Annotated in this window: 47 protein-coding genes and 3 tRNA genes (2 of these 50 cut by a window edge); 16 read left to right on the forward strand and 34 right to left on the reverse strand. The window is 66.0% G+C overall.

The annotated features are described in order from the left end of the window. On the forward strand, window positions 1-275 hold the final stretch of the coding sequence (locus tag MasN3_RS00260) for a catalase (protein WP_281911269.1). 1,339 nt of this gene lie to the left of the window's left edge; 275 of the gene's 1,614 nt are visible here — the last part of the coding sequence; its start codon lies off the left edge, out of view; its stop codon occupies window positions 273-275. Between the two features lie 148 nt (window positions 276-423). Here the strand turns inward: MasN3_RS00260 and MasN3_RS00265 are convergent, their stop codons facing one another. The 4 genes from MasN3_RS00265 to MasN3_RS00280 all read right to left on the reverse strand — a co-directional run bounded on the left by MasN3_RS00265 (window position 424) and on the right by MasN3_RS00280 (window position 6,139). After that, the gene (locus MasN3_RS00265; protein WP_036211683.1) at window positions 424-1,320 is read right to left on the reverse strand and encodes a recombination-associated protein RdgC; all 897 of its coding nucleotides are present in this window, start codon (window positions 1,318-1,320) and stop codon (window positions 424-426) included. A 90-nt stretch (window positions 1,321-1,410) separates the two neighbouring features. Then, window positions 1,411-2,523, reverse strand: a complete 1,113-nt coding sequence (gene dinB / locus MasN3_RS00270) for a DNA polymerase IV (protein ID WP_281911273.1) — start codon at window positions 2,521-2,523, stop codon at window positions 1,411-1,413. 150 nt (window positions 2,524-2,673) lie between these two features. Next, window positions 2,674-4,365, reverse strand: a complete 1,692-nt coding sequence (locus MasN3_RS00275) for a S8 family serine peptidase (RefSeq protein WP_307730393.1) — start codon at window positions 4,363-4,365, stop codon at window positions 2,674-2,676. 502 nt (window positions 4,366-4,867) lie between these two features. Then, window positions 4,868-6,139 (reverse strand): glycerate kinase type-2 family protein, encoded by a 1,272-nt coding sequence (locus MasN3_RS00280; protein WP_281911277.1) that lies wholly within the window; start codon window positions 6,137-6,139, stop codon window positions 4,868-4,870. A gap of 189 nt (window positions 6,140-6,328) precedes the next feature. On the opposite strand from MasN3_RS00280, the gene MasN3_RS00285 reads away from it, so the two are divergent. From MasN3_RS00285 to MasN3_RS00295, 3 genes are all read left to right on the forward strand, one after another. Further along, window positions 6,329-6,404 (forward strand) — tRNA-Val (locus MasN3_RS00285). Between the two features lie 42 nt (window positions 6,405-6,446). Continuing rightward, window positions 6,447-6,523 (forward strand) — tRNA-Asp (locus tag MasN3_RS00290). A gap of 66 nt (window positions 6,524-6,589) precedes the next feature. Continuing rightward, a tRNA-Asp gene (locus MasN3_RS00295) sits at window positions 6,590-6,666 on the forward strand. Between the two features lie 520 nt (window positions 6,667-7,186). Here MasN3_RS00295 and MasN3_RS00300 read toward each other — a convergent pair. Further along, window positions 7,187-8,341 (reverse strand): GGDEF domain-containing protein, encoded by a 1,155-nt coding sequence (locus tag MasN3_RS00300; RefSeq protein WP_281911278.1) that lies wholly within the window; start codon window positions 8,339-8,341, stop codon window positions 7,187-7,189. A gap of 240 nt (window positions 8,342-8,581) precedes the next feature. Between MasN3_RS00300 and MasN3_RS00305 the strand changes: the two genes are divergently transcribed. After that, window positions 8,582-9,067, forward strand: coding sequence for a cyclic nucleotide-binding domain-containing protein (locus MasN3_RS00305; protein ID WP_281911280.1), 486 nt, complete (start codon window positions 8,582-8,584; stop codon window positions 9,065-9,067). Further along, window positions 9,064-10,227, forward strand: coding sequence for an AI-2E family transporter (locus tag MasN3_RS00310; RefSeq protein ID WP_281911281.1), 1,164 nt, complete (start codon window positions 9,064-9,066; stop codon window positions 10,225-10,227). The genes MasN3_RS00305 and MasN3_RS00310 overlap by 4 nt, the downstream gene beginning before the upstream one ends. Here the strand turns inward: MasN3_RS00310 and MasN3_RS00315 are convergent. The 8 genes from MasN3_RS00315 to MasN3_RS00350 form a co-directional block, all read right to left on the reverse strand. After that, complete coding sequence (locus tag MasN3_RS00315; protein ID WP_281911283.1) at window positions 10,224-12,200, reverse strand: PKD domain-containing protein; 1,977 nt, start codon at window positions 12,198-12,200, stop codon at window positions 10,224-10,226. The genes MasN3_RS00310 and MasN3_RS00315 overlap by 4 nt on opposite strands. Beyond that, a complete protein-coding gene (locus MasN3_RS00320; protein WP_281911285.1) occupies window positions 12,197-12,394 on the reverse strand; it encodes a hypothetical protein in 198 nt (65 codons plus the stop codon). Before MasN3_RS00320 ends, MasN3_RS00315 begins: the two co-directional genes overlap by 4 nt. Window positions 12,395-12,401: 7 nt before the next feature. Next, complete coding sequence (locus tag MasN3_RS00325) at window positions 12,402-14,681, reverse strand: YgiQ family radical SAM protein (RefSeq protein WP_281911288.1); 2,280 nt, start codon at window positions 14,679-14,681, stop codon at window positions 12,402-12,404. Window positions 14,682-14,772: 91 nt separating this feature from the next. After that, window positions 14,773-15,075 (reverse strand): DUF4404 family protein, encoded by a 303-nt coding sequence (locus tag MasN3_RS00330; protein WP_281911289.1) that lies wholly within the window; start codon window positions 15,073-15,075, stop codon window positions 14,773-14,775. A 10-nt stretch (window positions 15,076-15,085) separates the two neighbouring features. After that, window positions 15,086-15,298 carry a VF530 family DNA-binding protein gene (locus MasN3_RS00335; RefSeq protein ID WP_027866485.1) on the reverse strand — a complete coding sequence of 71 codons (213 nt, stop codon included), beginning with the start codon at window positions 15,296-15,298 and terminating at the stop codon, window positions 15,086-15,088. Between the two features lie 82 nt (window positions 15,299-15,380). Further along, window positions 15,381-17,507, reverse strand: a complete 2,127-nt coding sequence (locus MasN3_RS00340; protein WP_281911291.1) for a M3 family metallopeptidase — start codon at window positions 17,505-17,507, stop codon at window positions 15,381-15,383. Window positions 17,508-17,580: 73 nt separating this feature from the next. Next, a complete protein-coding gene (locus tag MasN3_RS00345) occupies window positions 17,581-19,692 on the reverse strand; it encodes a M3 family metallopeptidase (protein ID WP_281911293.1) in 2,112 nt (703 codons plus the stop codon). A 96-nt stretch (window positions 19,693-19,788) separates the two neighbouring features. Beyond that, window positions 19,789-21,918, reverse strand: a complete 2,130-nt coding sequence (locus MasN3_RS00350) for a M3 family metallopeptidase (RefSeq protein WP_281911294.1) — start codon at window positions 21,916-21,918, stop codon at window positions 19,789-19,791. Between the two features lie 183 nt (window positions 21,919-22,101). Between MasN3_RS00350 and MasN3_RS00355 the strand changes: the two genes are divergently transcribed. Then, window positions 22,102-23,412, forward strand: coding sequence for an FAD-dependent oxidoreductase (locus tag MasN3_RS00355; protein WP_281911296.1), 1,311 nt, complete (start codon window positions 22,102-22,104; stop codon window positions 23,410-23,412). Here the strand turns inward: MasN3_RS00355 and MasN3_RS00360 are convergent. From MasN3_RS00360 to modA, 6 genes are all read right to left on the reverse strand, one after another. Continuing rightward, window positions 23,387-23,590 carry a SlyX family protein gene (locus MasN3_RS00360; protein ID WP_027866480.1) on the reverse strand — a complete coding sequence of 68 codons (204 nt, stop codon included), beginning with the start codon at window positions 23,588-23,590 and terminating at the stop codon, window positions 23,387-23,389. The two genes, MasN3_RS00355 and MasN3_RS00360, sit on opposite strands and share 26 nt — an antisense overlap. Window positions 23,591-23,643: 53 nt before the next feature. Then, window positions 23,644-25,812 carry a DUF4214 domain-containing protein gene (locus MasN3_RS00365; RefSeq protein WP_281911298.1) on the reverse strand — a complete coding sequence of 723 codons (2,169 nt, stop codon included), beginning with the start codon at window positions 25,810-25,812 and terminating at the stop codon, window positions 23,644-23,646. 155 nt (window positions 25,813-25,967) lie between these two features. Further along, window positions 25,968-28,028: a UvrD-helicase domain-containing protein gene (locus MasN3_RS00370; RefSeq protein WP_281911300.1), complete on the reverse strand. Its 2,061-nt coding sequence runs from the start codon at window positions 28,026-28,028 to the stop codon at window positions 25,968-25,970. A gap of 106 nt (window positions 28,029-28,134) precedes the next feature. After that, window positions 28,135-29,211 (reverse strand): molybdenum ABC transporter ATP-binding protein, encoded by a 1,077-nt coding sequence (gene modC / locus MasN3_RS00375; protein ID WP_281911302.1) that lies wholly within the window; start codon window positions 29,209-29,211, stop codon window positions 28,135-28,137. Beyond that, window positions 29,208-29,888: a molybdate ABC transporter permease subunit gene (gene modB / locus MasN3_RS00380; protein ID WP_281911304.1), complete on the reverse strand. Its 681-nt coding sequence runs from the start codon at window positions 29,886-29,888 to the stop codon at window positions 29,208-29,210. The genes modC and modB overlap by 4 nt, the downstream gene beginning before the upstream one ends. Continuing rightward, window positions 29,885-30,628, reverse strand: coding sequence for a molybdate ABC transporter substrate-binding protein (gene modA / locus MasN3_RS00385; protein ID WP_281911305.1), 744 nt, complete (start codon window positions 30,626-30,628; stop codon window positions 29,885-29,887). Before modA ends, modB begins: the two co-directional genes overlap by 4 nt. Window positions 30,629-30,714: 86 nt before the next feature. Between modA and MasN3_RS00390 the strand changes: the two genes are divergently transcribed. Then, window positions 30,715-31,521: a TOBE domain-containing protein gene (locus MasN3_RS00390; protein WP_281911307.1), complete on the forward strand. Its 807-nt coding sequence runs from the start codon at window positions 30,715-30,717 to the stop codon at window positions 31,519-31,521. Window positions 31,522-31,595: 74 nt separating this feature from the next. After that, complete coding sequence (locus MasN3_RS00395; protein WP_281911310.1) at window positions 31,596-32,081, forward strand: SRPBCC family protein; 486 nt, start codon at window positions 31,596-31,598, stop codon at window positions 32,079-32,081. A 113-nt stretch (window positions 32,082-32,194) separates the two neighbouring features. On the opposite strand, the gene MasN3_RS00400 is transcribed toward MasN3_RS00395, so the two are convergent. After that, complete coding sequence (locus tag MasN3_RS00400) at window positions 32,195-33,634, reverse strand: dihydrolipoyl dehydrogenase (RefSeq protein WP_281911312.1); 1,440 nt, start codon at window positions 33,632-33,634, stop codon at window positions 32,195-32,197. A gap of 113 nt (window positions 33,635-33,747) precedes the next feature. Here MasN3_RS00400 and MasN3_RS00405 point away from each other — a divergent pair, with 113 nt between their 5' ends. Further along, window positions 33,748-34,614 carry an oxygenase MpaB family protein gene (locus MasN3_RS00405; RefSeq protein WP_281911314.1) on the forward strand — a complete coding sequence of 289 codons (867 nt, stop codon included), beginning with the start codon at window positions 33,748-33,750 and terminating at the stop codon, window positions 34,612-34,614. 43 nt (window positions 34,615-34,657) lie between these two features. Here the strand turns inward: MasN3_RS00405 and MasN3_RS00410 are convergent, their stop codons facing one another. The 3 genes from MasN3_RS00410 to hemE form a co-directional block, all read right to left on the reverse strand. Further along, window positions 34,658-35,491 (reverse strand): hypothetical protein, encoded by an 834-nt coding sequence (locus MasN3_RS00410; RefSeq protein ID WP_281911316.1) that lies wholly within the window; start codon window positions 35,489-35,491, stop codon window positions 34,658-34,660. 22 nt (window positions 35,492-35,513) lie between these two features. Next, entirely contained in the window at window positions 35,514-37,520 is a 2,007-nt protein-coding gene (locus MasN3_RS00415; RefSeq protein ID WP_281911318.1) for a primosomal protein N', read from the reverse strand. Between the two features lie 572 nt (window positions 37,521-38,092). Beyond that, window positions 38,093-39,175, reverse strand: coding sequence for a uroporphyrinogen decarboxylase (hemE, locus tag MasN3_RS00420; protein WP_281911320.1), 1,083 nt, complete (start codon window positions 39,173-39,175; stop codon window positions 38,093-38,095). A 110-nt stretch (window positions 39,176-39,285) separates the two neighbouring features. On the opposite strand from hemE, the gene MasN3_RS00425 reads away from it, so the two are divergent. From MasN3_RS00425 to MasN3_RS00450, 6 genes are all read left to right on the forward strand, one after another. Beyond that, the gene (locus MasN3_RS00425; RefSeq protein WP_281911322.1) at window positions 39,286-41,199 is read left to right on the forward strand and encodes a S9 family peptidase; all 1,914 of its coding nucleotides are present in this window, start codon (window positions 39,286-39,288) and stop codon (window positions 41,197-41,199) included. Then, the gene (locus tag MasN3_RS00430; protein WP_281911324.1) at window positions 41,196-45,308 is read left to right on the forward strand and encodes a DEAD/DEAH box helicase; all 4,113 of its coding nucleotides are present in this window, start codon (window positions 41,196-41,198) and stop codon (window positions 45,306-45,308) included. Before MasN3_RS00425 ends, MasN3_RS00430 begins: the two co-directional genes overlap by 4 nt. 48 nt (window positions 45,309-45,356) lie before the next feature. Then, on the forward strand, window positions 45,357-45,809 hold the full coding sequence (locus MasN3_RS00435; protein WP_281911326.1) for a hypothetical protein: 453 nt from the start codon (window positions 45,357-45,359) through the stop codon (window positions 45,807-45,809). A 150-nt stretch (window positions 45,810-45,959) separates the two neighbouring features. After that, window positions 45,960-47,861 carry a DUF885 domain-containing protein gene (locus MasN3_RS00440; protein WP_281911328.1) on the forward strand — a complete coding sequence of 634 codons (1,902 nt, stop codon included), beginning with the start codon at window positions 45,960-45,962 and terminating at the stop codon, window positions 47,859-47,861. 298 nt (window positions 47,862-48,159) lie between these two features. Continuing rightward, window positions 48,160-49,896, forward strand: coding sequence for an extracellular catalytic domain type 1 short-chain-length polyhydroxyalkanoate depolymerase (locus MasN3_RS00445; RefSeq protein WP_281911330.1), 1,737 nt, complete (start codon window positions 48,160-48,162; stop codon window positions 49,894-49,896). A gap of 138 nt (window positions 49,897-50,034) precedes the next feature. Then, on the forward strand, window positions 50,035-50,832 hold the full coding sequence (locus MasN3_RS00450; RefSeq protein WP_281911333.1) for a CsgG/HfaB family protein: 798 nt from the start codon (window positions 50,035-50,037) through the stop codon (window positions 50,830-50,832). A 21-nt stretch (window positions 50,833-50,853) separates the two neighbouring features. Here MasN3_RS00450 and tatC read toward each other — a convergent pair whose 3' ends face one another. The 11 genes from tatC to hisC all read right to left on the reverse strand — a co-directional run. Beyond that, window positions 50,854-51,606 carry a twin-arginine translocase subunit TatC gene (tatC, locus tag MasN3_RS00455; RefSeq protein ID WP_281911334.1) on the reverse strand — a complete coding sequence of 251 codons (753 nt, stop codon included), beginning with the start codon at window positions 51,604-51,606 and terminating at the stop codon, window positions 50,854-50,856. Beyond that, window positions 51,607-52,134 (reverse strand): Sec-independent protein translocase protein TatB, encoded by a 528-nt coding sequence (gene tatB / locus MasN3_RS00460; RefSeq protein ID WP_281911335.1) that lies wholly within the window; start codon window positions 52,132-52,134, stop codon window positions 51,607-51,609. A gap of 9 nt (window positions 52,135-52,143) precedes the next feature. Further along, window positions 52,144-52,389 carry a Sec-independent protein translocase subunit TatA gene (tatA, locus tag MasN3_RS00465; protein ID WP_281911337.1) on the reverse strand — a complete coding sequence of 82 codons (246 nt, stop codon included), beginning with the start codon at window positions 52,387-52,389 and terminating at the stop codon, window positions 52,144-52,146. A gap of 105 nt (window positions 52,390-52,494) precedes the next feature. Then, window positions 52,495-52,869, reverse strand: a complete 375-nt coding sequence (locus tag MasN3_RS00470; RefSeq protein ID WP_281911339.1) for a histidine triad nucleotide-binding protein — start codon at window positions 52,867-52,869, stop codon at window positions 52,495-52,497. A gap of 152 nt (window positions 52,870-53,021) precedes the next feature. Further along, a complete protein-coding gene (locus MasN3_RS00475) occupies window positions 53,022-53,360 on the reverse strand; it encodes a phosphoribosyl-ATP diphosphatase (protein WP_281911342.1) in 339 nt (112 codons plus the stop codon). Then, window positions 53,353-53,760 (reverse strand): phosphoribosyl-AMP cyclohydrolase, encoded by a 408-nt coding sequence (gene hisI / locus MasN3_RS00480; protein ID WP_370662323.1) that lies wholly within the window; start codon window positions 53,758-53,760, stop codon window positions 53,353-53,355. Before hisI ends, MasN3_RS00475 begins: the two co-directional genes overlap by 8 nt. A gap of 2 nt (window positions 53,761-53,762) precedes the next feature. Beyond that, on the reverse strand, window positions 53,763-54,524 hold the full coding sequence (gene hisF / locus MasN3_RS00485; protein ID WP_281911346.1) for an imidazole glycerol phosphate synthase subunit HisF: 762 nt from the start codon (window positions 54,522-54,524) through the stop codon (window positions 53,763-53,765). 5 nt (window positions 54,525-54,529) lie between these two features. After that, window positions 54,530-55,306, reverse strand: coding sequence for a 1-(5-phosphoribosyl)-5-[(5-phosphoribosylamino)methylideneamino]imidazole-4-carboxamide isomerase (gene hisA, locus MasN3_RS00490; protein ID WP_281911349.1), 777 nt, complete (start codon window positions 55,304-55,306; stop codon window positions 54,530-54,532). Window positions 55,307-55,346: 40 nt separating this feature from the next. After that, window positions 55,347-55,988 (reverse strand): imidazole glycerol phosphate synthase subunit HisH, encoded by a 642-nt coding sequence (gene hisH / locus MasN3_RS00495; RefSeq protein WP_281911351.1) that lies wholly within the window; start codon window positions 55,986-55,988, stop codon window positions 55,347-55,349. A 7-nt stretch (window positions 55,989-55,995) separates the two neighbouring features. After that, on the reverse strand, window positions 55,996-56,586 hold the full coding sequence (gene hisB, locus MasN3_RS00500; RefSeq protein WP_281911353.1) for an imidazoleglycerol-phosphate dehydratase HisB: 591 nt from the start codon (window positions 56,584-56,586) through the stop codon (window positions 55,996-55,998). A 55-nt stretch (window positions 56,587-56,641) separates the two neighbouring features. Then, window positions 56,642-57,671, reverse strand: partial view of a histidinol-phosphate transaminase gene (gene hisC, locus MasN3_RS00505; RefSeq protein WP_281911355.1) — the 3' portion only. 71 nt of this gene lie beyond the right edge of the window; the window shows 1,030 of its 1,101 coding nt (coding positions 72-1,101); its start codon lies beyond the right edge, outside the window; its stop codon occupies window positions 56,642-56,644.

A 57,671-nucleotide genomic window follows, 5' to 3' on the forward strand; every position in this document is an offset into this window, starting at 1 on the left:
GTGACGACCTGGTGGCCAACGTGGGGGGCGACCTGAAGAAGTGCCCGGCGCCGATCCAGCTGCGCATGGTGTGGCACCTGTGGCACTGCGACGAGGACTATGGCCGCCGCGTGGCCGAGGTGGCTGGCATCGACCTGGAACAGGCCAAGGCCCTGCCGCCGCTGCCGGGCAAGCCGGCGCCGCACCAGAACCGGCCGGGGCCGACCTACTCGAGCGGCAAGCCGGAACAGGGGGATGAGCCGTCGACCAGCGAGGAGATGGCCGGAGCCAAATAAAGCAGCGCATCGGAGCATGCACTGTTTGAACGCGTGGGCGGGAGACCCGCCCACCCTACATGTATCGCTGTTCGTAGCGTGGGCGGGTTCCCCGCCCACGCGGTGATAGCTAGCGCGTGCGTCACTGCGCACGCACCGCTAAACGGAATTACGCCTTCGCTTCGCCGCCTAGGGCTTCCACCACATCCGCCATCAGCTTGGCCAGTTCGCCCGTCATCAAGGTGATGTCGTTATCGAAGCGCTCGTCGTCGCTATAGGTGACCGCTTCGCCTTCCTTGATCACGTCCAGCGGCTTGACGCCCTTGATCGCCAGCGACTCGGTCAGCACGAAGCTGATGCGGTCGTTCCAGGTCATGGCCAGGCGGGTGCACTGCTTGCCGGCGGCGATGTGGCGGCGGATGTCGTCCGGTTCCAGGGTGTGCTTCACGTAGCGCACGGCGGCGCGGCTTTCGCCGGTGGCGCGCAGTTCGGTGTCCTGGTCGATGGTAAAGCCGTAGGGCGCTTCGTCCGCTTCCAGCCAGCCGGTCATCACGGCCACCGGCGAACGCTGCACGCGCAGCGATTCGAGCGGCATGCGGTCCACGGCCTTGAGCAGCAGCTTGATGACGTCGTCCGCCTTCGACGGGCTGGCGGCGTCGACCACCAGCCAGCCGTTGACCGGATCGATCCAGACCCAGACGTTGCTGCGGATCGAGAAGGCGCGCGGCAGCAGTTCGTCGGCCACGCGCTCCTTCAATTCCTTCATTGCCTTCTTGCCAGGCGGGAAGCCCTGCTGCTCTTCCAGCTCGGCGGCCTTGGCCTTGGCGACCTGGTTGATGACCGAGCTCGGCAGCAGCTTCTTCTCGGTGCCCAGCATCATCAGCATCTGCTTGTTGACGACGTGGACCAGCTTGCCGTTGCCGCGTGGCGAATCCCAGCCCTGGCGCAGCAGTTCATTGCTGCTCGCGGGCGTGAAAGCCTGCGACTGCAGGGCTTCTTCCATCTGTTCGGGGTTGAATGCCCAGGGAGCGGGCAGGCGATAAATCTGGAGATTCTTGAACCACATACGCTTGTTATCCGATTGGTGTCTAAATTCTGGGGAACGACATTCTACGCTGCCGGGCAGAACTCAGCCGTGTTTACGAAGGGAAAAAAATTAATCTGTTGCCGGGTCGCCAACAGCCTCGACGATCGCCGCCGGCAGCGCATCGTCGAACAGGCGCAACTGCTCGACTGTCTCGGTATCGCTCAGGCGCACGCCGACGCCCAGCAGGCGCACCGGGCGGCTATGGCGGGCCCAGCCGGCTTCCATCAGGCGCGCATAGGTCGGGATATGTGGCGCATAGCCAACACACTCGACCGTGGTCTGCTGGAAGTCCGAGAACTTGATCTTCACAAACAGCTTGTTGATGAATTTCTCGGCGCCGTTGCGCTTGATGCGGCCTAGCAGGTGCTCATACAGGTCCGGCAGCAGCCGCAGGCAGGCGTCCAGGTCCGGCACGTCCGGCGTATAGGTCTCTTCGGTGCTGATCGACTTGCGCTCGCGCGAGGTGTTCACGGCGCGCTCGTCGATACCGCGGCACAGCTTGTGGAGCCGGTAGCCGAAGCTGCCGAAATGCTCGGTCAGGCGCTCGATGCTCCAGTGGCGCATGTCGGCGCAAGTCTGCAGGCCGAGCCGGTGCATCTTCTCGGCCGTCACCTTGCCGACGCCGTACAGTTTTTTCACCGGCAGCGCGGCCACGAAGGCATCGACCTCCTCTGGCCGCACGAGAAAAAGGCCGTCCGGCTTGTTCCAGTCGCTGGCGATCTTGGCCACGAACTTGTTCGGCGCCACCCCGGCCGAGGCGGTGATGCCGACGGTCTCGAAAATGCGGCGCCGGATCTCCTGCGCGATCAGGGTGGCGCTGCCCTTGCAGTGCGTTGAGTCGCTGACGTCGAGATAGGCTTCGTCGAGCGAGAGCGGCTCCACCAGCTCGGTGTAGTCGCGGTAGATGTCCATGATCTGGGTTGATGCGATCCGGTATTTTTCCATCGCCGGCGGAATCACCAGGAGCTGCGGGCACAGTTTCATGGCCTGGGCGGTGGCCATGGCCGAATGGATGCCGTAGCGGCGCGCCTCGTAGTTGCAGGTGGCAATCACGCCGCGCTGGTCGGGACGGCCGCCGACCGCGAGCGGACGCCCGCGCAGCGACGGGTCGTCGCGCATCTCGACCGATGCGTAGAAACAGTCGCAGTCGCAGTGGATGATTTTACGGAGCGGAGAATTCACATGGACGACGTCACGTGACGGCAGGGTCGACTACTGTTATTCCATACAGTATCCGTTTTTTCTTGCAAAACGTCAAAAAAAAGAACGCGCGGCAAGCCGCGCGTTCCCGGATGAAGACGGCGCAGGGGAGCGCGCCGCTTCCTCCTGACCTTACCAGCTCAGTTTCACGTTATACGTACCGGCGCTGCCGACACTGCCGCTGTAGTACACCACGCGCACGTAACGGCTGGCGGTGGTGGTGCCGGTGTTGGCCGAGCTCGCGCTGTCGACCGCGCCGGCGCCGTTCTCGCTGCGGCTGAGCAGGGTGCCCGCGCTGTTGTAGATGTACAGGTCGTAGTCGGAGGTGCTGTTCGGCGTCATCGTCGCGCTCAGGGTCTTGCCCGCCGGCAGATCGACACGGAAGTAATCCGTATCGGTCGAGCTCGACAAGGTGGCGTTCACGGTGGTGCCGCTGGTCGAGACCAGGTTGGCGGTACCCAGCGTGTTGTTCGACTCGGTTTCGTTGATGACCGTCCCGCTCGGCGGGGTGGTGCCGCCGATCGCCGCATTCACCGCCGCGGTCGCGTCGACGATGCCGGTGCCGCAGCCCGAGCAGGTCGCCGGGAAGGCGCGCGCGGTCGACTTCAGCATGCTTTCCACCTGGTCCGGGGTCAGGGTCGACTTGGCCGCGAACATCAGCGCCGCCACGCCCGCCACGTGCGGGGTCGCCATCGAGGTGCCCTGGTAGCCTGCGTAGTTGTCCGAGCCCGGGGTCGAGGAGCCCGAGTTCAGGGTCGAGATCACGCTGTAGCTGCCGTCGCCGCCGGGGGCCGCCACGTCCACCAGGGTGCCGTAGTTCGAGTAGGAGGCACGGCCGCCGGTCTTGCCGGTGGCTGCCACGGCGATGACGCCCGAGCAGTTCGCCGGGCTGGCGTTGCTGACGTTCATGTTGTCGTTGCCGGCCGCCACCACCACGACCGAGCCGCGCGAACGGGCGCCGTTGATCGCAGTCTGGGTGGTGGCGTCGCAGGCGCCGCTGCCGCCCAGCGACAGGTTCAGCACCTTCGCCTTGTTGGCGTTGGCCGGCACGCCGGTCACGGTGCCGCCCGAGGACCAGGTAATCGCGTCGGCGATGTCCGAGGTGTAGCCGCCGCACTTGCCGAGCACGCGCACCGGGATCATCTTGGCGTTGTACGCCACGCCAGCCACACCCAGGCTGTTGTTGGTCTTGGCGGCAACGGTGCCGGCCACGTGGGTGCCGTGCCAGCTCGAGCCCGATGCCGGCGAGCCGGCATAGCATTCGCCTGCCGCGACCCAGTCGCCCGGGTCGCTCGCATCGCTGTCGCGGCCGTTGCCATCGTTGCCGATGGTGGCGCTGCTGATGAAGTCATAGCCCTGCAGGAATTGACCGCTGAGGTCGGCGTGCGGGCGGTAGCCGGTGTCGATCACGGCCACGACCACGCCGGTGCCGGTCGACTTGTCCCAGGCGGTCGGCAGGCGCAGGCCGCCGGTCGCGTCGGTATAGTGCCACTGCTGGGCGTAATAGGGGTCGTTCGCGGTCGCCATGTGGGTCATGATGCGGTCCGGCTCGGCGTATTCGATGGCCGGGTCGCGTGCCATCATTTCGGCCGCAACTTTCTGAACGTCGTTCAGATGCTTTTTACCGTTGAGCTTGAACACCCGGGCGCCGCTGGCGATCGCGTGGCTCTCGCGGACGGTCATGCCGAACTCCTGGCCTGCGCGCTCGAGCTTGCCTTTGCGCTCCTGGGCCAGCGCGGCAACCGCGTGCCCCCTGGCTTGGCCCTTGGTCTTCTCCACCGGGAGGTCGTCCTTGTACTTGACGATGATCTGATCAGTCTCCATGACGAACTGCTGTTTGCCGGCTGGATTGTCGTTGCCGACACCCGCCGCCGCCGTCAAGGACACGACTGCCAGAGATACTGCGACACAAATCTTCAACATTGCAGGTTGCATCGAATGCGATTGCTTCATGTTTCTTCCTTATTGTGTGTTTTCCGTCAAGCGAACTGATCCTCGCCTGTGTCGTTGATTTCCGGTCATTGCCGATGCCGTCTGTATGCGGCGAAAAGCAGCGTAATACGAAAAAATCAGACAGGGCGCTACAATTGGAGACAATTTCGGCGTATTAACAACAGTCGAGCAAGTGCTTTCTTCAAAAACATGTTTTCTTCGGCGAAACGTTAAAATTAACAAATTTCGTATGCCACATTTGTGTTGACATAGCTCAAAAAAGTTTTTCATTTAAATAAGGTAAAGCCGACCATTTTGTTCGGCTTCAAGACAATGAAACAGGCCGCGCAGAGCGCGGCCTTTCTGTGTCGAACCGGCGGACTGGTGAATGAACCTACAGCACATCCGCTTCAATCACGATCGCGCGGAAGTCGTTGACGTTGGTACGGGTAGGACCGGTCACGATCAGCTGGCCAAGGGCGCCGAAGAAGCCGTAGCCGTCGTTGTCCGCCAGGCGCGCACGCGCATCGAGGCCCTGGGCGCGCGCCCGGGCCAGCGTGCCGGGCGCGAGCCAGGCGCCGGCATTGTCCTCGGTACCGTCGATGCCGTCGGTGTCGGCGGCAAGCGCATGCACCCCGGGCAGGCCGTCGAGGGCGACGCCGAGCGCGAGCAGGAACTCGGCATTGCGCCCGCCCCTGCCCTGTCCGCGCACGGTGACGCTGGTTTCGCCGCCCGAGAGGATCACGCAGGGCGCGCCCAGCGGCTGGCCATGCTGCACGACCTGGCGCGCGATACTGGCATGCACCAGCGCCACCTCGCGCGCCTCGCCTTCCATGCTCGACGACAGGATCAGCGGCGCATAGCCGGCCGCGCGCGCGGCATTTGCCGCGGCATCGAGCGACTGCTGGGCGGTGACGATGACGTGGGTAGCGTTGCGCGCCAGGCGCGGATCGCTCGGCAGCGGCGCCGCCAGCCGGGTATCCAGCAGCACCGTGCGCACCGCGTCGGACACGGGAATCCGGTATTTCTCGAGGATGGCGAGCGCGTCCTGGCCGGTGCTGCCGTCGGGCACGGTCGGGCCCGACGCCACCACGGCCGGGTCGTCGCCCGGCACGTCCGACACCACCAGGGTCACCACGCGCGCCGGATAGCAGGCCAGCGCCAGCCTCCCGCCCTTGATTGCCGACAGGTGGCGGCGCACGCGATTCATCTCGCCGATCGGCGCGCCGCAGCGCAGCAGTTCCCGGTTCAGCGCGCGCTTTTCCTCGACGCTGATGCCGGGCGCGGGCAGCGACATCAGGGCCGAGCCGCCCCCGGACACCAGGCACAGCACCAGGTCATCCGGCCCCAGCCCGGCGGCGGCGTCGAGCATGCGGCGGGCCGCGTCCTCGCTGGCCGCGTCCGGCACCGGGTGGCCGGCTTCGATCACCTCGATGTGGCGGGTCGGCGCGCCGTGGCCGTAGCGCGTGACCACCAGCCCTTCGAGCGGCCCCTGCCAGTGGCGCTCGACCGCCGCGGCCATGCGCGCGGCCGCCTTGCCGGCGCCCAGGACCAGGGTGCGGCCCTTGGGCGGCGGCGGCAGGTGCGGCGCGACCAGGTGGTAGGGATCGGCGGCGGCCATGGCGGCGTCGAACAGATGCTGCAGCAGCGGGTGGGCGGTGGGCATGGCGGCTTTCATCGGTGGGAAGCATGATATTTACACAAAAGCGCCCGGATCGTGAAAACGGCCCCCGGTTTCCGCCGATTGTCGATTTTTTTCGAAACCCCTTGCAAACCTTGAATGCCAGCCCCTATAATTCGGGCCTCTTCGGACGCAATGACAAGCGTCAGACAGAAACCTCTGAATAGAGAAGCCGGGCGCTTAGCTCAGTTGGTAGAGCGGATCCCTTACAAGGATTAGGTCGGGAGTTCGAGCCTCTCAGCGCCCACCAAGCACATTCAGCAGGTCGATCGAAGTACTGATCAGAGTAAACGGAGCGGTAGTTCAGTTGGTTAGAATACCGGCCTGTCACGCCGGGGGTCGCGGGTTCGAGCCCCGTCCGCTCCGCCAGCATCAAGAGAAAAGGTCTGATTCGTCGGACCTTTTCTTTTTAAAAGTGACGAAGAAGAATAAAACGGAGCGGTAGTTCAGTTGGTTAGAATACCGGCCTGTCACGCCGGGGGTCGCGGGTTCGAGCCCCGTCCGCTCCGCCAGCTACAAAGAAGGGGTCCGAGAAGTCGGACCCTTTTTCTTTTCTATCAGAGTGTTCTCCCCTACGGGAGAACACGGGCCGTGGGCTCGAAGGGATTCGCTTGCAAGCGAATCCGCGGCCCGCGGCACGTGGGCGAGCCCCGTCCGCTCCGCCAGCTACAAAGAAGGGGTCCGAGAAGTCGGACCCTTTTTCTTTTCTATCAGAGTGTTCTCCCCTGCGGGAGAACACGGGCCGTGGGCTCGAAGGGATTCGCTTGCAAGCGAATCCGCGGCCCGCGGCACGTGGGCGAGCCCCGTCCGCTTTGAACGTCTCAAAGAAAAATGGTCCGCTTCGGCGGTAATACCGTTCAGTTAGCGTAAAAATGTAGGGTGGTCGGCTTCGCCGACCGCGCGTCCAAGTCACCAATGCACTGTGGCAGAGCAAAATGGAGTTGAACGCGTGGCCGGGAAACCCGGCCACCCTACGCTTAACTGAACGGCATTACCGCTTCGGCGGACCATTTTTCGTTGCACTTCAGGTTTTTACGCCCGCCGCTGCTGCGGCCGGCCAGCCTCCACCCGATCCCTCCCCCCACTCTTGGCCGCGTACAGCGCATGATCCGCCCGCGCCAGCGCCATCCCCAGCGTCTCGTTCGGATCGAGCACGACTACCCCGATACTCACCGTCATCGTGTAGTTGCTGCCGCTGGTGATCACGACCGCGTCACGCACCGCCTGGCGCAGGCGTTCGGCGGCGGCGAGCGCGCCCGCCAGTCCGGTACCCGGCAGCACCATCGCGAATTCCTCGCCCCCCAGCCGCCCGAGGGTCTCGTGCGCGCGCAGGGTCGCGCGCGCAGTGCATGCGAACACGTTCAGGGCCTCGTCGCCGGTGGCATGGCCGAAACGGTCGTTGATCTGCTTGAAATGGTCGATGTCCATCATCGCCAGCGCCAGCGGCTGGCGCTGGCGCAGCGCGGCCAGGCGTGCGTTCTCGGCACGCTCGAGGAAAGCGTGGCGGTTCGGCAGGCCGGTGAGGCTGTCGGTCGTGGCCAGGCGCGCCATCTCCGCATCGTCCTTTTCCTTGCACAACAGCAGAAAGCCGAAGCCGTTCACGATCATCAGGAGATAGCCGGCCAGGTAAGCCGACTCCTGCGCGGCGCGCTGGCCCAGCGGGGCGTCGCTGGCCAGGCAGTTGGCGGCCCACAGGCCGACCGAGACCGCAAACAGCGCATCATTGCAGCCGATGATCCGCTGTAGCAGGGAGGCGCGGCGCCGTGGACGCAGCAGGATCCAGGCCATCGCTGCCGAGAACAGCGCGAGGACGCCGGCGACCAGCGCGGTGAGATAGGGCACGGGGGCGCCGGCGCTGCCGGCCGCCAGCACGATGGCCAGGGCCAGCGCCGACATCGGCAGCAACACGCGCTGCCAGCGCTCGAGCCCGAAGAAAATGCAGCAGGCGGCCACTTCCAGCGAGATCGCGAGGACCCAGCCGGCGCCCTCGATGCCATTGAGCATAGGCACGTTGAAATACACCCGGCACCAGCCCAGCAGTTGGCAAACGCCCATGCCGAAGCGCGCCCACATCCACAGGCGCAATCCGGGACTGGGCGCGGCGCCATGCGTATAACCCGCCATGAGGACGGCAAACGCGATGTTGCCGACGCCTAGCGCCAGCAGGAAGGAATGAATGTCGAGCACCGCTGATCCCACGGGTGAGCGCTTGACCTCACCACAATCATATTCATCTATTAATACATGTTTCCTCGGAGAACTATATTACACGCTTTCAACGTGGTGGGTCCGCACAATTGAATAGACAGGTATAGAGCGCAACACTTTCAGCTGGGACATATGCGGGACACAGCTTTTTGATGCACAGCAGTACCCGATAGCGGATAATCATCCGACAACATATCAACGCACCACGCTGGAGCATTCGTGATTTTCGGTTTCCTCAAGTCGCCCAAGATGTCGCCACGCCTGCACCGCCTGAAGAACCTGGCGCTGTTCTCGGCATTGACGCCGCTGGAACTGGAAATCGTCGACGGCCTGCTGCACGAGCGCCGCTACCTCACCGACGAAATCGTCTTCGACGAGGGCGAGGAAGGCCAGGCGCTGTACCTGATCATGAGCAGCCGTGTCCTCATCAGCAAGCTCCATGAGGGCAGCAACCAGGTGGTGGCCGAACTCGGGCCAGGGAGCTTCTTCGGCGACCTGGCCCTGCTCGACAACTCACCGCGCAATGCCCAGGCACGCGCCGTCGAGCCCTGCGAGATGGCGGTGTTCTTCCGCGCCGACTTCCTCGGGCTGCTGGAGACCGATGCCGTGATCGGCTACAAGATCTCGCTGGCGCTGGCACGCCACATCGGCCTGCGCCTGCGCGAATGGATGGGCACCGGCCGTCCCCAGCTGGAAGCCCTATGAACCGCAGCGAGCGCGCCGGGCCGGTGGTCTGGACCGGGATCATCGCCGCCACCTGCGTGCTGCTGCTGGTGGTGCAGCAGATGCTGTGGCTGGCCCTGCCCTTCCTGTTCGGCGGGGTGCTGCACTACATCCTGGTCGGGCCGATGCAGCGCCTGGTGCGCAGCGGCTACGGCCGCAATGCCGCGGCGATGCTGGTCTGCCTGGGCTTCTTCGCCTTCCTCACGCTGGCCCTGACCGCCGCCTTCTCGTGGAGCCGCGGGCCGGAAGAAGAGTCGTGGGAACAAACCGTGGGCCTCTACCTCGACGGCGGTATCGCCTTCGTGCACAACACCATGACCCTGCTCGAGAGGCGCTTCCCGCTGCTGGCCGAGATGCGCTTGACCTCGACCGTGAACGGCATCTTCCGCGCCCATACCGATAACTTCGCCGAGAAGCACCTGGGCGAGATCCTGGTCGCGCTTGCGACCTGGGTGCCCTCGCTGCTACTGGCGCCCTTCCTCGCCTTCTTCTTCCTGCGCGACGGCCTGCGCTTCAAGAAATTCCTGGCGCGCGCGGTGCCGAATGCCTATTTCGAGCGCGCGCTCTACCTGCTGCACGAAGTCGACCAGACCGCGCGCCGCTATTTCGAGGGCCTGCTCAAGCTGACCGTGCTCGACACGGCGGTGCTGGCGCTCGGCCTGTGGACGATCGGCGTGTCCTCGCCGCTGCTGCTGGGCCTGTTCTGCGCGGTGCTGGCCTGGGTGCCTTTCGTGGGTTCGGTGGTCGGCTGCGTGCTGGTGGTGATCGTCGCCTCGACCGATGCGCCCAGCAACCCTTTCATTGCCTACGGCGCGATCGGCGTGTTCGTGCTGGCGCGCCTGCTGGACGACTTCGTGTTCATGCCGCTGACCCTGGGGCGCAGCATCCGCGTCCATCCCCTGGTAACGGTCTTGATGATCTTCATCGGCGGCGCACTGGCCGGCGTGGTGGGGCTGATGCTGGTGCTGCCGCTGCTGGGCGTGGTGATGGTAGTGGGCGAGACGCTGGGGCGCCTCGTCACCAATCCGCGCCTGCGCGCCCGGCACCGCTATGCGCGCACCCTGCGCACGCGCCAGGCCAGCATCGACCTGGATGTCGCCCATGAGCGGCGCGCACGCACGGTACCGGGCGCGGAAGCCTAGTGCATCTGGATCTCCCCGCGGAACGCTGAACCCGAGCCATTCGGTCCCGCGTTGTCATAATCAACGACCACGGCGCGGCTGGCGGGATCGGTATGCCAGATCTTCAGCCCGATGCGTCCCGCCGCGCCGGCAGCGCCTGCCGCCGTGCTCAGGCTGAAGCGGTAGCCGCTGCGGCCATTGAGGGTGCCGCTGCCTTCGAAGCCGCGTGCCCCGGACTGCCTCACCATGCGCATGTCCGCGCTGCTGAACTGCAGTCCGGTGCCGCTGAAGTCCAGGCGCGGCGCCGCTTTGCCGCTCCCCGTGCTCGACGGGAACAGAAAGCTGAACTCGACCCTGTCCAGCCGGCTGCCGGCCGCCTTGTGGGCGCCGCGCGGGGAAACGAACCAGCCGCTGGCGGCGGTCATGCCGGGCGCCGCCTGGTAGGCCACGACGGTGCGGCTGACGGTCGCGCCCTTGCCGCTGCGGTCGGCGACGTTCGCCTGCAGCGTGTAGACGCCCGGGGCCGCGTACACGTGCTGCGCACTGGCGGCGCCGCTGCCCTCGCGCATGCGCATGCTGCCCTGCTGGTCGCCGCTGCCGTCGCCCCAGTTCCACAGGATGTTATGGCTGGCGGCCTTGTCCTCGCTCGCCGTGCTCACCGAGGATGCGAAGGAGCGGCCGACCTGCACCAGGCTGCTGCCCGCGATCGCGCCGACCGACTGCGTCCGGGTCGGGCAGCTGTCGGGCACCAGCAGCACCACGCCGGCATTCGATTCGGCAAAGATGTAGCCATCGTCCGAGATCGCATAAGCATTTCTGATGACCAGCCCGGCGGGGGCGTTGCGCAGGCGCGTATTCAGGTCGACCATCCCGCCCCTTGGCGTCCAGAGGAAGGCATGGAAGTCCAGGTCGCCAGCGGTGAAGGACCCGCCCACCACCTCCCGCCTGTTATTGCCGCCTTGGGCAAGCGCGTCGCTGCCGCCCAGGGTGCCGAGCTCGCGCATGCCGCTTTCCCGGGTCCAGGAGAACGGGCGCCTGCCGTTGCGGTCCGAGAACAGGAAACCAACTACGTGCCCATTCGACGTCACCTCTTGCACCCATGCATCCCTGCGGTCGCCGGGCCCGACATCCCGCATGCCGCTGCGGCGTGTCCAGGCGAAGGCATGAGTAGCGACATCGCCGCGTATCGCCGATTCGCCCACCACCAGGCCATCATCCGTGATGTCACGCGCAATCGACGTCGTGCCACCCAGGGTGCCAAGATCACGCAAGCCCTTCTGACGTGTCCACAGGAAGGCGTGATAGTTGCCGTCGTTCAGGCTGGCCACGCCCGCAATCTCGCCCGCCTCGTTGATGCCGTTGGCGCTGCTGATGCTGTCAGGGCGCGAGCCGAGCAGGCCGAGATCGCGCATGCCCTCGCGCGGACTCCACAGGAATGCGTGGAACCTGCCGTCGGGGGCATAGGCGTTGCCCACCACCTGGCCCTGGTTGTTGATGGCATTCGCGATGGACGAACCTTCCCCACCAAGGGTGCCGAGGTCGCGCATGCCTCTCGCCCTGCTCCAGATGAAGGCATGATAGATCTCGCCGGGAGCCTCCGGGGTGCCGACGTCGCGGATAAAGCCGTCACCGACGACCTGCCCGGCATCGTTGAGGTCAGTGACCTGGGTGACCCGGCCATTGAGTGAACCGATATCCACCAGGCTGCTGCCGTCGTAGAACCAGCCACGGATCAGGCCTCCGCTGCCGGTCGAGAAGGCAAGCTGGTTGCGGGCGTTGAACATGCCGATCCCGGCTTGCAGGCTCTCGCCGGACGGACGCAGGTTGATCACGCGGTACATGGTCGCCGGGCGCGCTTTGTCGAGCGCCAGTGCGTCCGCCGCCGGCGCTTGCCAGGCGGCGGACGTTCCCGCGATGAGCATGCTGCCGAGCAGACATGCGGACAGCCGGAGCAGGCCGTGCGGCGCCCGGCCTGGATCGTGGTTGCGGTTCACTTTGTGCTCCCGGAAAAGAAGTGATCGAACAGATTGTCGGCCTGCGCCGGCGACCCTCCATAGCCGATTGTGGCGCTGCGTCCCGGCGCGATCCTGTGCGCGCACAAGGTCTCCACCAGCTTGTTTTCCGGCCAGATTTCTCGGTAAAAAGGCGAAAAAAAACCGGAGACGGGCTCCGGCTTTGGTGTCGGCAAGACGGCCTTATTTGCGCCCTGCCTTCGGCTTGGTCTTGATGGTAGCGAGGATCGAAGGCCGCACCTTGGACGATGCCACCACGGCCGCGGCCGGCGCACGTTCGACGCGCACCTGCACCTTGTCGCGTCCGGCGCGTGCATGGGCCGGCCCGCGCTTGCCGACCTCGCGCTCGGTGACCGGCGCACCGCCCGGCACCATGCGCTTGCGGTCCCACTCCGGTCCCGGTTCGGCGCCCGCAGGCGGCACCAGGTGGCGCTCGCCCGTGCCGATCAGGTCGCCGCGGCCCATGCGCTTCAGGCCCTCGCGCAGGACCGGCCAGTTCTCCGGATCGTAATAGCGCAGGAAGGCCTTGTGCAGCTTGCGGGTCTTGCCGCTCTTGGCGGTCTCGACGACTTCCGAATCCTCGGTGACTTTCGCCAGCGGATTCTTGCCCGAGTGGTACATGGTGGTGGCCATCGCCATCGGCGTCGGGGTGAAGGTCTGCACCTGGTCGAGCTTGAAGTTGTTCTTCTTCAGCCACAGGGCCAGGTTCAGCATGTCCTCGTCGGTCGAGCCCGGGTGGGCCGCGATGAAATAAGGAATCAGGTACTGCTTCTTGCCGGCCTCGATCGAGTACTTGTCGAACAGGCGCTTGAACTCGTCGTAGGCGCCGATGCCCGGCTTCATCATCTTCGAGAGCGTGCCCTGCTCGGTGTGCTCCGGCGCGATCTTCAGGAGGCCGCCCACGTGGTGGGTGACCAGTTCCTTGACGTACTCGGGAGAGCGCACCGCCAGGTCGTAGCGCAGGCCGGAGCCGATCAGGATCTTCTTGATGCCCGGAATGGCGCGCGCCTTGCGGTACAGCGAGATCAGCTTGCTATGGTCGGTGCCGAGGTTGCTGCAAATCGTGGGGTAGACACACGACAGGCGGCGGCAGGATTCCTCGATTTTCTTGTCCTTGCAGGCCAGGCGGTACATGTTCGCCGTCGGGCCGCCCAGGTCGGTGATGGTGCCGGCAAAATTCTTGGTGGTGTCGCGGATCAGCTCGATCTCGCGCAGGATCGAGGGTTCCGAACGGCTCTGGATGATGCGGCCCTCGTGCTCGGTGATCGAGCAGAAGGTGCAGCCGCCGAAGCAGCCGCGCATGATGTTCACCGAATAGCGGATCATCTCCCAGGCCGGGATATGCGCCTTGCCATAGCTCGGGTGCGGCGCGCGCGCGTACGGCAGGTCGTAGACATTGTCCATCTCGTCCATGGCCAGCGGCAGCGGCGGCGCGTTCAGCCAGACGTCGCGGTCGCCGTGCTGCTGCACCAGCGCGCGCGCATTGCCCGGGTTCGACTCGAGGTGGAACACGCGCGAGGCGTGCGCGTACATCACCGGGTCTTCGCTGACGGTCTCGAAACTCGGCAGGCGCACCACGGTCTTCTGGGCCTTTGCGCGGGAGGCGGCCTGGCGCTCCTCGCGCGTCATGATCACCACCGGTTTCACTACCGGTTCGGGTTGCGCATTCTCGGTGGCGCAAGCCTTGGTGTCTTCCTGCGCCATCGCGTAGGGGTTCGGATGCGCGTCGACGCGGCCCGGCACGTCGACGCGGGTCGAGTTGTGCACGCTCCACTCGTCGTCCGGCAGCCAGCCGTGCGGCACCAGGAAGGCGGTGCCGCGCAGGTCGCGGATGTTCTTGATGTTCTCGCCCGCGGCGATGCGGCGGGTGACGTCCACCAGCGCGCGTTCGGCGTTGCCGAAGATGAGCAGGTCGGCCTTCGATTCGAACAGCACCGAGCGGCGCACCTTGTCCGACCAGTAGTCGTAGTGGGCGATGCGGCGCAGCGAGGCTTCGATGCTGCCGGCGATCACCGGCACGCCCGGGAAGGCTTCGCGGGCGCGCTGGCAGTACACGGTGACGGCGCGGTCGGGACGCTTGTTCGGCTCGGCGTTCGGCGTATAGGCGTCGTCGGAACGGATCTTGCGGTCGGCCGTGTAGCGGTTGACCATCGAGTCCATGTTGCCGGCGGTAATGCCCCAGTAGAGGTTCGGCTTGCCAAGCGCGCGGAAGGGCTCGACCGAGGTCCAGTCCGGCTGGCTGATGATGCCGACGCGGTAGCCCTGCGCTTCCAGCAGGCGGCCGACCAGCGCCATCCCGAAGCTCGGGTGGTCGATGTAGGCGTCGCCGGTGATCAGGATGATGTCGCACGAATCCCATCCGAGCTTGTCCATTTCGGCACGGGACATCGGGAGGAAAGGCGCGGCGGGAGCGCGGCTGGAGCGCTTGGGGACGCTCGCGAAAAGGTTTACTGGGGAGTTCATTGGCCGGTATTGTACCGGAAAACCATTTTTGGGTCTCCCTCAGTCCCCAAAAATGGCTTAGTTATCAATGAGTTGCGGCGCGGCAGTAGTCTCAGATACCCATATTGGACAGCATATTGCCGAGCTGGCGCAGGCCGGCCGAGAAGGTCGGGTGGTTCGCATCGAAGCGGGCCGCCAGTTCCTGGGTACGGGAAGACAGGCCATAGGTGTTCTCGTCGAGCTCGTTCTCGGCGTGGCGCGCCAGGGCGCGGTCGATGTCGCCGTCGAGCTGGCGCAGCAGGGTTTCCAGCTCGGGGTCGACGTCATTGGTCTCCTGCAGCTGGCGGTGCAAGGCTTTCAGGTGCGCTTTCAGGTTCGCATCGCGCTCATTGGTGTGCTCGTTTTCGTTCAGCATGTCGCTCTCGTTAGTTGGTGAAGCGGGTCTCGAGGTATAGCGCCTCGACCTGCTCGCGCGCCCAGGGGGTGCGACGCAAAAACTTCAGGCTCGACTTGATGCTCGGGTCTTTCTGGAAACAGTTGATGTCGATCCGGCGGCCGAGCCCCTCCCAGCCATAGTGTTCGACGAGGCGGGTTAACAGGGATTCTAAAGTAATACCGTGGAGGGATTGAACACTCATCGCTTGGGGGATTTGCTGTTGAAGGGAATTGCGCGAGTGTATACAAGCGCCGGCCGCATTGCACGGCCGGCGCCAAACGAGCTTATTCTCCGGTCAACCCACGACGTTCCAGCAGCGGACGCACCTGCGCATCGCGCCCGCTGAAGTTGCGGTACATCTGCATCGCGTCGATGGTGCCGCCGCGCGACAGCAGGGTCTTGCGGAAGTGGTCGCCGTTCTTGCGGGTCAGGCCGCCGTTCTCCTTGAACCAGTTGACGGTGTCCGCGTCCAGCTTCTCGGCCCACAGGTAGCCGTAGTAGCCGGCCGAGTAGCCGCCCGAGAAGGTGTGCGAGAAGTAGGTGCTGCGGTAGCGCGGCGGCACCAGGGCGAAGTCCACGCCCGCCTTCTTCAGCGCCTCAGCCTCGAAGGCCAGCACGTCGCTCGGGATCTGGTTCGGCGACAGCTGGTGCCAGGCCTGGTCCAGCAGCGCCGCGGCCAGGTACTCGGTGGTGCGGAAGCCTTCGTTGAACTGTTGCGAAGCCTGCACCTTGTCCAGCAGCTCCTTCGGCATCGGCGCGCCGGTCTGGTAGTGCTTGGCATAATTGGCCAGCACTTCCGGCCAGGTCATCCACATCTCGTTCACCTGCGACGGGAACTCGACGTAGTCGCGCGGCACGCGCGAGCCCGAGAAGCGCGGGTACTTCACGTCCGAGAACATGCCATGCAGGGCGTGGCCGAACTCGTGGAAGGTGGTGCGCACTTCGTCGTAGGTCAGCAGGGTCGGCTCGCCCGCGGCCGGCTTGGCGATGTTCAGGTTGTTCGCGATGACCGGCTTCGTGCCCAGCAGCTTGGATTGCGGGACCCAGGCATTGGCCCAGGCGCCGCCGCGCTTGTTCGGGCGCGCATAGGGGTCGAAGGTGAAGATCGCCAGCTGCTTGCCGTCGTGGTCGAACACGTCGAACACGCGCACGTCCTCGTTGTAGGCCGGCAGGTCCTTGCGCTCCTTGAAGCTGATGCCGAATTCCTTGTTGGCGGCGAAGAACACGCCATCCACCAGCACGCGGTTCAGTTCGAAGTAGGGCTTGAGCTGGTTGCCGTCGAAGGCGTACTTGGCGGCGCGCACCTTGTCGCTGTAGAAGGCCCAGTCATGCGCGGCGGCCTGGAAGCCGCCCTTCTCCTGGTCGATCGCCTGCTGGATCTCGGCTGCTTCCTTGCGCGCGTTGTTCACCGCCGGTTTGGCGAATTCGGCCAGCAGCTGGTTCACCGCCTTGGTATCCTTGGCGGTCTGGTCGGCCAGGTTGTAGGCCGCGTGGTTCGGGTAACCCAGCAGCACGGCGCGCTGGGCGCGCAGCTTGGCCAGCTTCAGCACGACCTCGCGGTTGTCGAATTCGCCGCCGCGCGAACCGCGCGCCATGGATGCCGCCAGCAGCTTCTCGCGGGTGGCGCGGTTGGTCAGCACCGACAGGGCCGCCTGCTGGGTGGTGTTCACCACCGGGATCACGAACTTGCCGTCCAGGCCGCGCTTTTTCGCCTCAAGGGCGGCGGCGTCGATCGCCTTGTCCGGCATGCCGGCCAGTTCGGCGCGGCTGTCCACCACCAGGGCCGAGGCATTCGCCTCCTTCAGCACGTTCTGGGCGAACTGGGTCGACAGCGCGGCCAGCTGGCCGTTCATCTCCTTGAGTTTCTGCTTGTCGGCGTCGGACAGCTGGGCGCCGGCGCGCACGAAGTCGGTGTGATAGCGCTCGATCAGGTACTGGCCCTCGGCGTCCAGGCCCAGCTTGCTGCGCTTGTCGTACAGGGTCTTGATGCGGGCGTACAGCTTCGAATTCAGGCGGATCGCATCGTTATGGGCCGACAGCTTCGGCGCCAGCTCCTTGTCCAGGGCCTGCAGCGCGTCGTTGGTGTACGAACCCTTCAGGGTGCCGAAGGCGGCGCCGACACGGTTCATCAGCAGGCCGGAACGCTCCATTGCGACGATGGTGTTTTCAAAGGTGGGCGCTGCCTTGTTGTTGGCGATCGCCTCGATTTCCAGCGCTTCCTGGCGCATCGCTTCGGCGAAGGCCGGGGCGAAGTGCTCGTTCTTGATCTTGTCCCAGGCCGGGTAGTTGAACGGCAGGGTGCTCGGCTTGGCGAAGGGGTTCGAGGCCTCGAGCATCGAGGCGGGCGCGGCGTAGGCCAGGGCGGAAGCGGCGCTGGCGGCGGCGACCAGCAGGATATGTGGACGGATCATGGTGTCCTCGTTATGGTTTTAGTTGAAGGATGCGGCAATCAAAAAGCCGGCGCGAGCGCCGGCTTCATCGACATCAGTTCAGGCCACGGCGTTCGAGCAGCGGCTCGATGACCGGATCGCGGCCGCGGAAGTCGCGGTACATCTGCACCGCATCCATGGTGCCGCCTTTCGACAGCACCATCTTGCGGAAGCGGTCGCCATTCTTGCGCTGCAGGCCGCCGTTTTCCTTGAACCATTCGCCGGCGTCGGCATCCAGGCGTTCGGCCCACAGGTAGCTGTAGTAGCCGGCCGAGTAGCCGCCCGAGAAGGCGTGCGAGAAGTAGGTCGAGCTATAGCGCGGCGGGACCGGCGCGAAGTCCAGGCCCGCATCACGCAGTGCCTGCTCTTCGAAGGATTTCACGTCCGTCGGGATCGCCTTCGAGCCGAGCTGGTGCCAGCGCTGGTCGATCACCGCGGCGGCCAGGTACTCGGTGGTGCGGTAGCCTTCGTTGAACTTCTGCGAGGCGCGCAGCTTTTCCAGCAGGGCCGATGGCATCGGCTCGCCGGTCTGGTAGTGCTTGGCGTAGTTGGCCAGCACTTCCGGCCAGGCCATCCACATCTCGTAAACCTGCGACGGCAGCTCGACGTAGTCGCGCGGCACGCTGGTGCCCGAGAAGCGCGGGTACTTCACCTTCGAGAACCAGCCGTGGGTGCCGTGGCCGAATTCGTGGAAGGTGGTGCGCACTTCGTCCCAGCTGAGCAGGGTCGGCTCGCCCGGCGCCGGCTTGGCCAGGTTCAGGTTGTTGGTGATGACCGGCTTGTTGCCCAGCAGGGTGCTCTGGCTGACCAGGGCGCCCATCCAGGCGCCGCCGCGCTTGTTCGGACGCGCGTACGGGTCGAGCACGAAGATCGCCAGGTGCTCGCCGTTCTCTTCGAACACGTCATACACGCGCACGTCGGCGTCGTACACCGGCAGGTCCTTGCGCTGCTTGAAGGTGATGCCCCACAGCTTGTTGGCGGCGAAGAAGGCGCCGTCGTTCAGCACGCGGTCGAGTTCGAAGTAAGGCTTGAGCTGGTTGGCGTCAAAAGCGTACTTGGCGGCGCGCACCTTGTCGCTGTAGTAGTTCCAGTCATAGGCCGCGACCTTGAAGCCGCCCTTCTCCGCATCGATCATTTCCTGGATCTCGGCGGCTTCCTTCTTGGCGTTGCGCACGGCAGGCACGGCCAGGTCGGACAGCAGCTTGTTGACGGCGGCCGTGTCCTTGGCGGTCTGGTCTTCCAGCGAGTAGGCGGCGTGGCTGCTGTAGCCCAGCAGCTCAGCGCGCTCGGCGCGCAGCTTGGCCAGTTGCAGCACGATGTCGCGGTTGTCGAATTCCCCGCCGCGCGAACCGCGCACGGTCGAGATCGACAGGAGCTTCTCGCGGGTGCCGCGCACGTTCAGCGTCGACAGCGGGCCCTGCTGGGTGGTGTTCACGACCGGGATCACGAACTTGCCGTCCAGGCCGCGCTTCTTCGCTTCGGCGGCGGCGGCGTCGATCGCCTTCTCCGGCAGGCCGGCCAGCTCTTCGCGGGTATCGACCACGAAGGCCGAGGCGTTCACTTCCTTCAGCACGTTCTGGCTGAACTGGGTCTGCAGGGCGGCCAGCTTGCCGTTGTACTCGCGCAGCTTCTGCTTGTCGGCGCTAGAGAGCTTGGCGCCGGCGCGCACGAAGTCCTTGTGGTAGCGCTCGATCAGGTATTTGGACTCGGCGTCCAGGCCCAGCTTGTCGCGCTTGGCGTACAGGGTCTGGATGCGCTGGAACAGTTTCGGGTTCAGGCGGATCGCGTCGCCGTGGGCGGCCAGTTTCGGCGCCAGTTCCTTGTCCAGGGCCTGCAGGCTGTCGTTGGTGTAGGAACCGACCAGGGTGCCGAACACGGTCGAAACGCGGTTCAGCAGACGGCCCGAACGCTCCATCGCGACGATGGTGTTCTCGAAGGTCGGCGCAGCCTTGTTGTTGGCGATGGCTTCGACTTCGGCAGCCTGTTCGCGCATGCCTTCGGCGAAGGCCGGGGCGAAGTGCTCGTTCTTGATCTTGTCGAAGGCCGGGTAGCCGTACTGGAGGGTGCTCGGCTTGGCGAACGGGTTGGTCGCGTCGAGCGGCGCGGCATAGGCCAGGTTGGCCATCGCGACGCTGGCCGCGATCAGGAGCATACGGGGACGATTCATGGTGTCTCGGATGTTGATTGAACTACGTTGGAACACGCCTGCCTTTCGCCGCCGGGCTTGTGGCCCGGCGGCGAAAGGCGCAGCGCAGGGAAAAAATCAGTTGCCGGTCAAGCCGCGGCGTTCCAGCAGCGGTTCGATGACCGGATCGCGGCCTCGGAACTGACGGAACAGGTCCATCGCATCGGCGCTGCCGCCACGCGACAGCAGGGTCTTACGGAAGTGGTCGCCGTTCTTGCGCGACAAGCCGCCGCTCTCGGTGAACCACTGCACGGTGTCGGCGTCGAGCTTTTCGCTCCACAGGTAGGCGTAGTAGCCGGCCGAATAGCCGCCGTTCATCGAATGCGAGAAATAGGTCGTGCGGTAGCGCGGCGGCACCGGCGCGAAGTCGACGCCGGCGTCCTTCAACGCCTTGGCCTCGAAGGCCAGCACGTCGGTCGGGACCTGGGACGGCTTGAGCTGGTGCCAGCGCTGGTCGAGCAGCGAGGCGGCCAGGTATTCGGTGGTCATGTAGCCCTGGTTGAACTTTTTAGAAGCGACCACCTTGTCCAGCAGCGCTTTCGGCATCGGCGCGCCGGTCTGGTGGTGCCTGGCGTAGTTGGACAAAACCTCGGGCCAGATCGCCCACATCTCGTTGACCTGCGAGGGATACTCGACGAAGTCGCGCGGCACGTTGGTGCCCGAGAAGTGCGGATACTTCACGTTCGAGAACATGCCGTGCAGCGCGTGGCCGAACTCGTGGAAGGCGGTGCGCACTTCGTCATAGGTCAGCAGGGTCGGCTGGCCGGCGGGCGGCTTCGGGATGTTCAGGTGGTTGCCGACCACCGGCTTCTTGCCCAGCAGGTGCGATTGCGACACGTATTCGTTCATCCAGGCGCCGCCCTGCTTGTTGCCGCGCGCATAGGGGTCGAACAGGAAGATCGCCAGCTGCTTGCCGTCGTGGTCGAACACGTCGAATACGCGCACGTCCGGATCGTAGACCGGCAGGTCCTTGCGTTCCTTGAAGGTGATGCCGAATTCCTTGGTGGCGGCGAAGAACACGCCGTCGACCAGCACGCGGTTCAGCTCGAAGTAGGGACGCAGCTGGTTCTCGTCGAAGTTGTATTTCGCGGCGCGCACCTTGTCCTGGTACAGCGGCCAGTCGTACGAGGCGACCTGGAAGCCGCCGCGCTCCTTGTCGATCACCTTCTGGATCTCGGCCGCTTCCTTGCGCGCGTTGTTCACCGCCGGCTTGGCCAGCTCGGCCAGCAGCCGGTTGACGGCGGCCGGATTCTTGGCCGTTTCCAGTTCCTGCGAATAGGCCGCATAGTTGGGATAGCCCAGCAGCGCGGCGCGCTCGGCGCGCAGCTTGACCAGGCGCAGCACCAGCTGGCGTGTGTCGAACTCGCCGCCGCGGCTGCCGCGATTCAGTGAAGCCGCCATCAGGCGCTCACGGGTGGTGCGATTGGTGAGCGTGGCCAGCGCCGGCTGGCTGCTGGTGTTGACGAGCGCGATCGCGTACTTGCCCTTGAGGCCACGCTGTTCCGCCTCGCTTGCTGCGGCATGGATCTCGGCCTCCGAGAAGCCGGCCAGGTCCTCGCGGGTATCCACGATCAGCGCCGAGGCATTGGCTTCCTTCAGCACGCGTTGCGAGAAGTCCGACTGCAGCGAGGCGATCTCGGCATTGTATTTCTTGAGCTTGTCCTTGTCGGCGTTCGACAGGTTGGCGCCGGCGCGCACGAATTCCTTGTACACACGCTCGAGCAGGTGCTTCGATTCGGCGTCCAGGCCAAGGGTGGCGCGCTTGCCGTAGAGCGTCTTCACGCGCTGGAACAGGGCCGGGTTCAGGTAGATCGCGTCATTGTGCGCGGCCAGCCTGGGCGACATCTCGCGGTCGACCGCGTCCAGCACCTCGTTGGTGTTGGCCGTTTGCAGGTTGGAGAACACGGCGGACACGCGCGCCAGCATCTGGCCCGCACGCTCCATGGCGACGACGGTGTTCTCAAAAGTAGGCGCCGCCTTGTCCTTGGCGATGGCGTCGATCTCGCGCAGGTGCTCGGCCATGCCGGCGGCGTAGGCGGGCAGGAAGTGTTCGTTCCTGATCTTGTCGAAAGCCGGGTAGTTCAGCGGCAGGCTGCTGGGCTGGGCAAACGGGTTGGCGGCGTCGAGGGCAGGCGCTGCCGGTGCAGCCACTGCGGCGTGCGCGAGCGCGAGGCTGGCGGCAACGATGAACAGGTGTGGTCGGTTCATGCGATCTTTCGGACTCTTTTGAAGGAGCTGCCGGGCGTTCTCGACAGCCGTTGCGCGACGATCATAGCAGGCTTATACGCACGTCGTCACAATAAAAAAGGTATGTATGGCACATGTATCGGCCATGTATCGGCATGTATCGGCTATGTATCAATTCTGGCCGTGCTAGCATCCGTTTTCACCATGGAATCCCTCACCCAACGCCCCTACGACGCCATCGTCGTCGGCACCGGCCCCGGCGGCGCCAGCACGGCGCGCGAACTGGCGCGCGCGGGCGCCCGCGTGCTCATCCTCGAGCAGGGCAGCGCCGCGCCCCTGGCCGGCACCCTGGGCCAGATGGCCGGCATGGCCCTGCCCGGCCGCGGCGCCTGGCTGCACCGCGACGCCTCGCTGCTGGTGGCCGGCACCGGCCTGGGCGGCAGCTCGGCGCTGAACTTCGCCACCGCCGCCGCGCCTCCCGCCGCCATGTTCGCGGCCCACGGCATCGACCTGGCGCCCGCCCTTGCCGCCCTGCGCGCGGAACTGCCGCTTGCGCCCCTGCCCGACAGCCTGGTCGGCCCGATGGCGGCGCGCATCATGGCGGCGGCGCGCGCCGCCGGCTTTGCGTGGGAAAAGCTCGACAAGATGATCCGCCCGCAGGCCTGCCGCAGCGGCTGCTGGCGCTGTGTGTACGGCTGCCCCTACGGCGCCAAGTGGAGCGCGCGCGATTTCGTCGAGGAAGCCTGCCGCCACGGCGCCGTGCTGCTGGAGCGCAGCCGGGTGCGGCGCGTGCTGCTGGAAGATGGCCGCGCAGTCGGCGTGGAATTCCGGCGCGAAGGCGGCACCCACACGGCACGCGCGCAGACGGTGGTGCTGGCCGGCGGCGGCATCGGCAGCCCGCGCCTGCTGCATGCCTCCGGCCTGGGGCCGCCCCTAGCGCCCTTCTTCAGCGATCCGGTGGTGGCGGTGATGGGCAGTGTCGAGGATATCGAGGGCGGCGCCGAGGTGCCGATGGCGGCCGGCGCCAGCTTTCCCGGGGAGGGCATCGCGCTGGCCGACCTCACGCTGCCGGTGCCGATGTATGCCGCCTTTGCGCTGCAGGCCGGCCGCGTCGACCGGGTGGGGGCGCACCGGCGCACGCTGAGCATCATGGTGAAGATCCGCGACGACATCGGCGGCGCGGTCGGCCCGCGCTGGGTGGACAAGCGCCTGACACCGGGCGACCGGGCGCGTTTCGACCGAGGCATCGGGATGGCGCGCGCCATCCTGGAACAGGCAGGGGCGCGGCAGGTGTTCGCGACCCACCATTTCGCCGCCCACCCGGGCGGCAGCGTGCGCATCGGCGCAGGCGTGGACAGCGAGCTGCGCGCCGCGCCGGGACTGTACGTGTGCGACGCCTCGGTGATCCCGCAGCCGTGGGGATTGCCGCCCACGCTCACCCTGCTTTGCCTGGGCAAGCGGCTGGGCGCGATGCTGGCCGGCGCCCGTGTCAGTAGTGCGGCGGTTTCTCGTTGACCGGTCCCTGGCGGGTCGACTGCAGGGTGCGGACGTGGTCCACCAGCGAGGCGACCAGGGCTTCGAGCTGGTCGATGCGGCGGCCCTGGCGGTAGATGGTGTCGTTCAGCGTCTCGACCAGGTCTTCCTGGTGCGCGAGCTTGATCTCGATATCGACAAAACGGTCTTCCTGGCTCACGATGGGCTCCGGCGCAAAACCGGCATTATGCCAGTCTCGCGCCGGTTCCTGGTTCAGCCGCCGGTCCAGGGCGTGTAGTCGATGCCGCCACTGATGCTGCCGATCACCTGAGCCTGGTTCTCGAAACCTTCGCTGAATTCCATCAGGATCTGCTCGCGGCTGCTGTCGACGATACGTCCCACCCAGTACGCGTAACCGGCAGCGTCCGGTGCGCGGTCGAGAATGTTCGCGTACAGCTTGGTCAGGAACTCGCCGTCGCTCGGGTTCGCGCCATAGAGCTTGTCGAACTCCGGCTGGTTGGTGATGAACTCCTTGGCCACCTGCAGCAGGCTGCTGCCTTTTTCCATGCGGTCGATCCAGTAGCCCATGCCGGTCTTGTCCGACGGGCGGCCGAAGACCGCCTCGTACAGGCGGTAGACCTGGCCGCCGATGCCGTCGATGTCGATCGCCTTCCAGCCGTCGGCGAACTCGATCCGCTCGACATTGATCAGGTTGTCGGTGCCGAGGGCGCCGCTCTTGTCGGTGACGGTCACGCCATAGACGCCGCGTGCGATCGTGAAATTGCTGCTCGCGCCGGCGTAGACGACGGTGTCGATACCGCCCATGCCGTCGACGGCATTGTTGCCCGTGCCCGGCGTAAAGCGGTTGTTCCCCGCGTCGCCGCTGAGGTTGAGCGCGCTGTTGATGCTGAACTGCAGCAGGTTGGCGGCGCTGGAGGCGTTGCTGGCAATATCGACCGAGGCGGCTAAGACGTCGTAGTCGCCGTTCGGGAGTGCCGGCGAATCGATTTTCCAGGTGCCGTCGTTGTTGACGGCGGTGCGGCCGATCTCGACACGGTCGCTGAGACGGAACAGCTGGATGGTGGTCCCGGCTTCGGCGGTGCCGCTGAAGACCGGCTGGTTGCCTCCCGGGCTCAGCGACATGCTGGACGTCGGCGTCACCGGAGGGGTGGCGTCGACGTTGAAGCTGAGAAGGGGGCTGCGCTCGGATACGTTGCCGGCGCTGTCGGTCGCGGTCGCGTACACCGAATAGCCGCGTCCGTCGGGGAACCTGTTGCCGACGATGCTGAAGACGCCGCTGGCGTCGGTGCGGCCTTCGGCAATGACCTGGTCGTTGTAATACACCCGCACCACGGCATTCGGTTCCACCTGGCCGGTGAAGACCGGGGTGGCGCCGGTCGGCAGGTAGTCGGCGGCATTCTTGCGCACGGTCAGCACCGGCGCCGGGGGCGCCACGGTATCGGCCGTCAACTGGGAGCGCTGGTACTGCCCATCGGTGAAGGCGAGCAGTTCGATGTTGGTGAGCGTGACGGTGCCCAGGGTCGCATGGGACGCGATCAGGCTGCCATTGGCGTTCTCGCTGAAGCTGTATTCGCTGCGGCCGCGGCTGAACACGACCGTGTCGGTCCCGCCCCCGCCGTCGACGACGTCATTGCCGCCGAGGAGGACGATGCGGTCGTTGCCGGCCGAGCCGGTGATGCGGTCAGCCCCGGTCGTGCCGGTGATGTAGCGCCCGTCTGCGTTGATGCCGAGCGCGCCGCCCAGGCCATCGCCGCCGTACAGCCAGTTCAGCGCGGCGATGTCGTAGGGGCTGAAGGTGCTGTACGGGCCGCCGGCATCCGTGTACGACATGATCGTGTTGCCGGTGTTGTCCTGCTGGAACGGGAGATGGATGTGATCCTGCTCGTCCCCTTCGTGGAAGGGGTGCTTCAGGCCAAGCGCATGGCCCAGTTCGTGCAGCAGGGTCTGGTAACCCTGGCTGCCCGGCAACGGATTGCTGTTCTGCGCCTTCCATTCCACGTTATCGAGATAGACGTAGGCATCCGGCTTGTAGCCGACGACGTTGTTGCCGATGTAGGAATACGCGCCATTCCAGCTGCACAGGCCGGTCGTCTGGCTGCCGTCGAGGTCGAGGTTCGCCAGGTGGATCTGGGCATTGCTGCCGTTCGTGGTTTCGACGAACTGGATGCCGGTCACCTGCTGCAGGTAGGAGAAAGCGGTGCGCGCAGCGGTTTGCTGGCTGGTATTGAACACAGCCTGTCCGGTCACCGCCCTACCCGTGCTCTGGTTCACCTCGTTGCCGGACGAGATGTCGAAGGTGTAGTAAATCGTGTTCGGCGTCACGCCGATCATGTAGTTCCAGTCGGGGCCGATATCGAGCAGCGCATCGATGTGATTCAGCCCGGAATGGGGCGTAATGGTCAGGTCGGTAACGGTTGCCATGCGTGAAATAGTCGGAAAGTGGTTGCAAAACTCTACATCGAGCTCGCTTTCCGGAAAGTATTTCCCGCGACACAAATGAAGTCAAATAAGAATTTCAATCGTGCGCGGCTATTGGCAGGCTGCCAAGGCTGCCGCGCAACGACGAGGGCGCGCTCTTATGCTTTCGGCATGGCCAGCAAGGCTTTCAGATTGGCCAGCCTTTCCTTCGGACTGAGCACTTCGGTTTCCTTGGGCGGCGCGTCGCCGACGTCCAGCGCCATCTCCTTGATGAAGCGCGAAGGTTCGCAATGCACCAGCTCGCCGGCGCGCTTGCGCTTCTTGCACCAGGTCAGGCGCAGGGTGCGCTGGGCGCGCGTGATGCCCACGTACATCAGGCGGCGTTCCTCCTGGATGCGGGCGGCCATCACTTCCACCGGCGCGTCCGGGTCGCCCTTGTGGGGCAGGATGCCCTCTTCCACCCCGACCAGGAACACGTGCGGGTATTCCAGGCCCTTGGAGGCGTGCAGGGTCGACATGCGCACCGCATCCTGTTCCTCGTCCGCGCCTTCCAGCATCGACATCAGGGCCACCATCTGGGTCAGTTCCAGCAGGTTCTTCTCTTCGCCGTCACGGTCGCGCCCGCCCCGGCCGCGCTCCTTCAGCCAGTTGGTGAACTCGAGCACGTTCTGCCACTTGGCCTGGGCCGCGCGGTCGTCGAAGCTTTCATATAAGTAGTGCTCGTAGTTCATCTCCTTCATCATGTCGTCGAGCACCTCGGCGGCATTGTCGCCGCTGCCCGACGGCCCCGGGCGGGTGGCGCGGTCTTCCAGCTCCAGCAGGAAGCGGCAGAAGTCGCGCAGCGGCGCTAGCTGGCGCTCGGCCAGCTTGGCCTCCAGCCCGTTCTTGCGCGCGGCCTCGAACAGCGAGCAGTTCCACTGCTTGGAGAATTCGCCCAGCGTCTCGAGCGTCGCCATGCCGACCCCGCGCTTGGGCGTGGTCACGGCGCGAATGAAGGCCGGGTCGTCATCCTGGTTCGCGATCAGGCGCAGGTAGGCGATGATGTCCTTGATCTCGGCCTTGTCGAAAAAGCTCTGGCCGCCGGACATGGTGTAGGGGATGCGCTCCTTGCGCAGGGCCTGCTCGATCACGCGCGCCTGGTGGTTGCCGCGGTACAGGATGGCGTAGTCGGTCCACTTGTTCTTGCGCTGGAAGTGGTCGGCCGAGATCATGATGGCCACCTGTTCGGCTTCCTGCTCATCGCTCTGCATGCCCAGCACCTCGATCGGCTCGCCCAGGCCGTGTTCGGACCAGAGCGACTTCTCGAACAGCTTCGGGTTGTTGCCGATGACGGCATTGGCCGCCTGCAGGATGCGGGTGGTGGAGCGGTAGTTCTGTTCCAGCTTGATGACGCGCAGGTCGGGGAAGTCGGTCTGCAGGGTCTTCAGGTTTTCCACGGATGCGCCGCGCCAGGCGTAGATCGCCTGGTCGTCGTCGCCCACCGCCGTGAACATCGGCTTCTTGCCGAGTCCGGTCACCAGGAGTTTGACCAGTTCGTACTGGCAGGTATTGGTGTCCTGGTACTCGTCCATGAGCAGGTAGCGCAGGCGGCGCTGCCAGCGGTCGCGGATCGATTCGTTGTTGCGGAACAGCTCCACCGGCAGGCGGATCAGGTCATCGAAGTCGACCGCCTGGTAGGCCTGCAGGGTGGCCAGGTAACTGCGGTAGACGCGCGCCGACATGGCTTCGTCCTCGTCCTTGGCGTTCCGGATCGCGTCCTCGGGGTCGACCAGGCCGTTCTTCCACAGCGAGATCGCGTTCTGGATGCGGCGGATTTCCTGTTTATCGGTGGTCAGCGCCAGGTCGGAGACGACGGTGTAGCAATCGTCGCTGTCCATGATCGAGAACTTGTCCTTCAGGCCGACGCCGGCCGCTTCCTGGCGCAGGATCTTGACGCCCAGCGAGTGGAAGGTCGAGACGGTCAATTGCTTGGCCTGCTTGGGCTGCTTGAGCAGCTTGGCGATGCGTTCCTGCATCTCGAGCGCGGCCTTGTTGGTGAAGGTCAGGGCGGCGATCGTGCGCGGGTCGTAGCCGCGGTCTTCGATCATGTACGCGATCTTTTGCGTAATGACGCGCGTCTTGCCCGAGCCGGCACCGGCCAGCACCAGGCATGGGCCGTCGAGATAGAGCACGGCTTCGCTCTGCGGCCCGTTGAGGCCGAATTTTGGTGCGTTGGACATGGGAAAGATTTCTGCAGAATGGCCGGGTATTGTAAGGCCGTGTTCGACATCGCGCCAAAATGAATCCGGTCCTTGACCGGTTTGCAACAGGCGGTGGGCCGCCCCGCTAGGCAAGCGGTGCGACCGCCTTGATCTGGGCCCAGACCGGCAGGCCTGGGACGATGCCGAGCTCGCGCCGCGAGCGTTCGGAAATCCGGGCCAGCAGCGTGGTCTCCCCCATGCGCATGTGCACCAGCACATGCCCGGGCGTATCGGTGGCGGTGGCCGCCGTCACGACAGTCGGCAGCAGGTTGACGATGCTGCTGCGATGAGGCCGTTCCAGCGCCAGGCTGACATCGCGCGCATGGATGCGGCAGCGCAGGTGGCTGCCGATCGTTTCCCTGCGCCGTCCCACGTACAGAGAACCGCCCGGGAACTGCAGGCGCGACAGCCCGTCTTCCTCGTGTTCGGCGAGGACGGTATCCAGCACCACCCCGGTCTCGTCAGCGAACACCGCCGGCAGGTCGGCGCGGGCCAGGAGTTCGCCCAGCGGCCCGCTTGCCGCCACCCGCCCGGCTTCGAGCAGCACCAGGTGGTCGGCCAGGCGTGCGACTTCGTCCGGCGCGTGGCTGACATAGACGATCGGGATCGACAGCTCGTCGTGCATGCGTTCCAGGTAGGGCAGGATTTCCTGCTTGCGCTTGAGGTCGAGCGCGGCGAGCGGCTCGTCCATGAGCAGCAGGCGCGGCGAAGAGAGCAGCGCCCGGGCGATCGCGACCCGCTGCCGCTCGCCGCCCGAGAGGCTGGCGGGCGAGCGCTCCAGCAGCGGACCGATGCCGAGCATCTCGGCCACCGGCCCCAGTGCGAAGCGGCGCGCGCCGGCGGCCACCCGCTTCAGTCCGAATTCCAGATTGGCGCGCACGCTCAGGTGGGGAAACAGGCTCGCTTCCTGGAACACATAGCCGAGCGCACGGCGGTGGGGCGGCACGAACAGACCGCGCGCCTCGTCCTGCCAGACCTCGTCGCCCAGCGCGACGTAGCCGCCAGATGCGCGCTCCAGGCCGGCGATGGCGCGCAGGCAGGTGGTCTTGCCCGATCCGGAGTGGCCGAACAGGGCACTGACGCCGCGGTCCGGCAGGTCGAGGTCGACGTCCAGCGTGAAATCGCCGCGCTCGATGCAGAACCGGGCGTGCAGGCCGTTCATTGCTTCGCCCCCTTGAGCAGCGGCGGATTGAAGGTGTAGAGCGCCAGCAGCACCAGGAAGCTGAAGACGAGCATGCCGCCGGCCAGCCAGTGCGCCTGCGCATACTCCATGGCCTCGACATGGTCGTAGATCTGGACCGACACCACCCGCGTCTTGTCCGGGATATTCCCGCCGATCATGAGCACGACGCCGAATTCGCCGACGGTATGCGCGAAGCCGAGGATGGCGCCGGACAGGAAGCCGGGCCGCGCCAGCGGCACCGCCACCGACCAGAACGTGTCCCAGGGGCTGGCGCGCAGAGTCGCCGCCACTTCCAGCGGGCGCTCGCCGATGGCCTCGAAGGCGTTTTGCAGGGGTTGCACCACGAAGGGCATGGAATAGAACAGCGAACCGATCACCAGGCCGGGGAAAGTGAAGGGCAGGGTTCCCAGGCCGAGCGCTTGCGTCAGCTGCCCGGCCGGGCCGTTCGGTCCCATCGCAACCAGCAGGTAGAAGCCGAGGACGGTCGGAGGCAGCACCAGCGGCAGGGCCACGACGGCGCCGACGACGCCCTTGAGGCGCGAGCGCGTGCGCGCCAGCCACCAGGCGATCGGCGTGCCGATCAGGAGCAGCAGCAGGGTCACGATCGACGCCAGCTTCAGAGTCAGCCAGACGGCGCCGAGTTCGGTTTCTGTCACAGCTCGTAGCCGTAGGCGCGGATGATGCCCTTGGCCTTGTCCGATTTCAGGTAGTCCAGCAGGGCTTTCGCCGCCGGATTCGCCGCCCCCTTGGCGAGGACCAGCGCATCCTGGCGGATCGGCTCGTGGTACGTGGCGGGCACGATCCAGGCCGAACCCGAGGCGATCTTGCCGTCCTGATAAACCTGCGAGAGCGCGACGAAGCCGAGTTGCGCATTGCCGGTACTGACGAACTGGTGGGCCTGGGCGATGTTCTCGCCCTGTATCAGTTTCGGCTGCAGCGCTTCGGCCAGGTTCAGCTTTTTCATCGCCGACAGCGCGGCCGCGCCGTAGGGGGCGGTCTTGGGATTGGCGATGGCGAGGTGCTTGAAGTTGCCGGTTTTCAGGATGTCGCCCCTGGCGTCCACATAGCCTGCCTGGGCCGACCACAGCACCAGCCTGCCGATGGCGTAGGTCAAGCGGCTGCCGGGCACGCCCTGCCCTTCCTTTTCCAGCCTGGCCGGCGTTTCGTCGTCCGCGGCCAGCAGGACCTCGAACGGTGCGCCATTCCTGACCTGCGCATAGAACTTGCCGGTAGAGCCGAAGGCCAGCCTGGCCTGGTGGCCGGTGTCTTTTTTGAATTCCGCGGCGATTTTCTGCATCGGCGCGGTGAAATTGGCCGCGACCGCGACCTGCACCTCGCCGGCATGGGCAGCCGCCGCGGCTGCCATGGCGATCACCATACTGACCAAACGTTTCATTCCATTCTCCCCAAGGCACCGTTATGTAAGGAAGTATATAACGAAAAACCCTGCCACGGATGAGCGTTGTGGCTCACAATGCATGCATGGAGAACAAGGACATTGAACTGCAGGGCTCGGTCTGGATGATGGCGGGCGGCGAGCATCTCGGCGGCAAGGGACGCATTGAACTGCTGGCCGCCATCGCCGATAGCGGCTCGATCACGGCGGCCGCCAAGGCGGTCGGGATGAGCTACAAGGCTGCCTGGAACGCCATCGATACCATGAACAACCTTGCCGGCGAGCCGCTGGTGGAACGGCTTGCCGGCGGCAAGGGCGGCGGCGGGACGCGACTGACGGCGCGCGGCGCCCAGCTGGTGCGGAACTTCAACACCATCGAGCGTGTCCACCAGGAATTCGTGGAGCAGCTCAACCGCCAGGCCGGCGGCATCGCCGGCGATGCTTCCCTGATCCGGAGATTGAACATGAAGACCAGCGCACGCAACCAGTTCTTCGGCAACGTCTCGCGCGTCAAGCAGGGAGCGGTGAACGACGAAATCGAACTGGACATCGCCGGCGGCCAGAAGATCGTTGCCATCGTGACGCACGAGAGTGCGGAAGACCTGGCCTTGCTCGTCGGCACGCAAGCCTTTGCCCTGGTCAAATCCTCGTCGGTCATCATCATGAGCGGCTCCGGAGAGGCCAGGCTGTCGGCCCGCAATCAGCTGGCCGGAGCGGTGGCGCGCCTGGTGCCGGGCGCGGTGAATACCGAGGTGGTCATCGATCTTGCCGGCGGCGGGTCGGTGGCCGCCATCATCACCAACGAAAGCGCCCAGGCGCTCGCGCTGCGCGAAGGCAGCCCCGCCACGGCGGTCTTCAAGGCCTCGAGCGTGATCCTCGGGACGCCGGCCTAGCGACGAAACGCCGCGCAATCGGGTACCATGCCACTCTTGTGGCGCTGCGCGCCAAGGCTTTTTGGACACTGCCCATGAAATTTGAACATCTCATCCAGATCAACGATCCGCTCAACCCGCTGATCGACACCATCTCGGTCGAACAGCTGTGGCGCGGGCTGGTGCTGCGCGCCGAAAACCCGACCATGTTCGTGCCGCACCTGGACGAATGCACGATCGGCGAACGCAGCAGCGGCAGCTTCGCGCGCCGCCTGCGCTACGGCGACCTGGTGATCGACGACGTCGTGTACCTGACCCCGCTGAAGGAAGTGCGCTACGAAGTGCCGGCCCAGGGCGAGATCGCCGCCTCCAGCCTGAAGATGATCATCGAGGCGCCGGGCGACGCCATGCTCCAGGTGCGCTTCTGCTACGACGACGGCCAGGGCGAGCACACCGACCCGGCCAACGCCATGTACGACGACTTCAAGCGCTCGGCCTACCAGGAAGCCGACGTCGACACCGTGCGCATCCTGCGCCAGCTGGCCGGTCAGGGCAAGCTGGATGCCAGCTACCTGAATTAGTAGGGTGGGCGGGTTTCCCGCCCACGCGGTGATCGATATCGGCTCCGCTTTCGTGCTCGGTGATCTTGCTGCAAACTATCACCGCGTGGGCGGCACAGCCGCCCACCCTACTCTTACGTACCCGGCTCGGTATCGGCCGGGTCGATCTCGCTCTCTCCCTTGGCCAGGTTGTGCGCCAGGTCGCGCAGGGCGGTGCGCACGCCCTCCTCGATCACCGGGTGATAAAAGGGCATCTCCAGCATCTGGTCCACCGTCATGCGCATCTGGCAGGCCCAGGACAGCGTATGCGCCAGATGCTCGGCGCGCGGCGCGATCATCTCGGCGCCCAGGAAGCGGCGCGAGCCGTATTCCGCATACACCCGCAGCATCCCCTTGTTCTGCAACATCACCCGGCTGCGGCCCTGGTTCGCGAACGCTACCTGCCCGACCGCGAACTTGCGCTTGCCCCCTTCGCATAGGCTGCGGTAGTTCGCGCCCAGGGTAGCGATGTTCGGGTCGGTGAAGGCCACCGCGATCGGCGTGCGGCGCAATCCCGGACGCACGTCCGGATAGCGGCCCGCGTTGTCCCCCGCGATCTTGCCGTGGTCGGCCGCGTCGTGCAGCAGCGGGCGCTCGTTGTTGGCGTCGCCGGCGATGAAGATGTGGCTGGTCCCGCATTGCATGGTGCGGACGTCGAACAGCGGGATGCCGTCCGGGCCGCGCTCCAGCCCCGTGTGCTCCAGCCCGATGTCGTGCACGTTGGGCGTGCGGCCGGCCGCCATCAGCACGACCTGGAAACGTTCGGTCTTCTCTTCGCCGAGGGCGTCGCTGTAGCGCAATGCCACTTCGTCTCCCTCCTGCACCGCGCCCGTCACCTTCGACTGGAACTGGATGTCGAGTTCCTCGGTGAGCACGCGGGTGGCGCTGCGCAGCACTTCCGGGTCGCTCAGGTGGGCGATGCTGCCGCCGCGCGCGAACAGCTTCACGCGCACGCCCAGGCGGTGCAGGGCCTGGCCCAGCTCCAGGCCGATCACGCCGGTGCCGATCACGGCCACCGACTTCGGCAGCTCGTCCCAGTAGAACACGTCGTCGGAGGTAGCGATGCCGGGGCCGACGTTCTCCAGCACGGGCAGGCGCAGCGGCGTGGAGCCGGTGGCGATGACGACGCGGCCGGCGGTGACTTCGGTGTGATCGTCCACGAGCAGGGTATGCGGGCCGGTGAAGCGCGCATGGCCGCGCAGCTTGTCTGCGTCATCGAAGGACTCGACGCTTTCCAGCACGAAGCCCACGAAGCGGTCGCGCTCGCGCCGCACGCGCTCCATCACGGCGCGGCCATCGATGCGGACGTCGCCCGCGTGCACGCCGAAGGGCGCGCTGTGCTGCATCACATGCGCGGCCTCGCTTGCGGCGATCAGGAGCTTGCTCGGCATGCAGCCGACCCGTGCGCAGGTGGTGCCATAGTGGCTGCTTTCGATGACCGCCACCCGGGCTCCTTGCGCCTTCGCCGCCCGATAGGCCGTCATGCCGGCGGTGCCGGTGCCGATGATGGCGACATCCACATCCAGTTTGTTCATCGTCTTCTCCGGGTCTCTCTACAGATGATGACGAAACGATACGCGATTTTCAGCCGGACCGCCGGAACCGGGCCAATGTGCCACCATGATCGCCTGTCACCATGGGAGGGCGAATGTTGGAACCGATCAGGGAGCTGCTGCGCCCGCCTCCCGGCATGGCCTTCGACTTCAGCCAGCCGGCGGGCGAGCCGGCGCTCGCTCCGCGCGACGGCATCGCCTGGCGGGTGTTCGCCAATCCGGTGGTCCTGTTCGTGGGCGGAGTGGCGGCGGTGCTGCTCGAGCTGAGCGAGCCCTCGGTGCGCTCCGGCGTGTGGGACCAGGGCGGCTTCCGGCAGGACCCGGTCATGCGCCTGCGCCGCACCGGCTTCGCGGCCATGATGACCGTCTACGGGCCACGCTCGGCGGCCGAGCGGATGATCGCGCGCGTGGTACGCATGCATGAGCGGGTGCGGGGCACGACGCCCGCGGGCCTGCCCTACCGCGCCAACGACCCGCGCCTGCTCGACTGGGTGCAGGCCACCGCCGCCTTCGGCTTCACCGAAGCCTACCACCGCTACCTGCGGCCCCTGTCGGCGCTCGAGAAGGACGCCGCCTTTGCCGAAGGCGAAAGCGCGGCCCGGCTGTATGGCGCGCTTGGCGCGCCGCGCTCCTGGGGAGCCTGGGAAGCCTTGCTGGCCGAAACGGCGCCCCGGCTGGAAGGCTCCGCCATCCTGGCCGAGTTCGTGCGGATCATGCACGAGACGCCGCTGGTGCCGGGACCGATGCGTCCCTTGCAGCGCCTGCTGGTACGCGCCGCCGTGGACATCGTGCCGGAACCGGTCGCTTCGCTGCCCCAGCTGCGCAAGCAGGGCCTGCGCCCCGGCGAGGGGGCGCTGGTGCGTGCGCTGGCGCGTTCGAGCGTCCTGCTGCCGCTGGGGGATACCCCGGCCGCCCAGGCTGCCCGGCGGCTCAGCGCATCTGGTACTGGATCCCGAAAGTGAATGTCGTCTCGCTCAGCCGGAACATGAATTCTCCCGGATTGCCTCATTCGCGCTTGAACAGGAACTGGACCCCGGCCTGGGCATCGGCGGGAATGCCGGCCGGCTGCGGATAGCGGCGCAGGGCATCATTGACCAGCGCGTGCACCGCATGCTCGAACCAGCCGGTCGACGGCGCCAACGGCCCCAGAGGGCGGCTGGGCAGCGAATCGCCCTTGACCACGCCGTACGGAACATAGACGCCGCTGCCGCCCATTTTCAGGTCGATGCGCGGCACCGCGGGCAGGAAGCGCAAGTTCACTTCGCCACCCAGGCCAAGCACCTCGGCGTGGCCCGGATAGCGCATTTCCGCGGAAATCGTCGAGATCACGCCGACGACGTAGTTGCAGATCGCCAGTCTGGACGGATGCCAGGTACGCAGTTCCGCGACGAAGCGATCCGCGTCCGTTGCGGCCTGCGGGCTGACGGCGCAGGCCTCGGTACGCGCGCTGCCACGGCCTTGCAGGTTCCACCATAGCGCCGCCGCGGCATCGGCCCCCCTGGCCGGGTCGGCAAAACCGGCGGCGATCCGTTCGGCGGCTTCCGGCGCCCCGCCCTCGTGGGCCTGGACGTAGAAAGTCAGTGCAGTGTCCCAGCTGGCCTTGACGCAGATACCGTGCTCGTACATCGATCCGGCCAGCAGCACCACCTCGGGATAGCCCCATTTCAGCCCGCTCTTGAGGCGCTCCACGGCGGCCCCGCAGTCGCGTGCCGCGATCCGGTTGCGTACCTCATGGACCACATCGAGTCCGGCACGCGTCGCGGCCCCAAGCTGCGCCGCGGGCAGCAGGGCAAGCAATGCAAGCAGAAGCGGGAGGCGTGCGGCAGTCGGGAAGCTCATGGCAGGCTTTCGGCAAGTTGGCTCAGATATCGAGGGGATCGACCTCGAGCGACCAGCGCACGCGCGATTTCATCGCGCGCAGGATCTCGACCCACTCGCGCAGAAAAGCCTGCAGGGCCGGGCGCGAGCTCGATTCCACCAGCAGCTGCGCACGGTCGACGTTGTGCACACGCGTCATCGTCATCGGGATCGGGTCGTTGATCATCACCGCATCCCATGCCAGGCTGTCGCGCGCCGCCTCCAGGAAAGCGATCGCATTGGCCAGCTCGGGCGCCTCGGCGCGCAGCAGTGCCTGGTACATGAAGGGCGGCAGGCCGGCCTGGCGGCGTTCTTCCAGCAGGCTGCCGGCGAAGCGGTCGTAGTCGTGGCGCACGACGGCGCCATACAGCGGGTGGCTGGCGTAGCGGGTCTGCACCAGCACCTCGGAGGCGGCGCCGGCGCGGCCGGCGCGCCCCGCCACCTGCATCAGCTGGGCGAACAGGCGCTCGCTGGCGCGGTAGTCCTGCGAGAACAGGGCGGTGTCCGGGTTCAGGATGCCCACCAGGGTGAGCTTCTTGAAGTCGTGGCCCTTGGCGACCATCTGGGTGCCGACCAGGATGTCGACCTCGCCCCGGTGCACGGTGTCGAAAGCCGCCTGGGCGCTGCCCTTCAGGCGCGTGGAATCGGCGTCGATGCGCAGGATGCGCGCTTCCGGGAACATCGCCTGCAAGCCTTCCTCGACGCGCTGGGTGCCGCGTCCGAGCGGCTGCAGGTCGACGTTGCCGCAGGTCGGACAATGACGCGGAATGCGCAGCTCCAGGCTGCAGTGGTGGCAGCGCAGCCGGTGCTCGGGGCGGTGCAGCACCATGAAGGCGGTGCAGCGGGTGCAGTTGCTGATCCAGCCGCAGGCGTCGCAGCAGATCACCGGGGCATAGCCGCGCCGGTTCAGGAACAGCAGCGACTGTTCGCCGCGGTCGAGGCGCCCCCGCAGCGCGGCGATCAGGGCGCTGCTCAAGCCATCCTTGGGACGGTCGCGCTCCAGGTCGACCAGCTTCACGGTGGGCAGCACGGCGTCGCGCACGGCGCGCTCGCGCAGCTCGAGCTTGCGGTAGCGGCCGGACTGGGCATGGTGCCAGGTCTCGAGCGAAGGCGTGGCCGAGCCCAGCACGATCGGAATGCCCAGCTGGTGCGCGCGCCACACCGCCAGGTCGCGCGCCGAATAGCGCAGGCCTTCCTGCTGCTTGTACGAGGGGTCGTGCTCCTCGTCGATGATGATCAATTTGAGGTTCGGCAGCGAGGACAGGATGGCCAGGCGCGTGCCCAGCACGATGCGCGCCAGGCCCTGGTGGGCGGCGAGCCAGTGCAGCATGCGCTCGCCCTCCGACAGGCTGCTGTGCAGGGTGGCCAGCATCACGCCCGGGAAGCGCGCGCGGATGTTCCCTTCCAGCTGGGGCGTCAGGTTGATTTCCGGGACCAGGATCAGGATCTGGGCGTCCTGCTCGCGCACCAGCACCTGGGCGCAGGCCTGCAGATAGACCTCGGTCTTGCCGCTACCGGTGACGCCGTACAGCAGAATCGGCGTGAAGCCCTGGGCCCCGCCGATGCCGCCCGCCGCCTCCTGCTGCGCCGGGTTCAAGACGGGCATGCCGGAGGGCGTGGGGTCGTGCGCGCCCCCATCCTTGGCCAGTTTTTTCAGCGCGCGGTCGAGCGCAACGGTCTTCGGCACGCGCAGGTTCTTGGGCAGGCCGGGCAGCGCCACCTCGCCGAGCGGGCGCTGGTAATAGTCGGCGGCGAAGCGCGCCAGCGCCACCCAGCGCTCGGGCAGCGGCGACAATTGGCTGCGCACGGCGATCGCATCCTTCAGCTTGTCCGGCGGGACCTCGGTGTCTGCCTTGACGGCGACGATCAGGCCCACGACCTCACGGCGCGCGAAGGGCACCAGCACCAGTTGGCCCACCGCCGGCTCTTCGCCCGGCTGGCATTCCCAGCGGTAATCGAAGCAGCTGTTGAGCGGGGTATCGAGCGCAACCTGTAGGAAGCAGTGTGCCAAATCCAACCTTCTTGAGTAAGGAAACCAGGACCAATAAGCTGTGGAAAACTTTGTGAATAGCGCTGTACTTGACCCCGTTCGAGGTTTACGTTAGATCAACTCCAAACGCGCGATTCACTGGAACAACAATAAATTATTCAGTAAATTCAATGACTTGCAAAGACAGAGTTATCCCTGTTAACAACCCGGGCTGGAATCGCCTTGCTGTGCATAACTGCACATGTGTGATGGGAAAACTCGTTGCGGTGCACCAGAATCTTCACACCTTACTTGAAGAGTTGAGCTAAGTCCGCGTAAACGAAGCACTTTTCACAACTCATCCCTCATCCCTCATCCTGTGCATAACTTTGTGAACAATGGACAGGAAGCCGGGACAATTTACCTGTGAGTGAGCGCTGCTACTGTGTATACCTACAGTTCACCATGAAAAAAACGTTTAAGAATCATTGATTTACGTATTTTCAGGCTTGACAAAGATGTCCACAGGAATAATTTTGAGGTTTAACGAACTTGTGAACAAGTGAGATTTTGCTGCAGCAATGCTTGCTGCAGCGGGGGGCAATACCGGCCGCTTATGCGGCGCGCTGCTGGCGGCTGAAGTTGTGCACAGCCTCGACCATGGCGGTCACCGACTCCGGCGGCGTGAACTGCGAAATGCCGTGGCCCAGGTTGAACACGTGGCCATGGCCGTTCGATGGCTTGCCGTAGGCTGTCAAGGAGCGCTCGACTTCGGCGCGGATCTGCTCCGGTTCCGCGAACAGGATGGCCGGGTCGAGGTTGCCCTGCAGGGCCACGCGGTCGCCGACCAGCGCGCGCGCCTTGCCCAGGTTGACGGTCCAGTCCAGGCCCAGCGCGTCGGCGCCGATGTCCGCCATCTCGTCCAGCCACAGGCCGCCGCCCTTGGTGAACACGATCGCCGGGATGCGCACGCCATCCTTCTCGCGTTTCAGCTGGCTCACGACCGTCCGCATGTAGTTCAGCGAGAACTCCTGGTAGGCGCCGTCGGCCAGCGCGCCGCCCCAGGAGTCGAAGATCATCACGGCCTGGGCCCCGGCGTCGATCTGGGCGTTCAGGTACTGGCTGACTGCGCGCGCGTTGGTGTCCAGGATGTGGTGCATCAGGTCGGGACGCGCATACAGCATCTTTTTGATGGTGTGGAATTCACGCGAACCGCCGCCTTCGACCATGTAGCAGGCCAGGGTCCAGGGGCTGCCCGAGAAGCCGATCAGGGGCACGCGGCCGTTGATGGCGGTGCGGATCTGGGTCACCGCCTTGAAGACGTAGTCGAGCGACGCCATATCCGGTACCTGCAGGGCGCGCACCTCGGCTTCGGTGCGCAGCGGGCGCTCGAATTTCGGGCCCTCGCCGTCGGCGAAGTACAGGCCCAGACCCATCGCGTCCGGCACCGTCAGGATGTCCGAGAACAGGATCGAGGCATCCAGCGGATAGCGGTCGAGCGGCTGCAGGGTGACTTCGGTGGCGAAATCCGGATTCTTTGCCAGCCCCAGGAACGAGCCGGCCTGCTTGCGCGTGGCGCGGTATTCCGGCAGGTAGCGGCCCGCCTGGCGCATCAGCCACACCGGGGTGTAGTCGGTCGGCTGGCGCAGCAGCGCACGCAGGAAGGTGTCGTTCTGAAGCGGGGCGAATTGTGGCATGGCTGACAATGAACGCAGAGGGAAAACCTCCATTATCGCATCTTTGGGACCGCACAAGAGCCTGGGATAGGCTCTTATAATGCGTTCTTCCGTCTATGAGAGAACCCGTCATGACCAAACAGCAAGCCCCTTGCGGCACCTGGACCTCACCGATCACCGCAGCCGTCGTCGCGGCCGGCGCCACGCCGCTGGCTTCGCTGATGCTCGACGGCGCCGACCTGTACTGGCTGGAGGGCCGGGCCAGCGAAGCGGGCCGCTCGACGCTGGTGGGCAGCCGCGGCGAACTGACCCCGGCGCCGTTCAACGTGCGCAGCAAGGTGCACGAATACGGCGGCGGCGCGGTCACGGTCGCCGATGGCGTCGCCTGGTTCTCGAACCACGCCGACGGCCGCCTGTACCGCGTCGAGGCCGGCGCGCAGCCGGTGCCGGTCACCGCCGAGGACAACAAGCAGCGCTACGCCGACTTCGTGGTCGATGCGCAGCGCCGGCGCCTGGTGGCCGTGCGCGAAGACCACGCGGCCGGCGGCCGCTACCCCGAGAACACGATTGCCGCCATCGGCTTCGATGGCCTTGAAACCGTGCTGGTGGACGGCAACGACTTCTATGCCGCACCGCGCATCTCGCCGGACGGCCGCCACCTGGCCTGGCTGTGCTGGGACCATCCGCGCATGCCCTGGGAGGGCAGCGAGCTGTGGCTGGCCGACATCATGGAAGACGGCACGCTGGCCAATGGCCGGCTGGTGGCGGGCGGACCGCAGGAATCGGTGTGCCAGCCCGAGTGGTCGCCCGGCGGCGTGCTGCACTTCGTGTCCGACCGCAGCGGCTGGTGGAACCTGTACCGCTTCGAACATGGCGTGGTGGAGGCGCTGTGCCCGCGCGCGGCGGAATTCGGCGGGCCGCTGTGGACTTTCGGGAACGCGCTGTACGGTTTCCGCGGCGAAGACGACATCGTCTGCGCCTACATCGAAGGCGGGGTCAGCAAGCTGGCGCGCCTGCGCGGCGGCGAACTGACCGCGATCGCCACGCCCTACGAGGAAATCCGCGAACTGCGCGTGAACGCGCGCACGGTCGCGCTGCTGGGCGGCGCGCCCACCGTCGCGCTGGAACTGGCCCGCATCGACCTCGATGGCGGCCGGCACGACGTGCTGGCGCGCTCGATCGCGCAGCTGCCTGGCGTGGACTACCTGTCGGTTCCACGCTCGATCAGCTACCCGAGCGCGAACGGCCGTACCGCCCACGCCTTCCACTATCCGCCGGCCAACGCCGATTTCACCCCCTCGGCGGGCGAACTGCCGCCCCTGATCGTCATCGGCCATGGCGGCCCGACCGGGATGGCGGCCAGCACCCTCAAGCTGGCGACCCAGTTCTGGACCAGCCGCGGCTTTGCCGTGCTGGACGTGAACTACGGCGGCAGCACCGGCTTCGGCCGCGCCTACCGCGACCTGCTCAAGGGCCAGTGGGGCGTGGTCGACGTGGAGGACTGCGTGGCCGGCGCCCGCTACCTGGCCGAGCAGGGCCTGGTGGACCGCGAGCGCCTCCTGGTGCGCGGCAGCAGCGCCGGCGGCCTGACGACCTTGTCCGCCCTCGCCTTCCACGACCTGTTCAAGGCCGGCGCCTGCTACTACGGCGTGTCCGACCTGGCCGGGCTGGATGCGGATTCGCACAAGTTCGAATCGCACTACAACCAGTACCTGATCGCGCCGCCGGAACGGGCCGAACAGGTCTACCGCGAACGTTCGCCGATCCACCACACGGATAAATTGCAGCGCCCGATTATCTTCTTCCAGGGCCTGGACGACATGGTGGTGCCGCCCCAGCAGTCCGAAACCATGGTCGAGGCGCTGCGCAAGCGCCGGGTGCCGGTGGCCTATATCACCCTGGAGGGCGAAGGCCACGGCTTCCGCAAGGCCGAGAGCGTGGTGACGACGCTGGAAGCGGAGCTGGTGTTCTACCTGCGCGTGTTCGGCATCCCGGTGCCTGCCGGCCTGCCGGCGGTGGAGATCGAGAACCTGCCGGCTGCATGACGATCGAACGCGACACCGGCGAGCAGGCCATCCTGGCCCTGCTCGCCATGGCGGGCGAGCCGATGGGCCGCCAGCGCATTCTCGAACACCTGATGGCGATCGGCCTGCTCTTGCCGGCCGGGCAATGGGCGGACGAACTGGAGCACCTGCGCCAGGAAGGACTCGTGACCGAAGCCGCCGGACGCGGGTTCACGATATCGCCCGCCGCGGTCAGGGCGATACTCGAACAGGCGCTGGCCTCCGGCCTGTTCCGCGCCCTGCAGGGCGCCTATGAACGGGTCACGCCGCTGCGCCGCGACTGGCAGGGCACGCCGATCCTGCGCAGCTACCGCCAGGGCCTGGCGCTGCTGCGCATGGCCTTGTTCACGGGGGAGCCGGCCGCGACCGTCATGCCGCTACTGGAAGCCTGCCTGCGCTGCCACGAGGCCTCCTACCTGCATCCGCTGGTCGAGGTCTGCGCGCGGCCGTTCTCGCCGGCGCTCATGGAACGCATCCATCCGCACCTGCGCGACGGCATATTCGCCGAATTGGTGAACCACGCGCAGCGCGAACCGGCGCTTGCGCCCGACATCCGCGCCGCCGCCGAAGCCCATGCGGCCCTGGGTGAACCGTCGATCGGCCTGCGCGTCGCACTGGCCGAGCATCTCATCCTGTGCGGCCGCCTCGACGATGCCCTGGCGCTGCTGGCCGAGGTGCCGGATGCGCCGGGACTGTTCCTGCGCAGCGTCATCGCCCTGCTGCGCGACGATCTCGATACCGCCCTGCCCGACGTCGACAAGGCGCTCAAGCAGCTGCGCCGCGAGACCGGCAAGCGCAAGGCCGTGTTCGGCGGCATCGGCGCCCATCTGTACCTGACCGCCCTCCTGCGCAGCAACCAGCCGGCCCAACTGAAGCTGGCCGACGCCTGGCTGGAGATCGCCACCCGCGCGGTACAGCGGCCCGACACCGCCGTGGTCTTCCAGCTCAGCATGCTGCAGGAGATCCGGCGCGGCACGGTCGATGCCGAGGTGCTGGCCTCGCGCAGCTGGGAGATGGCGCTCGAGCCCTTCACATTCCGCGCCCTGATGCACCACTGGCTCGGCCTGCCGCAGCTGCAGGGCAAGCGCCAGGACATCGAGGACATGCTGGCGCAGTCCGAACGCGCCGGCTTCGACCTGCTGTCGGCCCAGCTGGCCGGTTTGCTGGCGCAGATCGGCGGGCCGGGCGCCATCTCCCATGAAGCACGCGCGGGCGAGCTGCGCCGCCGTCATCGGATCACCGACCTGACCCACTGGTTCGAGCGCGAGGAAGCCTGGGAGCGCCAGCTCAACGCCCTGATCAACCTGCAGCCGGCCTTGAATGCCGAGGTGGTGCGCGAATCGCGCCTGGTGTGGATGATCCGCTACGACGAGCACATGGGCGTGCAGGAACTGGAACCGCGCGAGCAGAAGCGCGATGCCCAGGGCGGCTGGAGCCGCGGCCGCGCCATCGGCCTGAAGCGCCTGGCCGAGGATGCCCAGCAGCTCGAATTCCTCAGCGCCCAGGACCTGCAGGCAGTCGCCAGCATCGCCGGGCGGCGTTACTACGGCAGCACCGGCATCCGTTTCGAGTTTGAACGCGACAAGGCCCTGGCCTCCCTGGTCGGCCATCCGCTGCTGTTCTGGATGGACTCGCCCGGCACCCGCGTCGAGCTGCTGCCGGGCGAACCCGAGCTGCACGTGAAGGCGCGCGCCGGCAAGGTGACGATCTCGCTGCACCCCACGCCGGGCGAGCAGGATGGCGAGGCGATCGTCACCCGCGAAACCCCGACCCGCCTGCGCCTGGTGCGCGTGAATGAGGAACACCGGCGCATCGCCGCCATCGTCGGCGAGGGCCTGGAAGTGCCGGTGGAGGCCGAGCGCCGCGTGCTGCGCGCGATCAGTGCGATCTCCTCGATCGTCACGGTGCAGTCGGACATCGGCGCCAGTCCCGGCGACATCGAGCAGGTGGCGGCCGACCCGCGCCTGCACCTGCACCTGCGCCCCTACCAACGGGGCCTGAGCATGCAGGTGCTGGTGCGTCCGCTGGAGGGCGGCGCCTATTACTCGCCCGGCAGCGGCGCGGAAAGCGTGATCGCCGACGTGAACGGCGTACGCACCGAAGCGCGGCGCGACCTGAATGCGGAACGCGACGCCGAGCGCCAACTGGTGGGCGCCTGCCACGCCCTCGAACAGGCGGAGCTCGAGCACGGCGAGTGGCTGCTGGGCCAGCCCCTGCTGTGCCTGGAGCTGGTGGACGAACTGCGCCAGCTGGACCCGGCGAACGTGGTGGTGGCTTGGCCGGAAGGCGAAAAATTCCGCGTGTCGAAGCGTGCCAATGCGAAATCGGTGCGCATCCAGGTCCGGCGCGACCGCGACTGGTTCGCGGCCAATGGCGACATCGTGGTCGACGAACAGCGGGTGATGGACCTGCGTTCGCTGCTCGAGCGCGTGCGCGAAGGGAAAAGCCGCTTCGTGGCGCTGGGCGACAACGAATACCTGGCCCTCAGCGACGAGCTGCACCGCCGCCTGATGGAGCTCGCCGACTATGGCACCATCATTGGGGACGAACTGCGCATGCATCCGCTGGCCAGCTTCTCGCTGGCGGAACTGGCGCGCGAGGCCGGCAGCGTGGACAGCGATGCCGCCTGGCGCCGGCACCTGGAGCGCATCGCCGACAGCGAAGCCTTTACGCCCACGCTGCCTACTACCTTGCAGGCCGAGCTGCGCGACTACCAGCGCGAGGGTTTCGAATGGCTGGGGCGCCTGGCCTATCTGGGCGTCGGCGCCTGCCTGGCCGACGACATGGGCCTCGGCAAGACGCTGCAGGCCCTGGCGCTGCTGCTCACGCGCGCGCCCGAGGGCCCGGCGCTGGTGGTGGCGCCGACCTCGGTCTGCCTGAACTGGATCGCCGAAGCCCAGCGCTTCGCACCGACCCTGAACCTGACACTGTTCGGGCCGGGCGAGCGCGCCGCGACGATCGACGCAGCAGGCCCCTTCGACGTGGTGGTGGCCAGCTACGGCCTGCTGCAACAGGAAGCGGCGCTGTTTGCAAAACGGCCATGGCACAGCATCGTGCTGGACGAAGCCCAGGCCATCAAGAACATGCACACCAAGCGCTCGCAGGCCGTGATGGCGCTGCAGGGGAGCTTCCGGATGGCGGCCACCGGTACGCCGCTGGAAAACCACCTGGGCGAGCTGTGGAACCTGTTCCGCTTCATCAATCCGGGCCTGCTGGGCAGCGCCGACCAGTTCCAGCTGCGCTTCGCCGGGCCGATCGAGAAGGCCCAGGACAAACGCGCCGAGCTGGGGGCCAGGAACCGCCTGCGCCGCCTCACCCAGCCCTTCATCCTGCGCCGCACCAAGGCCCAGGTGCTCACCGAGCTGCCGCCGCGCACCGAGATCGTGGTGCCGGTCGAGCTGACCCAGGAAGAAAGCGCGCTGTACGAATCGCTGCGCCGCGACGCCCTCGACAAGCTGGCCGCGCTCGAAGCGCCGGAGAGCCAGAAGTCGATCGAGATCCTGGCCGAGATGATGCGGCTGCGCCGCGCGGTCTGCAATCCGGAACTGGTGGCGCCCGGCGCCGGCATCGCCAGCAGCAAGCTGATCGCGTTTGCGCGCCTGGTCGACGGCCTGCTGGAGAACCGACACAAGGTGCTGGTGTTCAGCCAGTTCGTCGATCACCTGAGCCTGATCCGCAAGTACCTCGACGGCAAGCAGATCCCCTACCAGTACCTCGACGGCGCCACCTCGATGCAGGAGCGCAAGCGCCGCGTGGACGCCTTCCAGGCCGGCGAGGGCGAGCTGTTCCTCATCAGCCTGAAGGCGGGCGGCGTCGGCATCAACCTGACCGCGGCCGACTATGTGATCCACATGGACCCATGGTGGAACCCGGCGGTGGAAGACCAGGCCTCGGACCGCGCCCACCGCATGGGCCAGCAGCGCCCGGTCACCATCTACCGCCTGGTGGCGCGCGGCACCATCGAGGAAGGCATCGTCGACCTGCACGTCCGCAAGCGCGACTTGGCCGACAGCCTGCTCGAAGGGACCGAGATGGCCGCGCGCATGTCGCCGGGCGAGATGCTCGCCATGCTGAAACAGGGCCTGGCGTAGGACGGCATTCCATGTGATCATGCCGCTTTTATGGATGAGTAAAGACGGATGGATCTGGACAAAGCGGCAACGGGGCCACAGGCCCGCGTCATCGGCGTCAAGTCGTGGACGGCCTACGCCGGCGTGCTGGCGCTGGCCGCGCTGCTGTTCCTGGTCGCGGTGCCCTTCGCCTTCCGCTGGAACGAACTGGCCGCCGCCGCGGTCATGGCGGGCTCGAGCCTGGTCGTCGGCTACCGCTTCCTGCTCGTGCGCAGCGTGCAGCTGTACTACGACGACATCGGCGTCTGGGTGGTCTCGGGCATCCTGCCGTGGACACGGGGCGTGGCCGGGGTGAAGTGGCGCGACATGATGGAAGCCAGCTACGCGGGCGGCTTCTTTGCCTGCGCTCGTACACGGTCCACATCGGCCACCGCTTCGACCGTGGCAGCAGCATCGTCCTGCACCAGATCGCGCGCGGACGCGAAGCCGTCGAAACGGTCAATGCCCTCCACCAGCAGATGATCCGTTCCGGCGCCGTCGATTAAGCTTGAGCTAAGTGTCGGAATGTTTCAACAGTGCGCAAGCGGGCTGAATGGTGCTACTCTTCCGGGCTCCGCCTTGCGCTTGCCGCGCGGGTGAGGCCGACCTTCTCATGCACAGGGTTCGAACAGGATGATGAAAACGAAGATCGCGCTGGCAGTCCTGCTGGCGAGTTTCGCGCTGGCGCCGGCCAGCGCCAAGACCACCAAGCCCGCCAAGGGCAAGGCCAAGGCCACCAAAGTGGTCAAAGCGAAAACGAATAAACCCAAGGCGCCAGTCAAGAAGGGGGCGAAGAAAGCGGCCGTTGCCACCGCTGCCGCAGCGACTGCCGCTACCGCCGTCGCAGCAACCCCGACCGCCAGCGCCAGCGAGAAGCGCCTCGACCGCCGCTTCGACTCGATGAGCATGCAGTACCTGACCGCCCTGTGGCGCGTCGATCCGGAAGGCGGCATCTATGTCGGCAAGTTCGACCAGGCCGCCAACCTGACCATTCCGGACGCCGCCACCCGCGCGAAAAAGCTGGCCTTCGCCAACGAATGGCTGGAGAAGTTCGGCAAGCTCGATACCCGCCAGCTGTCGAATCGCCAGCGCACCGACCTGGTCCTCTTGGTGAACAAGCTGGAAAAAGACCGCTGGAGCCTAGCGACCTGGCGCGAATACGAGTGGAACCCGGCGCTGTACAACGTCGCCCAGCCGCTCGACCTGATCCTGAATACCGAATACGCCGCCAAGCCGCAGCGCCTGCGCACCATCCTCAAGCGCCTGGCCAACGTGCCGGCCTTCTATGCGGCGGCGCAGGCCTCGATCGCCAACCCGACACGCGAGCATACCCAGCTCGCCATCGCGCAGGCGCCGGGCACCATCGCGGTGCTGGCCGACCTGGGCAAGGCGGCGCAGGAATCGATCCTGACCCCGCAGGAAAAAGCGATCTTCGCGCAGCGCATCGCCAACGCCGGCACCGCGGTGCTGGCCTATGTCGACTTCCTCGATGCCCTGGACAAGAATGCGGCCGCGCCGCGTCCCTTCCGCGCCGGCAAGGAGCTGTACGAGCAGAAGTTCGCGCTCGAGATCCAGTCGTCCAGCAGCGCCGAACAGACCTTCCGCAAGGCCCTGGCCACGCGCGAGGAGCTGCTGGCCCGGATGAACACGATCTCGGACGAGCTGTGGCCGCGCTACATGGCGGGCGTCACCAAGCCGGCCGACCGCTTCCGGAAGATCGGCATGATGATCGACAAGCTGTCCGAGCGCCACGTCTCGCGCGAGAACTTCCTGCCCGAGATCCGCCGCCAGATCCCGGCCCTGCACAAGTTCGTCCTTGAAAAGAACCTGCTCAGCCTGGACGCCGACAAGCCCCTGGAAGTGCGCGAGACCCCGATGTACCAGCGCGGCGTGGCCGGCGCCAGCATCGACGCGCCGGGCCCGTACCGCCCGAAGGACAAGACCTATTACAACGTCACGCCGCTCGACAACCTCACGCCGGAACAGGCCGAGAGCAGCCTGCGCGAATACAACGAATGGATCCTGCAGATCCTGAACATCCACGAGGCGATCCCCGGCCACTACGCCCAGCTGGTGTATGCGAACCGGTCGCCGTCCCTGGTGAAGTCGCTGTTCGGAAACGGCGCGATGGTCGAGGGCTGGGCCGTCTACGGCGAGCGCATGATGCTGGAAGCCGGCTACGGCGACAACGCCCCCGAGATGTGGCTGATGTACTCGAAATGGAACCTGCGCAGCGTCACCAACACCATCCTCGACTACAGCGTCCACGTGCTCGGCATGCGCCAGCCCGAGGCGATCGACCTCCTGGTGCGCCAGGCCTTCCAGACCCGCCAGGAAGCCGACGAAAAATGGCGCCGCGTGACGCTGACCTCGGTGCAGCTGACCAGCTACTACAGCGGCTACGAGCAGATCATGGCCCTGCGCGAACGCCGCAAGCAGCAGCTGGGCGAGCGCTTCAACCTGAAGGAATTCCACGATCAGTTCCTCAGCTATGGCAACGCGCCGGTGAAGATGATTTCGGAACTGATGCAGTAGCAACACTTTGATTTTGCACAGGAAACCGCCTGTGCACAACCGCACAAGCGGCGTGCTCGCGCGCTCGCTTGTGCGCAATATCTCCGAGGCTAGAATGGGCTTGCCGCTCCCATCCCCATCAGCCGGAGACCTTCGATGAGCTTCCTCCCCGCGCCGGCGTCCTAGCGACGCACCCGCCAGTCTTTCCTCTCGTTTCACCCGTTTCACCGACTCCGCATGCGGAACCGGCGCGGCCTCGCCACGTCCCTCCGCAAGCGCCTACGTAGTGCAGACAAACGAACAGAACGGAGACTTTCACATGGCATGCATGTTCAAACGGGCCGCGTTCGCCGCCGCCTGCCTGGCCCTGGCCATCCCTGCGTCGGCCCAGTTGCAGGCCGGACCCGGCGCCTGGAGCGCGAACCAGACCTGGGCCACCGACACGGCCAATGGCGGCGCCCTCACCGGCTACTACTACTGGCCCGCGACGGCGCCGCTACTCGACGGCAAGCGCGCACTGGTGCTGGTGCTGCACGGCTGCGCCCAGACCGCGGCGAACGACGTGATCGCCAGCAGCAGCGACGCCGGCTACAACTGGAAGGCGGCGGCCGACCAGTACGGCGCCGTAATCCTCGCGCCGAACGCCACCGGCAACCTGTACGGCGCCCACTGCTGGGACTGGGCCGCCACCAACCGCAGCCGCAGCTATGGCCACAACGCGGTGCTGCTCGACCTGATCAACCGCTTCGTGAGCAACCCGCAGTATGCGATCGACCCCAAGCAGATCTACGTCACCGGCCTGTCCTCGGGCGGCGCCAAGACCATGGTGATGGGCTGCGTGGCGCCCGACGTCTTCGCCGGCATCGGCATCAATGCCGGGCCGGCGCCGACGGTGAGCACCTCGCAGATCGGCACGGTCCCCTCCGGCACCACCTCGAGCAGCGTGGCCGGCAGCTGCAGCTCCTGGGCCGGCAGCAACGCCAGCCACTTCGCCACCCAGGTCACAGGCGTGGTCTGGGGCACCAACGACTACACCGTGGCCCAGGCCTACGGCCCGCTCAATGCCGCGGCCATGCGCCAGGTCTACGGCGGCAGCTACACGAAAGGTGCGGCAGTCACGGTGCCGACGGGCGGCAGCAACGTGCCCTACCTTGATTCCAACGGCAAGCTGCGCACCTCGGAAATCGTGGTGACGGGCATGGGCCACGCCTGGCCAGCCGGCACCGGTGGCCAGAACAGCAATTATGTCGACGCGACCAAGGTCAACTATCCTGCCTTCGTGATGGATTTCTGGTTCAAGAACAACCTGCGCGTGGCACGCGCGGCAGCGCCCGTCATGAGCGCGTGCAGCGCCAGCGTATCCGGGTCGACGATCACCGTGAACGGCGCCGCCACCGATCCGGCCGGCGGCATCGGCAGCTACCGCGTGGTGCTGAACGGCCCGTCCCCGGTCGACGACAGCGCCGCCGGCAGCGGCGCCAGCTTCAGCAAGGCCTATGCGGCGCGCGCCGACGGTTATTACTCGGGCACGGTCACCGCGACCAACAACACGACCGGGCTGACTTCGAACGCCTGCAGCATCCCACAATTCCTGGTCGGCACCGCGCCGGCCCTGCAGCCGCCCGCCGGCCTGGCCGCCGGCGAGCGCACGGCAAACAGCATCGCGCTCAGCTGGAACGCCGCGAACGGCGCCACCGGCTACAACCTCTACCGCAACGGGACGAAGCTCAATGGCACGCCGCTGGCCGGCACCGGCTACCTTGATGCCGGCCTGGCCGCGGCCACCAGCTACACCTACCAGGTGTCAGCCACGGGCAATGGCGGTGTCGAGAGTGCGAAGTCGGCCAGCGTGACGGCGTCGACCACCTCGGGTTTCGTGTGCACGACGGCGACCGCCAGCAACTATGCGCACGTGACGGCGGGGCGGGCCCATGACGGCGGCGGCTATGCGCTGGCCAACGGCTCGAACCAGAACATGGGATTGAACAATACCTTCTACACGACGACGCTGGCGCAGACCGCGGCAGGGTATTACGTCATCGGCAATTGTCCGTAAACCTGCGCAAGGACAGGGTCTTGCTTCGGCCTTGTCCTGGCGCGTCCTTACTCAACAGTCCGCTTGATGGGGGATAAGCCATGCCGGGCAGTGCTTCGTAGCATTAGGTGTCTCCGTTTTCACGATAAGGATGCCTGAATGAAACCATTCCTGCCCTTGCTAGCCCTTGCTTCCCTGTCCCTCGCCGGCTGCGCCACCTCGCCCAGCATCGGCGCCTCGGGCGCCAAGACCGTGGCCACCGGCGCGGCCGGCGGCGGCAACGCCGTCGGCGCCAACGAGCGGCTCGAGCGCTGCGACAAGAGCCTCGGCACGCTGGCCATCGTCGAGGAGGCGAACCAGCCCTGGCTGAACCAGTTCACCTCGGAGTACCGCATGCAGAGCACGGTGCCGCTGCTGCGCATGATCATCCAGCAGTCGAACTGCTTCGTCATCGTCGAGCGCGGCCAGGCCATGCGCAGCATGCAGGGCGAGCGCGCCCTGATGGAGTCCGGCGAACTGCGCAAGACCAGCAACTTCGGCAAGGGCATGATGGCCGCGGCCGACTACACCATGACGCCGTCGATCACCTTCAGCCAGAAGGGTACCGGCGGCCTGAATGGCCTGGTCGGCGGCAGGATCGGGGTCGTGGCCTCGCTGGTGGGCGGCTCGATGAAATCGAACGAGGCCTCGACCATGCTGCTGCTGACGGACAACCGCTCGGGCGTGCAGCTGGCGGCCGCCGAGGGCAGCGCGCAGAACTGGGACTTCGGCTTGCTGGCCGGCTTCTTCAAGGGCGGACTGGCAGGCGCGCATGGCTTCAGCAACTCGCCGCAAGGCAAGGTGCTGGCGGCGTCCTTCATGGATTCGTACAACCAGATGGTGAAGGCGGTGCGCGCCTACAAGGCCCAGTCGGTGGAGGGTGGGCTGGGCAATGGCGGGGTGCTGCGCTCGAACTGAGCGGTCGCAGCGCGAGTTCGCTTACGCGTGCTCTTCAGGGGCGCGCGTCATGCGCGCGAACATCGGCGCCACGATCAGACCCAGTTCGTAGAGCAGGCACATCGGGATGGCCAGCGCCAGCTGGCTGACCACGTCCGGCGGCGTGACGATGGCGGCGATGACGAAGGCGCCAACGATCACGTAGGAACGGATCTCGCGCAGTTTCTCGATGCTGACGATCCCCATGCGCACCAGGATAATGACCACCACCGGCACCTCGAAGGTGGCGCCGAAGGCCAGGCACATCGACATGACGAAGTCGAGGTAGTTCTCGATGTCGGGCGTGACCGCGATCGAGGTCGGCGCGAACTCGCCGATGAAGTGGAACACGCGTCCGAACACGAAGAAGTAGCAGAAGGCCACGCCGCCGATGAACAGCAGCGAGGACGAGATCACCAGGGGCAGCACCAGGCGCTTCTCGTGCGCATACAGGCCGGGCGCAACGAAGGCCCACAGTTGGTAGAACACCCAGGGCAGCGACAGGATGAAGGCCAGCAGCAGCGTGACTTTCATCGGCACCAGGAAAGGCGAGACGACACCGGTCGCGATCATCTTGGCCCCGGGCGGGAGCGACGCGATCATCGGCGCGGCCAGCAGGTCGTAGACCTGCGAGGGTCCCGGCCAGATGAACAGGGCCGCGCAGGCGATGGCGATCCCGATCGATGCCTTGACCAGGCGGTCACGCAGTTCGACGAGGTGGGAAATGAAAGTTTCGCCTGCGGCTTCTTCGGTCATCTAGAAAAAGGAAGTCTTGGATTTGCTTGAACCCGGCCGGAACTTGCGCACGCGCGCGGCGCCGGAGAGCACATGGGTCTTGCCGTTTGTGCGGTGCTTGTACCAGGCCGGCACGCTTGATGTCCGCACCAGCTTCTTGCGGCGGAAGTCGCGCGCCTTGCGCTCGATGTCGGCGGTGCTGACGAAGGACGACATGCCGGAAGAGTACGTGGAAGAGGAAGAGGAAGAGGAAGAAACATGCTCCCTGCCGTCCCACAGCGCCTCGACCTCGTCGACGTGGCTGGACATGGACTGCTCCACCTCGTCCTTGAACGATTGCGCGCTCTCGTGCACTTCCTTGTGCAGGTTGCGCAGCTCGTCGAGCTCGATCTCGCGGCTGACCTCGGACTTGACGTCGTGCAGGTAGCGCTGGGCGCGCCCGTACAAGGTGCCCGCCATGCGCGCCACCTTCGGCAGCTTTTCAGGGCCGATCACGATCAGCGCAACAACGCCGATGATCGCCAGCTTCGACAGTCCGAGATCGATCATGCCCGTGGATCAGTGACGGGACTTGTCGCGGGCTTCCACGTCGATGGTGGACTTGTCGGCCACCTGTTGCGGCGGCTGCATGGTGGTCGAAGCAGCGTTCGGATTGGCCTTGTCTTCCTCGCCCTTCACGCCATCCTTGAAGCCTTTCACGGCCTTGCCGAGATCGCCACCGATGTTGCTGATCTTTTTGGTGCCGAAAATCAGCATCACGACCACCAGGACGATTACCCAGTGCCAAATACTCATTGAACCCATTTCTATCTCCTAGCGAGGCGCCTGGCGCCTGTAAATTCGGGAAAGCGTCTGTTTCAGTATACGCCATATGGGGCGTCTTGCCCCCACTAAAATCTTAGTTGAGGCTTACGTACCCAGGCCGCGCCAGGGGCGCTGGCCGCCATACACGTGCAGGTGCAGGTGGTAGACCTCCTGCCCGCCGTCCGGCCCGCTGTTGATCAGGGTCTTGTAGCCGCCGCTGCGCCCGCCATTGCCGTCGGATTTGACGGCAACACCATGCTCTTCTGCAAGTTTCGGCGCCAGCGCCAGCATCTTGCCCAGCACCGCCGCGTGTTCCATGCCGCAGTCGGACAGGCTGTCCAGGTGCTGTTTCGGGATCACCAGCAGGTGTACCGGGGCAGCCGGGTTGATGTCCTTGAAGGCCAGCACGTCGTCGTCTTCATACACGACGCTGGCCGGAATCTGCTTGGCAACGATCTTGCAAAAAATGCAGTTATCCATTTTGTCTCCGATCTTGTGACAGTGTCCCGGTCTGGGACCCGTGCATCCTACCGGCATCGCATGACATCGCTGTGACGGTGGAAGCCTGATTATGACACCGCCTGCCGGCATGGCAAGCGCGAGCGGGCGCTCACTGTTTGCTTATTGTCTGTTTATTCCTTGCGCGCGGCTTTTTCTTCGATGCCCGACACGCCTTCGCGGCGCGCCAGCTCGTCGATCACCTGCTGCGGCGTCAGGCCGAATTGCGCCAGCAGCACCATCGAGTGGAACCACAGGTCGGCCGTTTCGTACAGCACCTTGGAGGCATCGCCCGAGACGCGCGCGTCCTTGGCGGCCATCACGGTTTCGGTTGCCTCTTCGCCGATCTTCTTGAGGATGGCGTCGTCGCCCTTGCTGAACAGCTTGGCGACGTAGGAAGTTGCGGGGTCGCCGCCGGCGGCCGGCTTGCGCGACTCGATGGTGGCCGCGACGCGGGCCAGGATCTCACTCATGGGATGTCTTGTTCGAAGAATAGATGGTGTCGGGGTCCTGCAGCACGGGGTCGACCGCCTGCCACTCCGCGCCGTCGAAGCGCTGGAAGAAGCAGGAGTGGCGCCCGGTGTGGCAGGCAATGCCGCCCTTCTGCTCGATTTTCAGGAGCACGACGTCCTCGTCGCAATCCAGGCGCATCTCCAGCACCTTCTGGGTGTGGCCGGACTCTTCGCCCTTGTGCCACAGCTTCTTGCGCGAGCGGCTCCAGTAGACGGCTTCGCCCAGCTCCACCGTCTTCGCGAGCGCATCGCGGTTCATCCAGGCGAACATCAGGATGTCGCCGGTGGCGGCTTCCTGGGCGATGACCGGGACCAGACCGTTCTCGTCCCAGCGGACTTTGTTCAGCCACTTGTTCGGCATGTTCACTCCAGGCGCATCGGGATGCCGCGTTCGCGCATGAAGCGCTTGGCCTCGCCGACCGTGTGCTGCCCGTAGTGGAAGATGCTGGCGGCCAGCACCGCGTCCGCATGACCTTCGAGGATGCCGTCGGCCAGGTCTTGCAAACCGCCGACGCCGCCCGAGGCGATCACCGAAATGCCGACCGCGTCGGACACGGCGCGCGTCAGGCCCAGGTCGAAGCCGGATTTGGTGCCATCGCGGTCCATCGAGGTGAGCAGCAGCTCGCCGGCGCCGAGCGACTCCATCTTCTGCGCCCATTCGACGGCATCCAGGCCGGTCGCGTTGCGTCCGCCGTGGGTGAAGACTTCCCACTTGCCGGGCGCGACCTGCTTGGCGTCGATCGCCACCACGATGCACTGCGAGCCGTGCTTCTGCGAGGCCTCGAACACCAGCTGCGGGTTGGTGACGGCCGAGGTATTCATCGACACCTTGTCGGCGCCGGCATTGAGCAGGCGCCGCACGTCCTCGACCTTGCGCACGCCGCCACCGACGGTGAGCGGGATGAACACGGTCGAGGCCACGGCTTCGATGATCGGCAGGATCAGGTCGCGGCCGTCGCTCGAGGCGGTGATGTCGAGGAAGGTGATCTCGTCGGCGCCTTGTCCGTCATAGCGGCGTGCGATCTCGACCGGGTCGCCGGCGTCGCGCAGCTCGGTGAAGTTGACGCCCTTGACCACACGGCCGCCGGTGACGTCGAGGCAGGGGATGATGCGTTTTGCGAGCATGGAGCTTAAGCCTGGGCGCCCTCGGTCAGTTCATCGGCCCGTTCCTGCGCCGAGCTCAGGTCCAGCGTGCCTTCGTAGATCGAACGGCCGCAGATCACGCCCTCGATGCCTTCGTCCTGCACCGCGCACAGCGCTTCGACGTCGGCCAGGTTGTGCACGCCGCCCGAGGCGATGATCGGGATCTTCACGGCCTGGGCCAGCTTGACGGTCGCTTCGATGTTGACGCCGCCCATCATGCCGTCGCGGCCGATGTCGGTGTAGACGATCGACTCGACGCCGTAGCCTTCGAACTTCTTGGCCAGGTCGATGACTTCGTGGCCCGACATCTTGCTCCAGCCGTCGGTGGCGACCTTGCCGTCCTTGGCGTCCAGGCCGACGATGATCGAGCCCGGGAAGGCGCCGCAGGCGTCGTGCAGGAAACCCGGGTTCTTCACCGCGGCGGTGCCGACGATGATGTAGGTGATGCCGTCGTCCAGGTAGCGCTCGATGGTGTCGAGGTCGCGGATGCCGCCGCCCAGCTGGACCGGGATCTCGTCGATGCCCATCTCTTCGGCGTAGTCCTGCACGGTCTTCAGGATGGACTTGATCGCTTCCTCGTTCTTCGGCTTGCCCGCGAACGCGCCGTTCAGGTCGACCAGGTGCAGCCGGCGCGCGCCCTTCTTCAGCCAGTGCAGCGCCATGTCGGCGGGGTCTTCGGAAAACACGGTGGCGAGGTCCATGTCGCCCTGTTTCAGGCGAACGCAGTGACCGTCTTTCAGGTCGATGGCAGGGATCAGCAGCATGGTCGTTGTCGGTTGGTTGACGGCGGATTGATGTTAAAACTCACGGATTCCAGTGAATGAAATTGCGGTACAGGCGCAAGCCGGCGGCTGCGCTCTTTTCGGGGTGGAACTGGGTGGCGACCAGGTTGTCGCGCGCGACGGCACAGGTGTACATGCCGCCATAGTCGGCCTCGCCGATCGTGTCGAGCGGGTTGTCGGGCGCGGCATAATAGCTGTGCACGAAGTAGAAATAGGCGCCGTCCTCGACGCCTTCCCACAGCGGGTGGGCGCGGGTCTGGCGCACGCGGTTCCAGCCCATCTGCGGCACCTTGAAGCGCGAGCCGTCGGCCTGCAATTTTCCATTCAGCTGGAACCGCACCACCTTGCCCGGCAACAGGCCCAGGCCCGGCGTGCCTTCGTTCTCTTCGCTCGCGTCGAACAGCATCTGCTCGCCGACGCACACGCCCATCACCGGGCGCGTCTTCACGGCGCGCAGCAGGGCTTCTTCGAGGCCGGATTCGCGCAGGCTGCGCATGCAGTCGCGCATCGCGCCCTGGCCCGGCAGCACGATGCGGTCGGCAGCATCGATGTCGGCGGGCTTGTTCGATACCAGGATGTCGGCCTCGGGCGCCGCGGCGCGCAGCGCCTGCGCCACCGAGCGCAGGTTGCCCAGGCCGTCGACCACCACAATCTTGTTCGTCATGATGGTTTTACAAGCTACCTTTGGTCGAAGGGATGATGCCGGCGGCGCGCTCGTCCAGCGCGGTGGCCATGCGCAGCGCACGGCCGAAGGCCTTGAACACGGTCTCGCACTGGTGGTGCGCGTTCACGCCGCGCAGGTTGTCGATGTGCAGGGTCACGCCGGCGTGGTTCACGAAGCCGCGGAAGAATTCGCCCGTCAGGTCGACGTCATAGGTGCCGATCATGGCGCGCGTCCAGGGGATGTGCATTTCCAGGCCGGGACGGCCCGAGAAATCGATCACCACGCGCGACAGCGCTTCGTCCAGCGGCACGTAGGAGTGGCCGTAGCGCACCATGCCCTTCTTGTCGCCGACGGCCTTGGCCACCGCCATGCCCAGCGTGATGCCGGTGTCCTCGACGGTATGGTGCGCATCGATGTGCAGGTCGCCGACGGCTTCGACTTCGAGGTCGATCATGCCGTGGCGCGCGATCTGGTCGAGCATGTGGTCGAGGAAGGGGACGCCGGTATTGAGATTCTGGCGGCCGGTGCCGTCGAGGTTGATCGCGACGCGGATCTGCGTCTCGTTGGTGTTGCGCGTGATGTCGGCGGTGCGGTTCATTGCTGGAGGCTCGTCAGTGCGGCCGCCCCGAAAAGGGGCTGCCGCGGGTAACACTTTATAGGGACGCTTTCAGGGCATTCAGGAATGCGGTGTTTTCTTCGGGGGTACTGACCGTGACGCGTATGCAATTGGCCAATACCTTGTCCATTTTACTCAAATTTTTAATCAAGACCTTTTCGTCGCGCAGTTTTGAACAGGCCCGGTCCGCGTCCGGCACCCGCAGCGAGATGAAATTCGCCGCCGATGGAAACACTTCGACCCCCGGCAGGGCCGCCAGTTCGGCGGCCAGGCGCGCGCGCTCGGCATTCAGCATCTCGGCCTGGCGGTCGAGCACGTCGAGGTGGTCGAGCGCGAACTCGGCCGCGACCTGGGTCAGCACGTTGACGTTATAGGGCGGACGCACCTTCTCGAACTGCTCCAGCAGTTTCGGATCGCCCGACAGGTAGCCGAGGCGGATGCCGGCCAGGCCCAGCTTGGACAGGGTGCGCATCACGACCAGGTTCGGGAATGCCGGCAGGCGGCCCATGAAGCTCTTCTTCGCGAAGGGCTGGTAGGCCTCGTCCACCACCACGATGCCGGTCTCGCCCAGGGCGCTGATGATGGCTTCCATGTCGCCGGCATCGAACAGGTTGCCGGTCGGGTTGTTCGGATAGGCCAGGAAGACCAGCGACGGCTTGTGCTGCGCAATGGCGGCCAGCATGGCCGGCAGGTCGAGCGAGAAGTCGGCTTTCACCGGCACGCCGACGAAATCCGCGCCCGCGAACCCGGCCGAACGCGCGAACATCACGAAGGCCGGGGTCGGCGCCATGACGACCGCCCGTTTGTCCTGGCGCGCCACGGCAGTGGCCATGATCGAAATGAGCTCGTCCGAGCCGTTGCCGAGCAGGACGTCGTAGCCGCCCGGCACGCCCAGGCCGGCGCAGATCTTCCCCTTGAGCGTGGTGTAGGAAGGCGGTGGATAGCGGTTGAGCGCGGCATCGGCCAGGCGCTGGCCCAGCTCGGCGCGCAGCGCGTCCGGCAGTTCATAGGGGTTTTCCATCGCGTCGAGCTTGATGTAGCCGCTCGCATCCGGCACAAAGTAAGTG

It is taken from the genome of Massilia varians (assembly GCF_027923905.1).
In the GTDB taxonomy this organism is placed as follows: domain Bacteria; phylum Pseudomonadota; class Gammaproteobacteria; order Burkholderiales; family Burkholderiaceae_D; genus Telluria; species Telluria varians_B.

Excerpts from the sequence above, each read along its gene's own strand:
- MasN3_RS00265 (WP_036211683.1), bottom strand. The coding sequence starts at position 1,320 with ATGTGGTTCAAGAATCTCCAGATTTATCGCCTGCCCGCTCCCTGGGCA.
- MasN3_RS00275 (WP_307730393.1), bottom strand. The coding sequence starts at position 4,365 with ATGGAGACTGATCAGATCATCGTCAAGTACAAGGACGACCTCCCGGTG.
- MasN3_RS00280 (WP_281911277.1), bottom strand. The coding sequence starts at position 6,139 with ATGCCCACCGCCCACCCGCTGCTGCAGCATCTGTTCGACGCCGCCATG.
- MasN3_RS00310 (WP_281911281.1), top strand. The coding sequence starts at position 9,064 with ATGAACCGCAGCGAGCGCGCCGGGCCGGTGGTCTGGACCGGGATCATC.
- MasN3_RS00325 (WP_281911288.1), bottom strand. The coding sequence starts at position 14,681 with ATGAACTCCCCAGTAAACCTTTTCGCGAGCGTCCCCAAGCGCTCCAGC.
- MasN3_RS00330 (WP_281911289.1), bottom strand. The coding sequence starts at position 15,075 with ATGCTGAACGAAAACGAGCACACCAATGAGCGCGATGCGAACCTGAAA.
- MasN3_RS00335 (WP_027866485.1), bottom strand. The coding sequence starts at position 15,298 with ATGAGTGTTCAATCCCTCCACGGTATTACTTTAGAATCCCTGTTAACC.
- MasN3_RS00340 (WP_281911291.1), bottom strand. The coding sequence starts at position 17,507 with ATGATCCGTCCACATATCCTGCTGGTCGCCGCCGCCAGCGCCGCTTCC.
- MasN3_RS00345 (WP_281911293.1), bottom strand. The coding sequence starts at position 19,692 with ATGAATCGTCCCCGTATGCTCCTGATCGCGGCCAGCGTCGCGATGGCC.
- MasN3_RS00350 (WP_281911294.1), bottom strand. The coding sequence starts at position 21,918 with ATGAACCGACCACACCTGTTCATCGTTGCCGCCAGCCTCGCGCTCGCG.
- MasN3_RS00355 (WP_281911296.1), top strand. The coding sequence starts at position 22,102 with ATGGAATCCCTCACCCAACGCCCCTACGACGCCATCGTCGTCGGCACC.
- MasN3_RS00365 (WP_281911298.1), bottom strand. The coding sequence starts at position 25,812 with ATGGCAACCGTTACCGACCTGACCATTACGCCCCATTCCGGGCTGAAT.
- MasN3_RS00370 (WP_281911300.1), bottom strand. The coding sequence starts at position 28,028 with ATGTCCAACGCACCAAAATTCGGCCTCAACGGGCCGCAGAGCGAAGCC.
- modC (WP_281911302.1), bottom strand. The coding sequence starts at position 29,211 with ATGAACGGCCTGCACGCCCGGTTCTGCATCGAGCGCGGCGATTTCACG.
- modA (WP_281911305.1), bottom strand. The coding sequence starts at position 30,628 with ATGAAACGTTTGGTCAGTATGGTGATCGCCATGGCAGCCGCGGCGGCT.
- MasN3_RS00390 (WP_281911307.1), top strand. The coding sequence starts at position 30,715 with ATGGAGAACAAGGACATTGAACTGCAGGGCTCGGTCTGGATGATGGCG.
- MasN3_RS00395 (WP_281911310.1), top strand. The coding sequence starts at position 31,596 with ATGAAATTTGAACATCTCATCCAGATCAACGATCCGCTCAACCCGCTG.
- MasN3_RS00400 (WP_281911312.1), bottom strand. The coding sequence starts at position 33,634 with ATGAACAAACTGGATGTGGATGTCGCCATCATCGGCACCGGCACCGCC.
- MasN3_RS00405 (WP_281911314.1), top strand. The coding sequence starts at position 33,748 with ATGTTGGAACCGATCAGGGAGCTGCTGCGCCCGCCTCCCGGCATGGCC.
- MasN3_RS00410 (WP_281911316.1), bottom strand. The coding sequence starts at position 35,491 with ATGAGCTTCCCGACTGCCGCACGCCTCCCGCTTCTGCTTGCATTGCTT.
- hemE (WP_281911320.1), bottom strand. The coding sequence starts at position 39,175 with ATGCCACAATTCGCCCCGCTTCAGAACGACACCTTCCTGCGTGCGCTG.
- MasN3_RS00425 (WP_281911322.1), top strand. The coding sequence starts at position 39,286 with ATGACCAAACAGCAAGCCCCTTGCGGCACCTGGACCTCACCGATCACC.
- MasN3_RS00430 (WP_281911324.1), top strand. The coding sequence starts at position 41,196 with ATGACGATCGAACGCGACACCGGCGAGCAGGCCATCCTGGCCCTGCTC.
- MasN3_RS00435 (WP_281911326.1), top strand. The coding sequence starts at position 45,357 with ATGGATCTGGACAAAGCGGCAACGGGGCCACAGGCCCGCGTCATCGGC.
- MasN3_RS00440 (WP_281911328.1), top strand. The coding sequence starts at position 45,960 with ATGATGAAAACGAAGATCGCGCTGGCAGTCCTGCTGGCGAGTTTCGCG.
- MasN3_RS00445 (WP_281911330.1), top strand. The coding sequence starts at position 48,160 with ATGGCATGCATGTTCAAACGGGCCGCGTTCGCCGCCGCCTGCCTGGCC.
- MasN3_RS00450 (WP_281911333.1), top strand. The coding sequence starts at position 50,035 with ATGAAACCATTCCTGCCCTTGCTAGCCCTTGCTTCCCTGTCCCTCGCC.
- tatC (WP_281911334.1), bottom strand. The coding sequence starts at position 51,606 with ATGACCGAAGAAGCCGCAGGCGAAACTTTCATTTCCCACCTCGTCGAA.
- tatB (WP_281911335.1), bottom strand. The coding sequence starts at position 52,134 with ATGATCGATCTCGGACTGTCGAAGCTGGCGATCATCGGCGTTGTTGCG.
- tatA (WP_281911337.1), bottom strand. The coding sequence starts at position 52,389 with ATGGGTTCAATGAGTATTTGGCACTGGGTAATCGTCCTGGTGGTCGTG.
- MasN3_RS00470 (WP_281911339.1), bottom strand. The coding sequence starts at position 52,869 with ATGGATAACTGCATTTTTTGCAAGATCGTTGCCAAGCAGATTCCGGCC.
- MasN3_RS00475 (WP_281911342.1), bottom strand. The coding sequence starts at position 53,360 with ATGAGTGAGATCCTGGCCCGCGTCGCGGCCACCATCGAGTCGCGCAAG.
- hisI (WP_370662323.1), bottom strand. The coding sequence starts at position 53,760 with ATGCCGAACAAGTGGCTGAACAAAGTCCGCTGGGACGAGAACGGTCTG.
- hisF (WP_281911346.1), bottom strand. The coding sequence starts at position 54,524 with ATGCTCGCAAAACGCATCATCCCCTGCCTCGACGTCACCGGCGGCCGT.
- hisA (WP_281911349.1), bottom strand. The coding sequence starts at position 55,306 with ATGCTGCTGATCCCTGCCATCGACCTGAAAGACGGTCACTGCGTTCGC.
- hisH (WP_281911351.1), bottom strand. The coding sequence starts at position 55,988 with ATGACGAACAAGATTGTGGTGGTCGACGGCCTGGGCAACCTGCGCTCG.
- hisB (WP_281911353.1), bottom strand. The coding sequence starts at position 56,586 with ATGAACCGCACCGCCGACATCACGCGCAACACCAACGAGACGCAGATC.